Source organism: Clostridium sp., assembly GCF_036646415.1.
Lineage (GTDB): Bacteria > Bacillota > Clostridia > Clostridiales > Clostridiaceae > Clostridium_J.
The window spans coordinates 1-57,671 of record NZ_JAVXMF010000003.1 but is presented as its reverse complement, the minus strand read 5'-3'; the positions used below and the strand labels follow the sequence as shown (position 1 = coordinate 57,671).

The 57,671-nt window shown below is 30.7% G+C and carries 54 protein-coding genes and 4 pseudogenes (1 of these 58 running past the window's edge); 49 read left to right on the top strand and 9 right to left on the bottom strand.

Annotated elements, in window-relative coordinates; all coding sequences use genetic code 11:
- Both RSD37_RS02910 and RSD37_RS02905 read right to left on the bottom strand, forming a co-directional pair.
- Positions 1-272: the 5' end (the start) of a DUF6143 family protein gene (locus RSD37_RS02910; RefSeq protein WP_346945196.1), read on the bottom strand. 277 nt of this gene lie to the left of the window's left edge; only the first 272 of its 549 coding nucleotides appear in the window; it begins with the start codon at positions 270-272; its stop codon lies beyond the left edge, outside the window.
- A 137-nt stretch (positions 273-409) separates the two neighbouring features.
- A complete protein-coding gene (locus RSD37_RS02905; protein ID WP_346945365.1) occupies positions 410-1,426 on the bottom strand; it encodes a hemolysin family protein in 1,017 nt (338 codons plus the stop codon).
- Between the two features lie 253 nt (positions 1,427-1,679).
- Here RSD37_RS02905 and RSD37_RS02900 point away from each other — a divergent pair, with 253 nt between their 5' ends.
- The 7 genes and pseudogenes from RSD37_RS02900 to RSD37_RS02870 all read left to right on the top strand — a co-directional run bounded on the left by RSD37_RS02900 (position 1,680) and on the right by RSD37_RS02870 (position 7,381).
- Positions 1,680-3,482 (top strand): alpha/beta hydrolase-fold protein, encoded by a 1,803-nt coding sequence (locus RSD37_RS02900; protein ID WP_346945195.1) that lies wholly within the window; start codon positions 1,680-1,682, stop codon positions 3,480-3,482.
- 58 nt (positions 3,483-3,540) lie between these two features.
- Positions 3,541-4,245 carry an NAD(P)H-dependent oxidoreductase gene (locus RSD37_RS02895; protein WP_346945194.1) on the top strand — a complete coding sequence of 235 codons (705 nt, stop codon included), beginning with the start codon at positions 3,541-3,543 and terminating at the stop codon, positions 4,243-4,245.
- A 366-nt stretch (positions 4,246-4,611) separates the two neighbouring features.
- Entirely contained in the window at positions 4,612-5,238 is a 627-nt protein-coding gene (locus tag RSD37_RS02890; RefSeq protein WP_346945193.1) for an HD domain-containing protein, read from the top strand.
- Between the two features lie 61 nt (positions 5,239-5,299).
- A complete protein-coding gene (locus RSD37_RS02885) occupies positions 5,300-5,704 on the top strand; it encodes a GNAT family N-acetyltransferase (RefSeq protein ID WP_346945192.1) in 405 nt (134 codons plus the stop codon).
- A 225-nt stretch (positions 5,705-5,929) separates the two neighbouring features.
- Positions 5,930-6,106 (top strand): annotated as a pseudogene (locus tag RSD37_RS02880) (alpha-hydroxy-acid oxidizing protein); the annotation flags it as partial.
- 514 nt (positions 6,107-6,620) lie between these two features.
- Complete coding sequence (locus RSD37_RS02875) at positions 6,621-6,782, top strand: TfoX/Sxy family DNA transformation protein (protein ID WP_346945364.1); 162 nt, start codon at positions 6,621-6,623, stop codon at positions 6,780-6,782.
- 20 nt (positions 6,783-6,802) lie between these two features.
- Positions 6,803-7,381: a class I SAM-dependent methyltransferase gene (locus RSD37_RS02870; protein WP_346945191.1), complete on the top strand. Its 579-nt coding sequence runs from the start codon at positions 6,803-6,805 to the stop codon at positions 7,379-7,381.
- A 102-nt stretch (positions 7,382-7,483) separates the two neighbouring features.
- Here the strand turns inward: RSD37_RS02870 and RSD37_RS02865 are convergent, their stop codons facing one another.
- Positions 7,484-7,744, bottom strand: a complete 261-nt coding sequence (locus RSD37_RS02865) for a hypothetical protein (RefSeq protein ID WP_346945190.1) — start codon at positions 7,742-7,744, stop codon at positions 7,484-7,486.
- A 526-nt stretch (positions 7,745-8,270) separates the two neighbouring features.
- Here RSD37_RS02865 and RSD37_RS02860 point away from each other — a divergent pair.
- The 4 genes from RSD37_RS02860 (at position 8,271) to RSD37_RS02845 (ending at position 12,804) form a co-directional block, all read left to right on the top strand.
- Positions 8,271-9,167, top strand: a complete 897-nt coding sequence (locus RSD37_RS02860) for a phosphate butyryltransferase (RefSeq protein ID WP_346945189.1) — start codon at positions 8,271-8,273, stop codon at positions 9,165-9,167.
- Between the two features lie 73 nt (positions 9,168-9,240).
- Positions 9,241-11,007, top strand: coding sequence for an indolepyruvate ferredoxin oxidoreductase subunit alpha (gene iorA / locus RSD37_RS02855; RefSeq protein ID WP_346945188.1), 1,767 nt, complete (start codon positions 9,241-9,243; stop codon positions 11,005-11,007).
- 1 nt (position 11,008) lies between these two features.
- Positions 11,009-11,584, top strand: a complete 576-nt coding sequence (locus tag RSD37_RS02850; RefSeq protein WP_346945187.1) for an indolepyruvate oxidoreductase subunit beta — start codon at positions 11,009-11,011, stop codon at positions 11,582-11,584.
- Between the two features lie 365 nt (positions 11,585-11,949).
- On the top strand, positions 11,950-12,804 hold the full coding sequence (locus RSD37_RS02845) for a hypothetical protein (protein ID WP_346945186.1): 855 nt from the start codon (positions 11,950-11,952) through the stop codon (positions 12,802-12,804).
- Positions 12,805-12,900: 96 nt separating this feature from the next.
- On the opposite strand, the gene RSD37_RS02840 is transcribed toward RSD37_RS02845, so the two are convergent.
- A complete protein-coding gene (locus RSD37_RS02840) occupies positions 12,901-14,391 on the bottom strand; it encodes an aminotransferase class I/II-fold pyridoxal phosphate-dependent enzyme (RefSeq protein WP_346945185.1) in 1,491 nt (496 codons plus the stop codon).
- Between the two features lie 409 nt (positions 14,392-14,800).
- Here RSD37_RS02840 and RSD37_RS02835 point away from each other — a divergent pair, with 409 nt between their 5' ends.
- From RSD37_RS02835 to spoVAE, 17 genes are all read left to right on the top strand, one after another.
- Complete coding sequence (locus RSD37_RS02835; RefSeq protein ID WP_346945184.1) at positions 14,801-15,862, top strand: tetratricopeptide repeat protein; 1,062 nt, start codon at positions 14,801-14,803, stop codon at positions 15,860-15,862.
- 207 nt (positions 15,863-16,069) lie between these two features.
- Positions 16,070-17,908, top strand: coding sequence for a nucleoside-diphosphate sugar epimerase/dehydratase (locus RSD37_RS02830; RefSeq protein ID WP_346945183.1), 1,839 nt, complete (start codon positions 16,070-16,072; stop codon positions 17,906-17,908).
- A gap of 68 nt (positions 17,909-17,976) precedes the next feature.
- Entirely contained in the window at positions 17,977-19,293 is a 1,317-nt protein-coding gene (locus RSD37_RS02825) for a nucleotide sugar dehydrogenase (RefSeq protein ID WP_346945182.1), read from the top strand.
- 225 nt (positions 19,294-19,518) lie between these two features.
- On the top strand, positions 19,519-20,619 hold the full coding sequence (locus RSD37_RS02820; RefSeq protein WP_346945363.1) for a Gfo/Idh/MocA family oxidoreductase: 1,101 nt from the start codon (positions 19,519-19,521) through the stop codon (positions 20,617-20,619).
- Positions 20,620-20,634: 15 nt separating this feature from the next.
- Positions 20,635-21,804 (top strand): DegT/DnrJ/EryC1/StrS family aminotransferase, encoded by a 1,170-nt coding sequence (locus tag RSD37_RS02815; RefSeq protein WP_346945181.1) that lies wholly within the window; start codon positions 20,635-20,637, stop codon positions 21,802-21,804.
- Between the two features lie 346 nt (positions 21,805-22,150).
- On the top strand, positions 22,151-22,801 hold the full coding sequence (locus RSD37_RS02810) for an exopolysaccharide biosynthesis polyprenyl glycosylphosphotransferase (protein ID WP_346945180.1): 651 nt from the start codon (positions 22,151-22,153) through the stop codon (positions 22,799-22,801).
- Between the two features lie 32 nt (positions 22,802-22,833).
- Positions 22,834-23,718: a DMT family transporter gene (locus RSD37_RS02805; protein ID WP_346945179.1), complete on the top strand. Its 885-nt coding sequence runs from the start codon at positions 22,834-22,836 to the stop codon at positions 23,716-23,718.
- Positions 23,719-23,941: 223 nt separating this feature from the next.
- Complete coding sequence (gene hutH, locus RSD37_RS02800) at positions 23,942-25,465, top strand: histidine ammonia-lyase (RefSeq protein ID WP_346945178.1); 1,524 nt, start codon at positions 23,942-23,944, stop codon at positions 25,463-25,465.
- 100 nt (positions 25,466-25,565) lie between these two features.
- Complete coding sequence (ftcD, locus tag RSD37_RS02795) at positions 25,566-26,462, top strand: glutamate formimidoyltransferase (RefSeq protein WP_346945177.1); 897 nt, start codon at positions 25,566-25,568, stop codon at positions 26,460-26,462.
- A 172-nt stretch (positions 26,463-26,634) separates the two neighbouring features.
- Positions 26,635-27,891 (top strand): imidazolonepropionase, encoded by a 1,257-nt coding sequence (hutI, locus tag RSD37_RS02790; protein ID WP_346945176.1) that lies wholly within the window; start codon positions 26,635-26,637, stop codon positions 27,889-27,891.
- Between the two features lie 17 nt (positions 27,892-27,908).
- Positions 27,909-28,544 carry a cyclodeaminase/cyclohydrolase family protein gene (locus RSD37_RS02785; RefSeq protein WP_346945175.1) on the top strand — a complete coding sequence of 212 codons (636 nt, stop codon included), beginning with the start codon at positions 27,909-27,911 and terminating at the stop codon, positions 28,542-28,544.
- A 288-nt stretch (positions 28,545-28,832) separates the two neighbouring features.
- On the top strand, positions 28,833-29,168 hold the full coding sequence (gene spoIIAA / locus RSD37_RS02780; RefSeq protein ID WP_346945174.1) for an anti-sigma F factor antagonist: 336 nt from the start codon (positions 28,833-28,835) through the stop codon (positions 29,166-29,168).
- Positions 29,169-29,179: 11 nt separating this feature from the next.
- A complete protein-coding gene (gene spoIIAB, locus RSD37_RS02775) occupies positions 29,180-29,614 on the top strand; it encodes an anti-sigma F factor (RefSeq protein WP_346945362.1) in 435 nt (144 codons plus the stop codon).
- Between the two features lie 8 nt (positions 29,615-29,622).
- Entirely contained in the window at positions 29,623-30,378 is a 756-nt protein-coding gene (gene sigF / locus RSD37_RS02770; protein WP_346945173.1) for an RNA polymerase sporulation sigma factor SigF, read from the top strand.
- A gap of 220 nt (positions 30,379-30,598) precedes the next feature.
- Complete coding sequence (spoVAC, locus tag RSD37_RS02765; RefSeq protein ID WP_346945172.1) at positions 30,599-31,051, top strand: stage V sporulation protein AC; 453 nt, start codon at positions 30,599-30,601, stop codon at positions 31,049-31,051.
- A gap of 4 nt (positions 31,052-31,055) precedes the next feature.
- A complete protein-coding gene (gene spoVAD / locus RSD37_RS02760) occupies positions 31,056-32,072 on the top strand; it encodes a stage V sporulation protein AD (RefSeq protein ID WP_346945171.1) in 1,017 nt (338 codons plus the stop codon).
- Between the two features lie 7 nt (positions 32,073-32,079).
- A complete protein-coding gene (spoVAE, locus tag RSD37_RS02755) occupies positions 32,080-32,433 on the top strand; it encodes a stage V sporulation protein AE (RefSeq protein WP_346945361.1) in 354 nt (117 codons plus the stop codon).
- Positions 32,434-32,552: 119 nt separating this feature from the next.
- On the opposite strand, the gene RSD37_RS02750 is transcribed toward spoVAE, so the two are convergent.
- Positions 32,553-35,120 carry a transglycosylase domain-containing protein gene (locus RSD37_RS02750; protein ID WP_346945170.1) on the bottom strand — a complete coding sequence of 856 codons (2,568 nt, stop codon included), beginning with the start codon at positions 35,118-35,120 and terminating at the stop codon, positions 32,553-32,555.
- 212 nt (positions 35,121-35,332) lie between these two features.
- On the opposite strand from RSD37_RS02750, the gene yunB reads away from it, so the two are divergent.
- Positions 35,333-35,965 carry a sporulation protein YunB gene (gene yunB / locus RSD37_RS02745; RefSeq protein ID WP_346945169.1) on the top strand — a complete coding sequence of 211 codons (633 nt, stop codon included), beginning with the start codon at positions 35,333-35,335 and terminating at the stop codon, positions 35,963-35,965.
- Positions 35,966-36,081: 116 nt separating this feature from the next.
- Here the strand turns inward: yunB and hpt are convergent, their stop codons facing one another.
- The gene (gene hpt, locus RSD37_RS02740; RefSeq protein WP_346945168.1) at positions 36,082-36,609 is read right to left on the bottom strand and encodes a hypoxanthine phosphoribosyltransferase; all 528 of its coding nucleotides are present in this window, start codon (positions 36,607-36,609) and stop codon (positions 36,082-36,084) included.
- A 112-nt stretch (positions 36,610-36,721) separates the two neighbouring features.
- Between hpt and hflX the strand changes: the two genes are divergently transcribed.
- The 7 genes from hflX to RSD37_RS02705 all read left to right on the top strand — a co-directional run bounded on the left by hflX (position 36,722) and on the right by RSD37_RS02705 (position 45,042).
- Positions 36,722-38,512 carry a GTPase HflX gene (hflX, locus tag RSD37_RS02735; protein ID WP_346945167.1) on the top strand — a complete coding sequence of 597 codons (1,791 nt, stop codon included), beginning with the start codon at positions 36,722-36,724 and terminating at the stop codon, positions 38,510-38,512.
- Between the two features lie 287 nt (positions 38,513-38,799).
- Positions 38,800-39,474 carry a HEAT repeat domain-containing protein gene (locus RSD37_RS02730; RefSeq protein ID WP_346945166.1) on the top strand — a complete coding sequence of 225 codons (675 nt, stop codon included), beginning with the start codon at positions 38,800-38,802 and terminating at the stop codon, positions 39,472-39,474.
- Positions 39,475-39,498: 24 nt separating this feature from the next.
- Positions 39,499-40,146, top strand: coding sequence for a YigZ family protein (locus RSD37_RS02725; RefSeq protein ID WP_346945165.1), 648 nt, complete (start codon positions 39,499-39,501; stop codon positions 40,144-40,146).
- A 113-nt stretch (positions 40,147-40,259) separates the two neighbouring features.
- Positions 40,260-41,000 (top strand): YebC/PmpR family DNA-binding transcriptional regulator, encoded by a 741-nt coding sequence (locus tag RSD37_RS02720; RefSeq protein ID WP_346945164.1) that lies wholly within the window; start codon positions 40,260-40,262, stop codon positions 40,998-41,000.
- A gap of 374 nt (positions 41,001-41,374) precedes the next feature.
- The gene (locus RSD37_RS02715) at positions 41,375-42,460 is read left to right on the top strand and encodes an AI-2E family transporter (RefSeq protein WP_346945163.1); all 1,086 of its coding nucleotides are present in this window, start codon (positions 41,375-41,377) and stop codon (positions 42,458-42,460) included.
- Between the two features lie 333 nt (positions 42,461-42,793).
- Positions 42,794-43,561 (top strand): arginine deiminase family protein, encoded by a 768-nt coding sequence (locus RSD37_RS02710; protein WP_346945162.1) that lies wholly within the window; start codon positions 42,794-42,796, stop codon positions 43,559-43,561.
- Positions 43,562-43,584: 23 nt separating this feature from the next.
- Positions 43,585-45,042 (top strand): basic amino acid/polyamine antiporter, encoded by a 1,458-nt coding sequence (locus tag RSD37_RS02705; RefSeq protein ID WP_346945161.1) that lies wholly within the window; start codon positions 43,585-43,587, stop codon positions 45,040-45,042.
- An 81-nt stretch (positions 45,043-45,123) separates the two neighbouring features.
- Here the strand turns inward: RSD37_RS02705 and RSD37_RS02700 are convergent, their stop codons facing one another.
- The 3 genes from RSD37_RS02700 to RSD37_RS02690 all read right to left on the bottom strand — a co-directional run bounded on the left by RSD37_RS02700 (position 45,124) and on the right by RSD37_RS02690 (position 48,613).
- Positions 45,124-45,291 carry a hypothetical protein gene (locus tag RSD37_RS02700; RefSeq protein ID WP_346945160.1) on the bottom strand — a complete coding sequence of 56 codons (168 nt, stop codon included), beginning with the start codon at positions 45,289-45,291 and terminating at the stop codon, positions 45,124-45,126.
- A gap of 302 nt (positions 45,292-45,593) precedes the next feature.
- Positions 45,594-48,080 (bottom strand): CoA-disulfide reductase, encoded by a 2,487-nt coding sequence (locus tag RSD37_RS02695; protein ID WP_346945159.1) that lies wholly within the window; start codon positions 48,078-48,080, stop codon positions 45,594-45,596.
- Between the two features lie 230 nt (positions 48,081-48,310).
- Positions 48,311-48,613, bottom strand: a complete 303-nt coding sequence (locus RSD37_RS02690; RefSeq protein ID WP_346945158.1) for a metalloregulator ArsR/SmtB family transcription factor — start codon at positions 48,611-48,613, stop codon at positions 48,311-48,313.
- A gap of 200 nt (positions 48,614-48,813) precedes the next feature.
- Between RSD37_RS02690 and RSD37_RS02685 the strand changes: the two genes are divergently transcribed.
- The 13 genes and pseudogenes from RSD37_RS02685 to RSD37_RS02625 all read left to right on the top strand — a co-directional run.
- Positions 48,814-49,227 (top strand): DUF3785 family protein, encoded by a 414-nt coding sequence (locus tag RSD37_RS02685; protein ID WP_346945157.1) that lies wholly within the window; start codon positions 48,814-48,816, stop codon positions 49,225-49,227.
- Positions 49,228-49,314: 87 nt separating this feature from the next.
- Positions 49,315-49,971, top strand: coding sequence for a hypothetical protein (locus RSD37_RS02680; RefSeq protein WP_346945156.1), 657 nt, complete (start codon positions 49,315-49,317; stop codon positions 49,969-49,971).
- Positions 49,972-50,014: 43 nt separating this feature from the next.
- Complete coding sequence (locus tag RSD37_RS02675; RefSeq protein WP_346945155.1) at positions 50,015-51,631, top strand: LamG-like jellyroll fold domain-containing protein; 1,617 nt, start codon at positions 50,015-50,017, stop codon at positions 51,629-51,631.
- Positions 51,632-52,437: 806 nt separating this feature from the next.
- Positions 52,438-52,608: pseudogene (locus RSD37_RS02670) on the top strand (RHS repeat-associated core domain-containing protein); the annotation flags it as partial.
- A gap of 42 nt (positions 52,609-52,650) precedes the next feature.
- Complete coding sequence (locus RSD37_RS02665; RefSeq protein WP_346945154.1) at positions 52,651-53,151, top strand: hypothetical protein; 501 nt, start codon at positions 52,651-52,653, stop codon at positions 53,149-53,151.
- A 26-nt stretch (positions 53,152-53,177) separates the two neighbouring features.
- Entirely contained in the window at positions 53,178-53,609 is a 432-nt protein-coding gene (locus tag RSD37_RS02660) for a hypothetical protein (protein ID WP_346945153.1), read from the top strand.
- A 518-nt stretch (positions 53,610-54,127) separates the two neighbouring features.
- Complete coding sequence (locus RSD37_RS02655) at positions 54,128-54,763, top strand: hypothetical protein (RefSeq protein ID WP_346945360.1); 636 nt, start codon at positions 54,128-54,130, stop codon at positions 54,761-54,763.
- 322 nt (positions 54,764-55,085) lie between these two features.
- A complete protein-coding gene (locus tag RSD37_RS02650; RefSeq protein ID WP_346945152.1) occupies positions 55,086-55,343 on the top strand; it encodes a hypothetical protein in 258 nt (85 codons plus the stop codon).
- A gap of 43 nt (positions 55,344-55,386) precedes the next feature.
- Positions 55,387-55,557: pseudogene (locus RSD37_RS02645) on the top strand (RHS repeat-associated core domain-containing protein); the annotation flags it as partial.
- 99 nt (positions 55,558-55,656) lie between these two features.
- A complete protein-coding gene (locus tag RSD37_RS02640; protein ID WP_346945151.1) occupies positions 55,657-56,163 on the top strand; it encodes a hypothetical protein in 507 nt (168 codons plus the stop codon).
- A gap of 46 nt (positions 56,164-56,209) precedes the next feature.
- Positions 56,210-56,413 carry a hypothetical protein gene (locus tag RSD37_RS02635; protein ID WP_346945150.1) on the top strand — a complete coding sequence of 68 codons (204 nt, stop codon included), beginning with the start codon at positions 56,210-56,212 and terminating at the stop codon, positions 56,411-56,413.
- A gap of 21 nt (positions 56,414-56,434) precedes the next feature.
- The gene (locus RSD37_RS02630; RefSeq protein ID WP_346945149.1) at positions 56,435-56,677 is read left to right on the top strand and encodes a hypothetical protein; all 243 of its coding nucleotides are present in this window, start codon (positions 56,435-56,437) and stop codon (positions 56,675-56,677) included.
- Positions 56,678-57,048: 371 nt separating this feature from the next.
- Positions 57,049-57,671: pseudogene (locus tag RSD37_RS02625) on the top strand (wall-associated protein); the annotation flags it as partial.

The following is a 57,671-nucleotide window of genomic DNA, read 5'->3' as shown; positions in this document are numbered from 1 at the left end:
CAGCTAACTAAATCGCTCCTAATTCCATTATTAAAGCTAGCTTTTAGATAAAACTCAGCTGATAAATTAAGATCTGAAATATTTGTGATTGTCATAGCATTTATATATATATTTCTATTTGAATTAATTGGGTTTAGTAATGCAGCTAGAGCATGTTCATTTTCAATAGTTAAAATAGGTGTTTGACCGATAAAATACTTACCCTTTTCTGCTTGATATAATGGATAGTCAATAGATACTTCAATTGGATTTTTCTTATCAGAACATGACATTATAATCACCTACATATAAAAATTATAAGGAAATACTATTCCTTATAATTTATAATAATCATAATATATAAACATGTTACAAGTGTAATAATACAGCAACAATGAACAAATGGTTAAATATATTAGTGACTCCTATTTTAAAGATTTAATGTTAATTGGAGTTTTTCAATTCTTCTATCATCTAAAGCTAAAACCTTTAGTGTGATAGTTCCTAAATCTACTTCATTATGTTCATCTTTTTTAGGAACAGTAACTAAGCACTCAATAAAGAACCCTGCTATGGTATCTGCTGAATCAGAAGTAATATTAAGATCAAATTCATCATTGATATCATCTATTGTAAGAAGACCACTTATAATAAAGTTATTATTATCTATTTTTTGAATTTTAGCTTCTTCTTGATTATACTCATCGGTAATACTACCCATTACTTCTTCAATTAAATCCTCTATGGTTACAATACCAGAGAAACCACCGTATTCGTCAACTAGTATAGTTATATAATTTCGAGATCCTTGAATGTCTCTAAATAATTTGTCAATATTCTTAGTTTCAGGAACAAAATAAGGCTCTCGCATAATTTCATTAATTTTTATATTTTCTATTCCATTTAATATTATTTTACTAAAAAGGTCTTTAATATGAAGTATACCTACAATATTATCAACAACATCATCATATATTGGTATTCTAGAAAATCCTTCTTGTAAAATAGTATTTATATTATCTTTAATGCTCTCAGTTACTTCAAGAACGAAGGTTTCAGTTCTTGGAGTCATGATTTCTTTTGCAATCTTATCGTCAAATTCAATTATTCCATCAATCATATCTCTTTCACTTTCATTGATTGCACCATGTTCTTCGCCAATGGCAATAATACTTCTAATTTCTTCTCTTGAAACTTTTTCTTCAATTCCTACAGTTTTCATTCCTATTAGCTTCAATATAGAATTGGTAGAAATTGACAAAAGCCATACAAAGGGCTTAGTAAATTTCGAAATTATTATTACAGGTTTTACTGAAAACATTGCGACTTTCTCAGCATATTGAAGTGCTATTCGCTTAGGAAGTAGTTCTCCAAGTACAAGTGTGAGATAAGCTATAAATAATGTTACAAGAATAAGTGCTACATTTTCACTATATGGAATATTAATAGCCTCTAATTTTTGTGCTAAACCTGATGAAAGTTTTTCTATTTTGCTAGTGAAAAAATATGTTAATTTTGTGGTATTATGTAAATATAGTGAAAAGAATTATTTGAAGAATAAAAGCAAATTAGAGGGTTTAAACTAATTAAGTAGTAGTGGGTTTTACAAATGACTTTGTATATGACGTTTGTGTTAACTTGGTAGGACAGAGCTTCATATTTGAAAATATTATATTATGAATTAAGGGGTGAAGTTTAGCATGAAAAAATCACTGTTGAAAAGTATGATTATCCTTCAACTAGAAGAGCAAATTAAGAAGTATGGGGATAAAGCCATAGAAGAATTTTTATGTGATTTAAAAGATAAGGGTGCTCCAATAATAGAAGAGTTAGAAAATGATGATAAAAACAATTTAGTTACGTTTATACATGAAGGGGATAAAGCGTGTAAAAATGTTTTGTTTGTACCTGATATAGGATTAGATAGATTTAAAGATAATTATAAAGATTTTCAAATGCAAAGAATAATGGAAACAGACCTATGGTATATTACTTACGAAGTGAGAAATGATTTAAGATTTATATATTATTTTTCACCAAATGATCCATTGGATGATAATTGGAATGATAGATTTTGCAATAGGGTTATATATGATAGATTTAGTAGTAAAGTATTGACGTTTAAAGGTGAAAATGGAGAAGAGGATAGTAAAAGTTCTTATGTAATAATGCCAAAGTCATCAGAGGATACTTGGGCTAAAAAAATAGATGGTGTAGAAGAAGGGAATGTAGAAGAATATAAATTTGAAAGTAAGAATTTAGAGGACAAGCGTAGAGTTAGAGTTTACACACCTTATAGATATAATAAGGAAGAAAAACCATATAGATTTATAATTTTTACTGATGGTAATGATTATATCGATGTTCTTTCGTCCGTAGAAACTTTAAATAATCTTATAGCTTTTAAAAAAATACCGCCTATAGTTGCAATATTTATTGATTCAACAGAAAATAGGGGAAAAGAATTAAAGTGTAGTGATTCTTTCTGTGAGATTATTATAAAAGAATTAATTCCATGGGTTAGAGAAAATTATAATATTACTAAGAGTCCAGAAGAGGCCATAATTTGTGGGCTTAGTTTAGGTGCTTTAACAGCATCTTATTTAGGCTTGAACTATTCAGATATTTTTGGCAATGTTCTTTCTCAGTCAGGATATTATTGGTATAATTCAGAAGACTTTGCACCGAATGAGGATTGTTGGATTACTACTAAATTTAAGGAAGTAGATAGGTTACCTCTTAAATTTTATTTTGATATGGGAGTTTTAGAAACTAAGTATAAAATTATTGATACCAATATAAATTTAAGGGATGCATTGATATCGAAGGGGTATAATGTTGACTTTAAATGGTTTAATGGCGGTCATGATTATTTATCATGGGGAGAAAGTTTAGCACATGGATTGATTTCGCTTGTTGGAATAAAGCAGTATGAGCTGAATGACATGTTTAATTGTTTAAGCCATATAGGATCAAAATTGAATGAGGCAAACGTATTATGGTCAGTTGGAGGATCAATATTACTAAATCATTTTGGGTTATTAGATAAGCCAAATGACATAGATATTTTGGTTGGTATAGATGATATTAAAAAGGTTGAAGAAATTCTTGATAATATGGGACAAAAGAAGATATGGGAGAAAACAGATATATACTCAACACAATATTTTTATGAGTATATCATAAATGGAGTTGAGGTTGATGTAATGTCAGAGCTTAGTATTAATCATAGTAATGGAGTATTTGAGTATGATTTTGATTATAAATCAATTTCAGATATGAAAGATGTTAGTGGAGTAAGCATTCCGTTAACATCTTTAGAAGATTGGTATGTTTTATATCAGCTAATTCCTAATAGAGAATCAAAAGTAGTGTTGATAGAAAATTATTTATTATCAAATGGGGTTAAAAATCAATTTTTATTAGAAAGAGCCTTACGTGGAAATTTACCAATAGAAATAAAAAATAGAGCAAAAACATATTTTTTATATTGTCAGCGGTGATATTATTTAAATTCTTTATTATAGAGATTCCACGTATAACTTAGTAGGGGGAAATATCATGGAGATTACAATTATACATGGTCAAGGCCATAGGGGGAGCACCTATCATATAAGTGAAGAAGTTATAAATCAAATTAAATCAGTAGATACTGTGATAAATGAATTTTTTATGCCTAGGGATACACCAGAATATTGCGTAGGATGTTATAATTGCATTAAAAAGGGTGAAGGTTATTGTCCGCATGAAGACAAGGTGCAGCCAATCATTAAGGCAATGGAAAGGTCACAGATTGTTATAATTGATTCACCTACCTATTGTTTTGAGATGACAGGACAGTTAAAAACATTTTTGGATCATTTAGCATATATGTGGATGTCACATCGACCCAATAAAGATATGTTTTCTAAGGTTGGAATTGTAGTTTCTACAGCGGCAGGTGCAGGGTCAAAGAAGGTGACGAAATCTTTGGCACAGCAGTTGTTTTGGCTAGGATTTTCAAAGGTTTATTCTATAAATCAAAATGTTAATGCTGCATCTTGGAGTGAAGTATCAGATAAAATTAAGGAGAAAATTAGGTTAAAGGTTAATAAAACTGCTTTAAAAGTAAAAAAGAATCTTACTACTTCAAAGCCTAATATAAAGACTAAATTTATGTTTTTGGCAATGGTTGGTTCACAAAAGATGAACAATTGGAATATGATAGATAAAAAATATTGGGAGGAAAACGGTTGGCTTAAGAAAAGTCGTCCATGGAGGAAATGAAATTGAAAGATACAAGAGAAACTATTATTTAAGAAGCATTAACACTGTTTTCAAGACGTGGTTATGATGGAGCAATATAAAAATACTATGCAGGCAACACATTTCAAAATTATTTTATTGATGGAGCATTAAAAATTTCAAAGTTATCTTTTCACAGAGATGATTCATTTGAGAAGGAATATAATCATTGTGGACATTGTCCCAATTTACCATGTGAAAAATTGCAGGATGCATATAACAATGAAAAGCATGGAGATAAGGGTGAAAGACTAATTAATTTAAAGTTAAGAACCATAAAGTCAGATGAGGAGCAGTAGTAAGTAAGATGGATTTCTACGTGAATATTTTATAGAGTGGGGTATACCAATGAATTTAAATAACTATAAATATGTTAATTTTACAGAAATAACTGATGATATAGTACTAGATGTAAATAACTTTCTTTTAGAAAACAATAAGAAAGAAACTTTGAAACATGTTACGAATGTTGCTAATAGAAATAGTGAAATAGCAGAAAGATATGGATTGGATAAAGATATATGTATTATATGTGGCTATTTACATGATATAAGTACAGTAATTAAACCTAATGACATGCTAACTTATATAGTAGAAAATAAGTTGTTCATCGATGAATCAGAAAGGAAATATCCTTTTATTTTACATCAAAGAATTTCAAGATTACTAGCAAAGGAAGTTTTCAATATAGATAACGAAACTATATTATCTGCTATAGAGTGTCATACAACTCTAAAATCAAATCCTTCGAAGTATGATATGGCTCTTTTCATTGCTGATAAACTTTCATGGGATCAAGATGGGACACCACCATTTTATGATGTAGTAATTAAAGATTTATCGATTTCATTAGAAAAAGCATGTCTATCCTACATAAATTATATTATAGATAATGATATGATTTTATATCCTCATTCATGGCTGATGGAAAGTAAAAAATATTTGGAGAGATTATTAAGTATAATGAAAAGCTAACTAAGAAACGTGGTAGCTAACTATTGCCACTGCTTGAAGATTAGGAGAGGGGATTAGGGTAATGATTAACTATAAGGAAATTAATTCATTAATGATTGAATCAATAAAAGAAATATATATAAAAGAATCTTGGAATGCCTATTTGAAAGATGATGAAAAGCTTATACGAGCGTTTGATAATTCACTGTATATTATGGGTGCATTTGATGATTATAAACTAATTGGTATGATTAGATGTGTTGGAGATGGAGAGCATATTTTGATAGTACAGGATTTAATTATTGACCCAGAATATCAGCAACGTGGAATTGGAACCTATCTTTTTAAGACAATTATGCAAAAATACTCTCAAGTAAGAATGTTTATGGTTGTAACTGATATAGAAGACATAGTAGATAATAAATTTTATCAATCATTCAATTTTAAGAAAATAGAGGATAGGAATATGGTGGGATACATTAGATAAATTCTAAATAAGTATTAGATATTTAAGCTATAAGGGGTATACACACTTTTATCATAATATGGACCCAAAATTATATAGGAGAATTAGGATGGAAAGATCTATAGTAATTGCTGTTGCGGCTGTATAAGGTGGTGGAAAACAACTGTTATAAATGAATTAAAGAGAAAATTACCTTTATCAAAGGCAATTTATTTTGATGATTATGATTTTGAGGAATGTCCTAATGATTTTTTCAAGTGGGTAGAAGGTGGATCTCTAGATGGTGGAATATATCCTATGGTAGGAGATACTGCTGTAGATTCATTTCTAACTACAAACTTAAAGGTACTAAAAGAATTTAAGGGCGAAGGTATTGTATTTATAAAACCTTGGGAAAATAAAAACATAGTAGAGAAGATCAAATAATCAAATCGAAAAATTTTTAATGGAAGTAAATAAAGAGTATAAAGTAAAATTCGCATATTTATTTGGATCTCAAGCTAGAGGAGAAGCAAATGAAAATAGATAGGGGTATTGTATATACTATTATCAAGAATAATTTAAATGACATAGAAAGATTTATTAAAGTTATTGCAGAATATATTTAAATCTTATGTTATGAATATATTTATAAAGCAATACCGTATTATCATGGATATACGGTATTTTGTTTTGTAAATAATTGGTATAATTTAATTTGTATACATTAATAAATAAGTAGTAAACATTATTCTTGGATAACTGAATAGTACAGTATTTGAAAATATGTTACAATATGTATAAAAGAATAGCTTTAAAGTTTAATGAGAATATGACAATGTATTATTGCAATAGTGTAAATTAAATATGTTTTGGTGAAGGTAAAGGAGATAAGGTGATGATTGAGATAAAAAAAATAGTGTCAACAGAAGTGAAAAGTAAATTACAAAATGACTAAATTGGAAGTAGACAGGCTTGGCTAAATATTAAAGCAATAGATCGTTCTGCTTGTTTTAATCGGTTATGTGCTTTGGAAGGCACGATTCAAGGCGTTAGGTGGCATTACCTTTCAGATGAAGTGAAAAATGAGTTAAAAGAATTATATAATGCAGTGAAGTAATTAAATAGCGAGGTTGTAAAATGGAATATATGGGTAATAAAGAATATTGGGATGAAAAATTTATTAATAGAAGTAATAATCCATTAAGTGCTGAAAAATCATTAGTTGAAAACATAAGTTATTTTAAAAAAGGGACTGTTCTTGATATTGCATGTGGAGATGGTAGAAATGCTCTATTTCTAATTGAAAATGGTTTTAAAGTAACAGGAATAGATTTCAGTAGCGAAGCACTTGGTCGTTTGAATATGTTTGCTAAAAGAAATAATTATTCTGTGAGTACACAAGAAGTTGATTTAAGTAAAACTGATTCATTAAAGGATATAGGAACATTCGATAATGTCTTAATTAATCATTATAGGCTAAACAAGGAGCAACTTGCTGATATAAAAAATCACATAACTGATGATGGTATTTTATTCATCTGTGGTTTTGGGGATAAACATAAGTTTGACTCGAAAATTAGAAAAGAGGATTTGATTAAACCAACTGATTTTGAAGAAATAAATAAATCATTTAATTTAGTTAAGTATATTGAGACTAAAGATGATATAGGCTTTTTTGTTACTTATATTTTCTGTAAGAGAAATTTGAATAGATGAAAATCAATTATAAATGCCGTAAAAGAAACTGCACTTCGGATGGTTTCTTTTACGGCATTAAATAATTAAGGCAAAATTAGTTTGGAACACTTATAGTGAGATTTACTTATTTTTCTTTTCACCCATACCAAACATGCTATACATTTCTTGGTAGGTTGGATCTGTAGCTCTAGATATGGCATTTTGTCTTCGTACTTCTTGTAGATAACTCTCATCACTTGAATTACTAAAGTTAGTTGAATCTGATACACAATTTATATTAGATTGTGAGGTTGCATCATTTGTAAAAGAAGTATTCATTTTGCTGTTTGTTCTTGATTGTGCATTTTGTTTTTTTACTTGGTTTAAGTTGTTATTATCCATTTCAATGCTCCTTTCAAATATGGCGAGTAGCTGTCCACCATCTGCTTCTTTAAGTAGGGGATAACAGCTGTCACGATCATAGATAAGTTCTTCTAACATTCAGGTGGAGTGAGGGATTCCTCTTAAGCAAACTCTATCTGAATGTTAGAAGAACTTGATATAAAACTAAATTATAGATTTAACTTGATATGTGAAGATAAATAATAAGTTAAATATATAATTATTCTGCCCTTAAATCTTTATTATATTTCAAAATTTCATATGGAAATAAACTAACATATATTAACTATTAGAAGCAAAAACTGTAAATTGGTGTTTGCTAAATATAGTAAAAATCTTCTCAGATAAAGAATTTCTATAAAAAATATGGGTCAATTATAAATAAGTAACCACTAACACACTTTAGCAGTTAAAATTGACTAAGGTTTGTATAACCATTATACTAAAAGTAAGAAAATATAAAATATTATAAAAATAACAGAATTATAATTTAGATATTAAAGAAGTATGCATAAGGAGTGATATCGTGGTTAAAAATTTAGAAGAACTACTAGAACTTGCAAAGAAAAAAGATAAGAAGACTATGTCAGTGGCAGTAGCACAGGATAGTGTTGTTTTAGAGGCTGTGGTAAAGGCTGTAGAAATGAATATTATAAATGCTATACTAGTTGGAAATGAAGAAGAAATAAATAACATAGCTAGTAAAAATAATATAGATTTATCTAAAGTTAGAATCATAAATCAATGCAATACAACCATGGCTGCAGCTAAAGCTGTAGAACTTGTTACAAAGGGTGAAGCTAATTATGTAATGAAGGGATTACTTGGAACTTCAGATTTATTGAAAGCGGTACTTAATAAAGAAGCAAATTTAAGGACAAGTAATTTACTATCTCATGTTATGGTTTATGATGTAAAAAGTTATGAAAAGCTAATTCTTCTTACTGATGGAGGTATGGTACCCTATCCAGAACTTAAAGATAAAATTGGAATAATTAATAATGCAGTAATGGTAGCTAAGGCTTTAGAGATAGAGACTCCTAAGGTTGCGCCAATCTGTGCTGTGGAGGTTGTAAATCCATCAATGCAGGCAACACTAGATGCAGCGGCATTATCATCTATGAATAAAAGAGGGCAAATTAAAGGTTGTATAATAGATGGACCATTAGGATTAGATAATGCAATATCAAAGGAAGCTGCTCATCATAAAGGAATTGTTAGTGATGTGGCTGGAGAAGCAGATATACTTCTTGTGCCTAATATTGAGTCAGGGAATTTCCTAGGAAAATCTTTAACTTATTTTGCTGGAGCTGAAAGTGCAGGAGTAATTGTGGGCGCAAAATGTCCAGTTGTATTAGTGTCAAGAGCAGATAGTGCTAAATCTAAGCTTTATTCAATAGCTTTAGGAAGCATTTTAGGATAAGACTATAGGTCAATAAAGTAATAAGAGAATAATCAAATTAATACAAGATAAATAATTTATGGGGGTATATACTATGAAAAAGGTTATAATGAGTGGTAATGAAGCCATGGCTAGAGGTGCCTATGAAGCAGGATGTCACGTTGCATCAGCATATCCAGGAACACCGAGTACAGAAATATTAGAGAACTTTGCATTATATGAAGAGGTATATGCAGAGTGGGCTACAAATGAAAAGGTTGGATTTGAAGTAGCATCAGGAGCTTCAATTGGGGGAGCAAGAGCTTTAACGACTATGAAGCATGTAGGACTTAATGTAGCTGCAGACCCACTATTTACTATGGCATATGAAGGGGTAAATGGAGGATTTGTAGTTGTAACAGCAGATGATCCAGGAATGCATTCTTCTCAAAATGAGCAAGACAATAGATTTTATGCACCACATGCAAAGGTTGCAATGATTGAACCATCTGATTCACAGGAATGTATTGACTATATGAAGGAAGCTTATGAAATAAGTGAAAAGTTTGACACTGTGGTACTTTTCAGAGTTACAACTAGAATATCTCACTCTAAAACAGTAGTAGAATTAGGGGAGAGAGTAGCTGTAGATGTTAGACCTTATGAAAAGGATATTAAGAAGTATATTATGACACCAAACCACGCAAAGGCAAAACATTATGAAGTTGAGGAAAGATTAGAAAAACTTAGGCAGTATTCTAACAATACAAAGTTAAACAGAATTGAAATGGGAGATACTAAGATTGGTATAATAACTAGTGGAATTTCTTATGAATATTGTAAAGAGGTTTTTGCAGATAATGCATCTTATCTTAAGATAGGATTTTCATATCCATTACCAGATGAAATGATAAAAGAGTTTGCTAGTAAAGTAGACAAGGTATATATTGTGGAAGAAAATGATCCATATTTAGAGAATGCAGTGAAAGCTTTAGGTATTAACTGTATAGGTAAAGAAATAATTCCTATATGTGAAGAGTTAAGCCCAGATATAATTAGAAAAGGAATACTTGGAGAAGTAAATAAAATACCATATACTGTAGATACAAATCCACCTTCTAGACCGCCAGTACTATGTCCAGGATGCCCACATAGAGGAATTTTCTATGCAGTGTCTAAACATAAGGATGTAATAGCTTCAGGAGATATTGGATGTTATACCCTTGGTATGAATGCTCCACTTAATGTTACGGATACAGTAATATGTATGGGTGCGTCAATATCAGCAGGAGTAGGGATTGAAAGAGCTAATATCGTTGGAAATAGACAAGATAGAAAAGTATTTTCATTTATAGGAGATTCAACATTCTTCCACTCTGGAATTACAGGCTTGATTGAAAGCGTATATAATCATACTCCAATTGTAACAGTAATACTTGATAATAGAATTACTGGAATGACAGGACATCAAGAAAACCCAGGTACAGGTAAGACTCTTCAAAATAGAGAAGCACCTATGGTTGATATAGAATCACTTGTACTTTCTTGTGGTATCAAGAAAGAAAATATAAGAGTAGTAGATCCATATAAACTAGAGGAAACAGTTAAGGGCGTAAAAGATGCCCATGATAGCACTGAGCCTTTTGTAATAATTACAAAACAACCTTGTGCATTAATTAAAGAAGTATTAAAGAAAAGAGTTAATCTAAAATGTAAAGTGGATGAAGAGAAGTGTAAGAAGTGTAAGATGTGCTTAAAGACTGGTTGCCCAGCTTTAAAATTCCAAAATGGTATAGTAGAAATTGATGAAAGCATGTGTAATGGTTGTGAACTTTGTAAACAAGTTTGCCCATTTGATGCTATAGAAAAGGTTGGTGAATAATATGAAGGAAGTAAAAAGTATATTATTTATAGGTGTAGGTGGTCAAGGAACTATCCTTGCATCAAAGATATTAACTGAAGGGTTACTAAGAAATGGATACGATGTTAAAATGTCAGAGGTTCATGGAATGGCACAAAGAGGCGGAAGTGTTACTACTCAAGTTAGATTTGGGGAGAAGGTATATTCACCGTTAATTGAAAAAGGTAAAGCTGATGCTATAGTTGCTTTTGAGAAAAGTGAAGCTTTAAGAGCGGTATCATATTTAAAAGATGGGGGTCATTTAATCGTAAATGATTATGAAATACATCCAGTGCCAGTACTTATTGGACAAGAAAAATATCCAGAAGGAATAAATGACGCATTAAAGAATTCAGTAGAAAATACTGTAATAGTTGATGCGGCTAAAATCGCAAAGGATCTTGGAAATATTAAGGCTCAAAATGTAGTATTGCTTGGAGCTTTACTTAAGGCATTAGATATAAAAGAAGTAAATTGGGAAGATGTTGTGTCATCATTAGTACCAGCTAAAGCTATAGAACTAAATAAAAAAGCATTAGTAGCAGGTATGGAAATATAAGTGATACTCCAAATCTATGATTTGGTTAGTAGAACTTACTCATTTGAACGAAGTGAAAAGGAGTTTCTAATAACAAAATATTCACTTAAAGCTAAGAGGATTAGCATTAATAATTTGTAATTATAATAAATATTAGTTCCACAGAATTATTTTATCATAGTGGAGCTAATATTTTTTTAAATAAAAATAATAAATTCATAGGATTTTAATTATTTTTTGGTATAATGTATAATAAAAGAATATTATATCTATTTAATTAGATATATGTAATAGAACTTAAATGATAATAATAGGATATGAAAATGGATTAAGATTATATTAACTAATATACACATATGAAAAGTAATTATGTAGGAGGAGAATTAATGGGAATATACAAGTTGCCTAGTTCAGAAGAGCTGAAGGTTATAAAAAAATATGGTAAGTTATTTGAAAATATTAAAATATCTGAACCAGCACTATTAGGGGGAAGTACATATAGAGAAGTAACATTTAAAAAGAAGATGTTTGCTAAATTTATGGGCAAGGGGACAGGCTATTTATATCTTGATTCAAGTAATAATATAGTTACTAACGATAATACTATAATGAGATTGGGGAGAATCTTCTTTTTCATGGATGCATTTTTAAATGATGAAAGTGATAGTATAATAAAGGCTCTTCAAAATGATGATGATGTAGATAGAAATAATGATGATTTAGTTCTAATGATGACTGGTTTTAACCTTATAGATAAAAAAAATAGAAAGTTTGATATAAAGCCACAAGAGGTAGAACAAGTAAAAGAAATATTATCAAAACTACTGGAGCTTAGAGGGAATACAAATAAAAAACTAGAAATTTTTCTTAAAGTAGTAGCTGATGAAATGAGTAAAAAGAAATATTTTGATGAGGATGTTATAGAAGCATGTATGCCTGCATATAAGGATGTAATGACTTGCAATTATGAGAAGGTACAGCTTATAGATAAGGGAGCTTCAAGTTATAACTATATTAAAAAGGCAGCGGAGAAAACAAGAAGGAATTATAGCATAAGATTTGTTACTTCTCATACTGAAGCCCTAATGAGGGTTCATTATATGATGGGGTATTTCGAGAATTTAGTTAAATCTTACGAAAGTATTATTAAGATGTCATACAATCAGTATATTAAGAATATAGCTAATGCTGGAAAAGTAAATGCTGAATATAAATTATTAATGCTTAGAAACAATAAATAGCATGAAATAATGTAAGAATAAAAATATACCAATTAAAAGATTTCTCTTTTAATTGGTATATTTTTATAGATGATTTATAAAAATTAAATTTTGAATTTATTCTACGCTAATAAATACAGCATCCTCATTCTTAACAACCTTAATATATTCAACTTCAGGGTCTTCTGTACCTTGTACATATAATCCTGTATCCTTAAGTTTTTGAACATAATCTACAATTTCTTGAGTTATCTTCTCACCAGGACATAGTATTGGAATACCTGGTGGATAAGCCATTAAGAATTCTCCACTAATCATGCCAACACTGCTTTTGATTCTTACATCTGTTTTAACACTGTTAAATGCTTCATTAGGAATTTGAATCTGTTCTGGAATAGATGGTATATCTATAAAGTCTGCCTTAGCAGCACCTTTTCCATAGTAGTCGTTGCTTATTTCTCTTAATGCTTTAAGCAGTCTTTCCATACCTTCTTTAGTATCTCCGAAAGAACCTACAATAAGCACATTATATAAATCAGAAAGTTCCATTTGTATATGGTACTTATTACATAAAATCATATCTAAGTCATAACCTGTTATACCGAGATCACGACAAGTTATAGTTATCTTAGTTGGATCAAAGGCATATGAACCAGGAACTCCTAAGATTTCTTCACCAAAGCAATAGAATCCAGGTATCTTATTTACTTCATCCCTAACATAATTAGAAAGTTCTATGGTCTTATCTAAAAGTTCTTCTCCATGTAGGGCTATTTGGCGTCTAGATGTATCTAGGGAAGCCATTAATATATATGAAGGAGAAGTAGTATGCATTAAATTTAAAACCTGCTTTACTCTAGGAATACTAACTCTCTTAGATTGAACCTGAAGAAGTGATCCTTGAGTCAATGCGCCAATGATTTTGTGAGTACTTTGAGCGCATATATCTGCACCAGCTTCCATAGCAGACATTGGTAGTTTCTTATTAAAGTTTAAGTGCGGTCCATGAGCTTCATCAACTATTAGAGGTATATCATATTCATGAACAATATCAGCGATTTGCTTAATATCTGTAGACACACCATAATAGGTTGGATTAATTATAAGCACAGCTTTAGCATCTGGATTAGCTTCAAGAGTTTGTCTTACAGTTTCAGGTGTAACACCATTTGCTATTCCTATCTTTTTATCAAGCTCTGGTTGCATATATACTGGAATAGCACCAGCCAAGATAATTCCACCAGTGATAGATTTATGTACATTTCTAGGAGTGATTATTTTATCACCTGCTCCAACTACAGAAAGAATCATTGCTTGTATAGCTCCAGAGGTTCCATGAACAGAGAAGAAGCATGCATCTGATCCATAGGCATCAGCAGCTAATTCTTGAGCTTTTTTTATAGGACCAGTTGGATGATGATAGCTATCTACTAGTTTGAAAACTGTCACATCAATCTTAAATGGATTTTCACCTATAAAGTTTTTAAAATCTATATCTGCTCCTACACCTTTTTTATGGCCAGGAACATGGAATGGAAGGGTGTCCCTATTTACATATTCCATTAAGGCATCAAACAGTGGGGTTTCATTTTGATTTAATTTATACAATTCCATACCCTCTTTCTAATTTATTAAATATAAGCACATTAGTGCTATAACTATAGTTTATGTATGTTTTTAACTTTTATAATTAAATTTTTATTTATAAACACATAAAACAAATCTATTATAAATTAATATGTGTATCAATGCAATAAAAACTTTATTTTACAAACCATATATTGTGTGTTTTGTTTATAATTTAACACAAATTATTTAGGAGTAACTGTAAATGAAATTTTTATTTATAAAAGGATTGAAATAGTAATAGGATAGACAGTTATAATTTCATAAAAATGTAATGAAATCATTGCGTATGCAAAAAAAAGGTGATTAATAAGTGATTAGGTGGTAATATATTTAGGTATGGAGTAAAATCATAGGTGTTATAAAATAAAAAAATGTGAGAAGGTGTACTATGAGTAATGAAAATTATTTTTTAGAAAAATTAGAAAAAATGTTATTTCTTGAAATAAAAAAAGGTAGCAAAATAAATGAATATACATTTAAAGAAAATATATACTTACCAGTTAGTTCAGATAAAATAGTTTCCAAAGCTAAAGCAGGAGATGATTTAGCTGATATACCAGTGAATATTTTTGTGGAAGGAATGTTCTATGCATTAGGAGCAGATAAAAATTTTAAATTTAATGATACCTATGTAGAGGTTATAAAATCTATTCCTAACAGTACAAACTATATAAAAGGAAAAATATTTGAGAATATTAAAAATGAAAAGTATGAAGATGGATATATAATGATAAAAGGGTTACTTCAAATTGAAACTACAAAAGATATATTAGAAAAGGCTTTAATATTAGTAGATGGAATAAGGAAGACTAATAAAGTATTTAAAGAAGAAGCATTAATATTAATTGAAGATGCTAAGAGAATACAGGATTATGCAGAGCCATATTATTATGAAGCTATAATAAATTATGAAGATAAGAACTTTGAAAGAGCATATTTTAATATTAATCAATATATTTCATTAGGTGGAAATATAACCGAAGAGATTGAAGAAATTAAGGCGAACTTAAATATAATTAATAATTTTGACAAAGGAAAAGAGTTAGTATACGAGGATTCTAAGAAAGCACTAGAAATATTATTACCTTTAATAGATGTCCTTGGAGATAATGCAGAATTATTCTATTATATAGCTGTTGCTTATAGAATTTTACAAAATTATGAAAAAGCTATATACTATTTAAATGAAGCATTATCAATAGATAGCGACTATGTTCAAGTATTTAATGAATTAGGAATAAATTATGCTTGTTTAAATGAATTTGAGACAGCTATAAAATATTTCAGAAAAGTTTTTGAGGTTACAAGTTCAATTGAAGTATGTACAAATCTTATAATGTGCTATGTGAATAATAAGGATTTAAATCAAGCAAGGATTCATTTAGATATTGCTAAAAAATTAGATCCAAATGATGAAATTGTTAAGGAACTAGATAATATGTTGAAGTAATCAAATAGTATAACCTGTTTAAAAAATTGTAATAATAACAACATATTAAATAACAAATAAATAATATTTTATTAATAAATTTAAATGCAATTGAGTTTATATATTAAAAACAGTATAATAACTTGTGATAAACTGTTATTTTTATAAAAAAATCGGAAGTGAATTTGAATTATTTTATTACCATGATTGATTTTAGGAAGTGAAATTATGAAAAAAGAGAAAAAAATTATAGTTGTGGACGCAATCCTTATAATAATGAGTCTATATTTAGCACTATTACTGAAGTTTGATTTTAAGATTCAACCAGAATATGTAGAGTTTTTTAAACTATCTATAATACCAGTTGTAATTTTTACAGTCATATTTAATGTGATATTTAAACTTTATAGCAATATTTGGAAATATGCTTCTATTGAAGAGTTACTGTCAATAGTTTACTCTATGACAGCATCAAATGTTGTATTTATTATTTATGGATATTTTATAACACATACATTATTAAAAAGTAAATTTTTTAGATTTCCAATTACAGTACACATAATATTTTGGTTATTAAGTGTAGTAAGTCTTGGAGGTGTGCGTTTTTTATATCGTCTGTTAGAGAATAATGGTTCAGGAAAATCGGAAATGAAAAAGAAAAAGAATTTATTAATTATTGGTGCTGGAGATGCTGGTGCTATATTGATCAAAGAGATTAAAAATAATACTAGTTTAAATTATAGAATTGTTGGGTTAATAGATGACAACACAAATAAGTTTGGCAAGAGAATTCATGGAGTAAAGGTGTTAGGCGATAGAAATAAAATTAAATCTATCTGTAAATTAAATAAGGTTGATGAAATTATGTTAGCTATGCCATCAGTGGATAAACGTACAAAAAAAGATGTTTTAAATATATGTAAGCAGGTCACTAAGAATATTAAGACTATGCCAGGTATATATAAAATTATAGATGATAATGTGAATGTAAATCACATGAGAGATGTAAACATAGATGATTTACTAGGGCGAGATTCTATAAAATTGAAATCAGAACACATAGATAGGTATATAAAAGGTAAAACAATTTTAGTTACTGGCGGTGGAGGAAGTATTGGATCTGAAATCATTAGACAGATAGCAAAATTCGAGCCTAAGAAGATTTTAATTTTAGATATATATGAGAATAATGCTTATGATTTGGAAATGGAGTTTAACAGAAATTGTCCTGATGTAAATAAGCAGGTAATAATTGCATCAGTGAGAGATTTAGTGAGAATAGAGCAAGTGTTTAATGAACATAAGCCAGATGTTGTATTCCATGCCGCAGCTCATAAACATGTACCTTTAATGGAAGGTAATGTGGGTGATGCTGTTAAAAATAATATATTAGGAACTTACAATGTAGCTAAGTGTTGTGACAAGTATAGTGTTGATAAATTTGTACTTATTAGTACAGATAAAGCTGTAAACCCTACTAATGTAATGGGTGCAACAAAAAGATTTTGTGAGCTTATAATTCAGGCTTTTAATGAAAATAGTAAAACTGACTATGTAGCAGTAAGGTTCGGTAATGTATTAGGGAGTAATGGTTCAGTAATACCGCTGTTTAAAAAACAGATAGAAAAGGGTGGACCTGTAACCATAACACATCCTGAAATAACTAGATTCTTTATGACTATACCTGAGGCAGCCCAACTTGTTATACAAGCGGGAGGACTTGCAGAAGGTGGAGAAATATTTGTTTTAGATATGGGAAAACCAGTAAAAATGGTTGATTTAGCAAGAGATTTAATAACTCTTTCAGGATATAAACCAGATGTAGATATAAAAATAGAGTATGTAGGGTTAAGGCCTGGAGAAAAACTTTATGAAGAGTTGCTAATGGATGAAGTTGCACTAACTTCAACTGAACATAATAAAATATTTGTTGAAAAACCAAAGGATGCTACTATGGAATTTATTCAAGAAGCAATAGAAAAGTTTAGAAATGTTGATAATATGAGTAAAGAAGAAATTATAAAATTAATTCAGGAAAAGGTACCGACTTATATAAGAAAAAATTAACATGTGATAAATTTTAAAGTATAATTTGCTAAAAAAAAGTAAAACAACAAATTTTAGGAGGAACAGTTATGAGCCAGTTAAAAGAAGAATTATTATTGAAATTGAAAAATAAAACAGCTAAATTAGGTGTAGTTGGTCTTGGATATGTAGGGCTTCCCCTTGCAGTAGAAAAAGCTAAAGCTGGATATGAAGTAATTGGATTTGATGTTCAAGATAAAAAAGTTGACATGGTTAATAATGGAGAAAACTATATTGGAGATATCGTTGATAATGACTTAGCTGAACTTGTAAAAAGTGGTAAACTGAAAGCAACTACGGATTTTAGCTTTGTAGGAGACGTAGATACTATTTGTATAGCGGTACCTACACCACTTGATTTATACAAACAACCTGATCTTTCATATGTAGTTAGTTCAACTAAAGATGTAGCAAAATATTTAAAAAGAGGAATGCTTATAGTTCTTGAGAGTACTACTTATCCAGGGACAACTGATGAAGTAATAAAACCAATACTCGAAGAAAGTGGATTAAAATGCGGAGAGGACTTCTTCTTAGCATTTTCACCTGAGAGAGTAGATCCAGGTAATAAAGAATTTAACACAAAAAATACTCCTAAAGTTGTAGGTGGATGTACGAAGGATTGTACAGAAGTTGCTGGAATGCTTTATAGAAGTGTTCTTGAAGGAGATATAATGGAAGTGTCATCTCCAGCAGTAGCAGAGATGGAAAAAATACTTGAAAATACATTTAGAAACATAAACATAGCTCTTGCAAATGAAATGGCAATACTATGTAAAAGAATGGGGATAGACATATGGGAGGTAATAGATGCGGCTAAAACTAAGCCTTATGGGTTTATGCCATTCTATCCAGGTCCAGGACTTGGAGGTCACTGTATCCCACTTGATCCTTTCTACTTAGAATGGAAGGCTAAAGAATATGATTATCACACGAAATTAATAGAGACTTCTGGAATTATCAATGATTCTATGCCAGAGTTTGTTATTGAAAATGTTATGAAGCTCCTTAATGGACATAAAAAAGCTTTAAATGGATCAAAAGTGCTTGTTATGGGTGCTGCTTATAAAAAAGACATTGATGATATGAGAGAATCACCAACCCTTAAAGTATTAGAATTATTGGAGAAGAATGGTGCTGACATAATGGTTAATGATCCGCATATTCCATCATTTAAACATAAAGGAGTAGAATATGTATCTGTTAATTGGGAAGAAGAAATAGAAGATGCAGATATAGTTCTTATAACCACAGATCATAGTTGCTATGATTATGAATTAATGGTAGAGAAGGCAAAGCTTCTTTATGATACAAGAAATGCAACTAAGAATGTTAGGAATAACAGAGATAAGATAAACAAATTATAATAAAATTACTTTGTTTAGATACAGTGCAGATAATAGTATATGTGCTGTATCTAAATGTTGTGAGTAAAGATTTGATTTTAATATTTAAGGTGTTAATATTAATAATTAATAAGAAAATATTCACAGAAGTTTTTTCAAATAAATAAAGTAATAAAGTAAGTAAACTTTAGATATAGACATAATTACTATGCATATATCTAAGAAGATTTTTAGGAGGAATTAATGATGAAAATATTTAATGTTGCAGTTATAGGGTGCGGAAGAATATCTTATAAGGGTATTGAAGCGGTAGTAAATAATAGGGAAACTTTAAGATTAGTGGCAACATGTGACCCAGTAGAAGAAAAGGCAATGGCTAAAAAGAATGAGTATATAGAAAAAATGGGTGAAAAGGCTACAGTTACTACATACAAAGATTATAAAGATATGTTAGAAAAAGAGAACATAGATATAGTATATATTGCTACAGAGAGTGGATATCATCCAGAAATAGCTATGTATTGTATGAATAAAGGAACTCATGTTATAGTTGAAAAGCCTATGGCATTATCTACTAAAGATGCAGATGACATGATAGCATGTGCTAAGAAAAATAATGTTAAACTTTGTGTATCACACCAAAATAGATTTAATGATGCTATTCAAAAATTAAGAAAAGAAGTAGAGGCAGATAAATTTGGGAAGATGGTAAATGGTACTGCTAGAATACTTTGGAATAGAAATATGGGATATTATGAGCAAGCACCATGGAGAGGAACTTACGAGCTTGATGGTGGAACGTTAATGAACCAATGTATTCACAATATAGATTTATTACAATGGATGATGAACTCTGAGGTTGATAGTGTATATGGTCAATGTGACACTTTCTTAAGAGACATTGATGCAGAAGATTTTGGAGCTATAATAATAAAGTTTAAGAGCGGTGCTATAGGAATAATAGAGGGTAGTGCTTGTGTATATCCTAATAACTTAGAAGAAACTCTAAGTATATTTGGAGAAAAAGCTACAGTTTGTATTGGCGGACTTGCAGTTAATAAGATTGAAACATGGAGAATTGAGGGTTCAGAGGAGTCAGAAGAAGAAGTTCTTGCAGCTCAAGAATCAGATCCAGATAGTGTATATGGATTTGGTCACACATTATTATTTAAAGATGTAGTTGATGCTATAGTAAATCATAGAGAACCACTTATAAACGGTGAAGAAGGTAAAAAACCATTAGAGATAATTCTTGCTGCTTATAAATCGTCAGTAACAGGAATTCCAGTTAAATTCCCACTTGGGGACTTCTCTACAATGGATACTAAGAAGCTTTTAACGGAATAGTAAGGAGTGAGTTAGATGTATAAAAAAAGAGAGAAATTTTTACCTTATGCTATTCCTTTAATTGATGATAATGATATAAATGAAGTTGTAGAAACTTTAAAATCGGGATGGGTAGCTAAAGGACCAAGAACTATTGAGTTTGAAAAGAGATTTGCAGAGTATACAGGAGCTAAGTATGCAATTGCTATGAATTCAGCAACAGCTGCGCTTCATATTGCACTTATTGCAGGTGGAGTAAAGCCAGGAGATGAAGTTTTAACTACACCAATGACTTTTGCAGCAACTGCTAATACAATAATTCATACAGGTGCAATTCCGGTATTTGTAGATATAGATCCAGTGACTTTCTGTATAGATCCAGATAAAATAGAAGAGAAAATAACAGAGAAGACTAAGGCTATAGTACCAGTTCATTACACTGGTCATGCTTGTGATATGGATAAAATTAGAGAAATAGCTAAGAAACATAATCTTTTTGTATCTGAGGATGCTGCACATGCTATTGAAACTTTCTATAAAGGTGATTTAATAGGTAAAAAAGGTGATTGTGCTTCCTTCAGCTTCTATGCAACTAAGAATATTTGTACAGGTGAAGGTGGAATGTTAACTACTAACCGTGAAGATATAGCCGAAAAGGCAAGAGTTTTGTCTACACATGGTATGAGTAAAGCTGCATGGAATAGATATGGTAAAGGTGGAGCTTGGAGATATGACATAGAGTACCCAGGTCATAAATATAACATGTTTGATATTCAAGCAGCACTTGCAAAAACTCAAATGGATAAATTAGATTATATGCAAGATGTAAGAAAAGATATTGTTAGTGAATACACAGAGGCATTTAGTAATCTAGATGGGGTTAAGATTCCAGAAGTTGCAGATTACACAACACATTCTTGGCACTTATATGTTTTAAGATTAGATTTTGAAAAGCTTACAATTGATAGAGATAAATTTATAGAACTTATGGGAGAAGCAAATATTGGTACTAGTGTTCATTTTATACCAGTACACCTTATGAGTTACTATAAAGAAACTTATGGATATAAAGAGGGAGATTTCCCAGTAGCTGAAAGTTATTTTGACACAATAGTATCATTACCACTGTATCCCAAAATGACAAAACAAGATACTCAAGATGTAATTAATGCAGTTACAGAAATAATAAATACACACCACAAATAACATATATTATAAAATAAAGAGTTTAATTAAAGCACTATGTAAAGGCTTAATTTTCACAAGGATTTATTGTGGGAAATTAAGCCTTTTATTGTTCAGTGCCAATTAGTACATGTTATAACCTAGGTTAGTTAAGACTTGAATTACTAATATGTACTATAATAAATTTTAATATAGTATTTGAATTTTGTGTGAATTTGATTATAACTTATATATTAATAATAAATAAATATTTTATTTATCCACATAATATTAATATATAATGTAATAAATTCGTAATAATAAAAAAATATTTTTTTTATTCAATAAATGGTATAATAGGTTTGAGTGCATACAAGGAGGAGTTATTATGGAGAATAATATAATAATAGACACAAAAGATAAAATTGATGATAAAAAGTTTCAATTTTTTATAAAAAGGATTTTAGATATATTTTTATCACTTATAGGAATAATATTACTAATTCCAGTATATTTGATTATTTCAATAGCTATAAAGCTTGATAGCAAAGGACCAATATTATTTAAGCAAATGAGAGTTGGTAAAGATAGAAAGAATTTTACAATATACAAATTCAGAACAATGGTAGTATCAGCTGAAAGTAAAAGAGAGTTGCAAATAAATCCTGGTGATATGGACAATTTTGTATTTCAAAGCAAAAGTGATAACAGAATAACTAAGGTAGGGACTTTTTTGAGAAATAGTAGTCTTGATGAAATACCACAGTTATTTAACGTTTTATTTGGGAGTATGAGCCTTGTTGGACCAAGACCAGAAATACCTGAGGTGGTAAAGTATTACCCGGAAAATTATTATCAAAGATTATTGGTACTGCCAGGTATTACAGGTCTTGCACAGATTAGTGGACGAGGCGAGATTGAACTAGGGAAAACTATTTATTATGACTTAACATATATAAGTAAATTTTCTGTTTGGTATGATATAAAAATATTGTTTACTACGGCATTTAAAGTGTTTAAAAAAGAAGGTGCATTTTAGCAGAGTAAATAAGTTAGGGGAAAGTAAATGGTATGGACAAGAATAGTGATAAAATAAGAGGGATTTTTTATATTGTAATAGCATCTGTAGCATTTGGAATAATGCCTATACTTGCAAAGCTTGCATATGAAGGAGGAGCAAATGCTATAAGTACCCTTGCATTGAGGTTTACTTTTGCATCTGTATTACTTTTCTATTATATTAAAAGTAAAAATATCTCACTTAAGATAACAAAAGAACAATCCAAGATTATAATATTTTTAGGTGTAGTAGGATACTCTATGACATCAATATTATTATTTATTGCTTATAACTATATTGATGTAGGTGTAGCAGGAATGATATTACATACATATCCTTTGATGGTTATGATTTTATCAATTATTATATATAAAGAAAAGTTTAGGTTTAAAAAACTTATATATTTAATAATAACAACTTTTGGTGTATTTATAATGTTAGACATAAAAGGGGGTAATTTTAGTACCCGTGGAGTGACTTTAGTGTTACTATCTGCTTTATGTTATTCCATATACGTTTTAGGTGCATCAAACAAAAAGCTTAAAGATCTAAATAGTTATGTTATAACTTTTTATATTTCTGTAATCTCTGCTATTGTGGGTGGAGGAATAGGAATAGTAACTAACAGTTTTACGGAAAGAATAAATTTTTATGGGATAATTTCTATACTACTAATTGCATTTATATCAACTGTGATTGCACTTATGACTTTCTTAAAAGGAGTCAAGCTTATAGGACCAACAAATGCAGCAATATTTAGTGCACTTGAGCCTATAGTATCTTTAGTATTAGGAATAATAATTTTAGGCGAACCTATAACCTTTAAAATAATTATAGGAAGTATTTTGATAATTGCAGTTATGATTGCACTAGCAAAGGATACTGTTAAAAGTTAAGTTATAAAAAACTTGTGATAAACAAAAGTTTAAAATGTTTATTGCAGGTTTTATTCATTATATTGCAAATACATAAATTATGATATAATCCTTTAGCATATTAAACTGATAATATGTTAAAAATATTCGCAATTTTCTGACGAGGTAATTAAAAGGTTATTTTGACTTTATAAAGAATAGTAGATATATAGGAATAATGTTAATTATTAAGGGGGAATTAGTAATGAATAAAGTAATTATAAATGGAAATGACTTAACATTAGAAGATTTAATAAATGTTGCTAGAAATAATTATGAAGTTGAAATCAGCAAGGAAGCCATAGAGAGAGTTAAAAAATCTAGAAGTATAGTAGATAAGATAGTTGAAGAGGATAAAGTTGTTTATGGAATAACTACTGGTTTTGGGAAGTTTTCTGATGTGTCTATATCAGGTGAAGATTGTAAAACACTTCAAAGAAATCTTATCATATCACATGCTTGCGGGTTTGGAGATAGATTAGATACCGACATAGTTAGAGCGATAATACTTCTTAGAGCTAATGCGTTATCAAAGGGATATTCAGGAATAAGATTATCTACATTACATACTTTAATAGAGATGTTAAATAAAGGAGTTCATCCCGTAATTCCTGAAAAAGGATCATTGGGAGCATCAGGAGATTTAGCGCCACTATCACACATGGTATTACCAATGCTAGGAGAAGGAGAAGCAGAATATCAAGGTGAGATTATTAGTGGAAGAGAAGCTATGAATAGAGCAGGCATTGAAATAGTACAATTAATAGCAAAAGAAGGATTAGCATTAATTAATGGTACTCAAGTTATGACAGCCGTTGGAGCTCTTGCATTGTGGGATGGAATAAATGTAGTTAAAAATGGTGATATAGCAGCTGCACTAACACTAGAAGGATTAAGAGGAATAAAAGATGCTTTTGATCTAAGAACTCACAATATACGTCCACATGAAGGACAAATTGAAACAGCTAAAAATATCTTAGCTTTAGTAGATGGAAGTTCACTTATAACACGACAAGGCGAAATAAGAGTACAAGATGCATATACATTAAGATGCTTACCACAAATTCATGGCGCATCCAAGGATGCTTTAAATTATGTAAAGCATAAAGTGGAAATAGAAATTAACTCTGTAACAGATAATCCAATTGTAACTGAAGAGGGCGATGTTATTTCAGGTGGGAACTTCCACGGGCAGCCTATGGCATTAAGTTTTGATTTCTTGGGAATAGCTATGAGTGAGCTTGCAAATGTATCTGAGAGAAGATTAGAGAGATTAATTAATTATCAATTAAATGATTTACCAGCATTTTTAGTTAAACATGGTGGTTTAAATTCTGGATTTATGATAACTCAATATGCTGCAGCAGCTTTAGTTTCTGAAAATAAAATTTTAGCTCATCCTGCAAGTGTAGATTCAATACCTTCTTCAGCTAACCAAGAGGATCATGTTAGTATGGGTACAATTGCTGCAAGAAAAGCAAGAGATATTATAAGGAATGTTGAAAGAGTTATAGCTACAGAAATTTTAGCAGCATGTCAAGCTATTGACTTTAGAGGAGAATGTACTTTAGGTAAGGGAACTAAGGTTGCTTATGATATAGTTAGAAGTAAAGTTGACTTTATAGAAAATGATTTAGTTATGTATAAAGAGATTGATAAGGTTACTGAGCTTTTATGCAGTGGTGAGATTGCTAAAAACGTAGAGAAGGTTGTTAAAGTTAATTATTAATATAAATTTAGTATAGGTGTAGAAAATATTATTATAGTTTAATTTAATATCAAAGTAGAATAAATTTAGTATAAATTATTAATAAATAGGAGGAGTTAATATGGGAAGAATAGTTGAATGTATACCTAATTTTAGTGAAGGTAGAGACAAGGATAAGATAGAAGCTATAGTTAATGTATTTAGAGGCGTTTCAGGTGTGAAACTTCTAGATTATTCTAGTGATGAAGATCATAATAGAACAGTTGTAACTGTTGTTGGCGAACCAGAAGCATTAGAAAATGCTATTATAAATATGGCAGAAAAGGTTTATGAAACTATAGATATGAGTGTGCATACAGGTGGTCATCCAAGAATGGGAGCTTTAGATGTAGTTCCGTTTGTGCCTATTGACGGAGTTTCAATGGATGAGTGCGTTGAGATAGCTAGTAGAGTAGGTAAGGTAATAGGAGAGAGATTTAATATACCAGTATACTTATATGAGAAAGCAGCATCAGCACCACATAGAGAAAACTTAGCTACAGTTAGAAAAGGACAATATGAAGGTTTCTTTGAAAAAATAAAAGAGGATAAATGGTCTCCTGATTTTGGGCCAAGTGAAGTTAATGTAAAAGGTGGATGCGTTGCAATTAGTGCAAGACAACCATTAGTAGCATTTAATGTGAACTTAGGCACTGATGATGTTAAAATTGCTGATACCATTGCAAAAACTGTAAGACACTTAGGTGGCGGGTTAAGATTTGTAAAAGCTATGGGTGTGAAGCTTGAAGATAGAAATATAGCTCAAGTATCCATGAATCTAGTAAACTATGAAAAGACAGCAGTTTATAGAGCTTTCGAAATGATTAAAATGGAAGCAAAACGTTATGGCGTTCCTGTTATAGGAAGCGAAGTTATTGGTCTTGTACCAATGGCAGCATTAATTAATAGTGCAGAATACTATCTTCAAATAGAAAACTTCTCAATGGATCAAATACTTGAGAGAAGAGTAAGTGAGTAATTATTAGAATTTAAATTAAAAAAATTCTAAGCTTCAGAGAAAGTAAAAACTTCTTCTGGAGCTTAGAAGTTTATCAGATGTCTACCAGTTTTAATACTCACTTTGAGGCTAAGTAAATAAAATAGTAGAATAAATGATTGTATAAAATAATTTAATATTAGGAGTTGAGGCTGTGACTATTTTAATTAAGGATATTGATTGTCTAGTAACCTGTGAAGGCAGTCATAGAAAAAAAGGCAAAGAGATGAATGATGCCAAAATCATTGAAAATGGTTTTATTGTTATAACTGATGATATTATAACTGCAGTTGGAAAGGATGAGGATTATAAGTCTTATATTAATGAAAATACTGTAGTTATTAGTGGGAAAGGGAAAACTGTTACTCCAGGTCTTGTAGATCCTCATACTCACTTGGTATATAGAGGAAGTCGTGAGAATGAGCTACCACTTAAGTTAAATAAAGTTGGATATATAGAAATTTTAAAGATGGGTGGAGGAATACTGAGCTCCGTAGAAAATACTAGAAATGCATCTGTAGATGAATTAGTTATGGAAGCTAAAGGTAGACTTGATATAATGCTAAATCATGGTACCACTACAGTTGAAAGTAAATCAGGCTACGGATTAGACTTAGCTAATGAGAAAAAGATATTGAAGGTTAATAAGATTCTAAATGAAACCCATCCTATAGACGTAGTATCAACTTTTATGGGTGCCCATGCAGTGCCTAAGGAGTATAAGGAAGATAGGGAAGGCTTTATAAAGCTAATTATAGATGAAATGATTCCTAATATTGCAGAAGAAGAACTTGCTGAGTTTATAGATTGCTTCTGTGAAGAAGGAGTATTTACTACAGAAGAATGTAGAGCAATACTCGAAAAAGGTAGAAAATATGGGTTAAAACTTAAGATACATGGGGATGAAGTTGAGTCAGTAAAAGGTGCTGAGCTAGCGGGAGAGTTAAAATGCATTTCTGCAGAGCACCTAATAGCCGCTTCAGATGAAGGAATAAAGTCTCTTAGTGAAAATGATGTAGTAGCGGTACTTTTACCATCTACAGCATTTTATTTAATGCTTGGCAAATTTGCAAGAGCAAGAGATATGATTGATAATAACGTGGCAGTAGCACTTGCTACTGATTGTAATCCGGGAACATCGCCTACTGAATCTATGCAAAATGTTATGACTTTTGCTTGCTTTGGTATGAGAATGCTTCCAAGTGAAATTATCAATGCAATGACAATAAACGCAGCCTGTGCTATAAATAGGGAGCACTCTATTGGATCTATTGAGATAGGTAAAAAAGCAGACATTACCATATTTAATGGTAAAAATTTAAATTATCTTATATATCATTTTGGAATTAATTCTGTAGACAAGGTTATAAAAAATGGTAAGATAGTTGTGGATAGAGAAATAAATAAGTAGTTATAGGAGGAATAATTATGTTAGATACAAAAACAGTAAGAGCGTTTGTAGATGAACTTGCATCAAATTCACCAGCACCAGGTGGTGGAAGTGTAGCTGCACTTTGTGCATCTTTAGGAAGTGCACTATCTTCTATGGTGTTTAACCTAACCGTAGGTAAAAAGGCATATGAGGTATTATCTAATGAGGAAAAGGAATTAGTAGATAAATACTTAATAATATCAGGAAATCAAAAGGATGAATTCTTAAATCTTATGAACGAAGATACAGAAGCATTTAATGGTGTAATGGCAGCATTTAAAATGCCTAAGGAAACTGATGATGAAAAGGCTGCTAGAAGTGCTAAAATTCAAGAGGGATACAAAGCGGCTACACAAGTGCCATTAAAGGTGGCTAGAAAGGCATATGAAGTCTATGAAGGTATTTTAGTATGCGTTAAATATGGTAATAAGAATGCTATATCAGATGGTGGAGTTGCTGCATTACTTATACAAAGTGCCATAGAAGGTGCAATCATGAATGTGAAAATAAATCTATCATCTATAAAGGATCAGTCTTATAATGAAGAAATAAGAAAACAACTTAAACAGTTAAGTGAAGATGGTATGAACAAACAAAAAGAAATATTAGATATTGTAAATCAGCATATGTAATATTGAAGAGGTATATAAAGGGCTCAGTTTCTAAGGAAACTGAGCCCTTTTAAGTTTTATAATACACAAAAATATTTTTAATTTATATAAGTAATTTTATAATACTCACAATATAGAGTCTATTAAAAGTAGAAGCTGTAGAATATTGAGGTAAAATGATAAAATTTATATTATTTTTCTTTGAGAAACTTTGGAAAATACTGTAATAACATATAAAATTAGTGTATAATGATTATAGTGTTCTAAATGGAATATTTATGAATATAATAATAGGTTGGAGGGAATTATATGTTACTTAGGTTTGAGCCTTTACATGATAAAGTTGTGGTTACGCTTCAAGGAGAGCTTGACCATCATAGTGCAGAAGAAGTTAGAACCAGAGTGGATGACATTTTGGATAAAGACGGATATAAAGTCTTGATCTTCAACTTTTCTGGAGTAAACTTTATGGATAGTTCAGGAATTGGAGCAGTAATTGGAAGGTATAAAAAGATGTCACTTAGAGGTGGTAAGGTGTGTTTAACAAATGTAACACCTACTGTTAAGCGAATATTTGAGCTTTCAGGCATGTTTAAAATAATTTCAATGTATGACGATGTTGAAGAAGCACTAAGGAACATTTAGTGGGAGGAATTATTATGGAGAATAAAATTAAAGTTGAATTTACTAGTTTATCTAAAAATGAAAGTTTTGCAAGGGTCGTTATTTCAGCATTTGCAGCACAATTAGATCCTACAATAGACGAAATTAGTGATATAAAAACAGCGGTATCAGAAGCTGTTACAAATGCAATTATTCACGGATATAGAAATGAAAGTGAGGATAATTACGTAAAGCTAGAGGGAGTAATAAACGAAAATGTACTTACGGTTAAAGTAAGTGATACTGGTGCAGGAATAGATAATGTGGATATGGCAATGCAACCATTGTATACTTCTAGACCAGATTTAGAAAGGTCTGGTATGGGTTTTACGGTTATGGAGACATTTATGGATAGTTTAACAGTAGAATCTATAAAGGGTGAGGGAACAACTATAACAATGAAAAAAGTTTTTAACTCTGTAAGATAGGTGAAAATATGAGTGAAAAAATTCATAGAAACAACAAATATAATTATGATGATAATAGACAACTTATAAAATTGGCAAAGGCAGGGGATAGCTCTGCATTAGATTATTTAACAGAAATGAATTTACCACTAGTATCTTCTATAAGTAAGAAGTTTCTAAATAGAGGATATGAATATGATGATATTTTTCAAATTGGGTGTATAGGTCTTGTGAAAGCTATAAATAATTTCGATGATAGTTTTAATGTAAAATTTTCTACATATGCTGTACCGATGATTATTGGAGAAATTAAAAGATTTCTAAGAGATGATGGAATGATAAAAGTTAGTAGAAGTATTAAAAATACGGCTAGAAGGCTTCACTATGACAAGGATGCATTAACTAAATCACTAGGACGAGAGCCTACAATTGAAGAACTATCTGAATTTTCTAAGATTGACAAGGAAGATATACTTATAGCATTAGAATCTTCTAGTAGTATGCAATATCTCTATGACACTATTCATCAAGATGATGGTGCTCCAGTGTTACTTATAGATAAGCTTAGTGAGGATTACGAGGAAGATAATGAAGTAATAGATAAACTTGCTTTAAAGGAAGCATTGAGTAAGTTAGATGTAAAGTCTAGGCAAATTATAATGCTGAGGTATTTTAAGGATAAAACTCAAATTCAAGTGGCAAAACTCATGGGAATAAGTCAAGTTCAAGTATCTAGAATAGAAAAGAAAGTTTTGAAAATAATGAAGGATAGACTTACAGGATAAATATGTATAAATAAAGGATTTACAAGTATATCTTTCATTTATAAGATTTTAAAAGATAATAAGAAATCTTTAGAATCTATATGGTTTTATAAGATGTTAATGCAGCTTTAGAATTTATAAAATTTTAAAATATGCAGTAACATCTTTTTTTTGTTTAAATTTTTGTAAAATGCAAATACTAGCTTTAATGCTTTTATGATTTGACGTTAGGAGGAGAATAATGAAGGTAAAAGAGAGTAAGATAAAAAACAAGTTTCAAAATGTATATGAAAGTTCTAAACCAAAGCCAAATATACTAAAAAATTCTTTTAGAGCATTTTGGACTGGTGGATTAATATGTGTAGTTGGCGAAATTATATTTAAAGCTTTAGTCTATTTGGGTCAAGATAAAATGCAAGCTATGACATGGGAAACAATAATTATGGTTTTTCTAGGAGCATTATTAACTGGAATAGGTATATATGACAAAATTGGAGACTATGCAGGAGCAGGGTCCGTAGTACCAATTACAGGATTTGCAAACTCAATTGTGTCACCAGCCATAGAGTTTAAAAAAGAAGGATATGTGTTTGGTGTTGCATCAAAAATGTTTACTATAGCTGGTCCAGTACTAGTTTATAGTATTAGTGCCTCAGTAATACTTGGAATATTATATTATTTTTTTAGGTGGTAATGTTATGGCAAGAAAAGTAGGAATACAAACAGCAGAATTATTAAGTAAACCAAGGATAATAGCAACCTATACAATTGTAGGACCTAAGGAAGGTGAAGGCCCTTTAAACATTCATTTTGATGAAATTCTAGCAGATGATATGTGTGGGTGTAAAAGCTTTGAATTTGCAGAGAGTAAAATTCAATTAAGTGCAGTTCAAAAAGTTATAGAAAGAGCAAAACTTAAAGAAAAAGACATTTCTTATATGTTTGCAGGAGATTTATTAAATCAAATAATGTCCTCTTGCTTTATGGCAAGAGAAGTAGATATACCATTTGTAGGTATGTATGGAGCGTGCTCCACTTTTGTAGAGTCTTTATGTATGGCTTCAATGGCACTAGAGGGAGATTTTGGTGAACATGTTTTGGTGGCCACATCGTCTCATTTCTCATCAGCAGAACGTCAATTTAGATTGCCATTGGAGATGGGAAGTCAGAGGTCACCAGCGTCACAATGGACTGTAACCGGAGCAGCAGCTGTAATATTGGCTAAGAAAGGGAAGTCTCCTTATGTAACACACATAACTATTGGGAAGGTTAAAGACTATGGAATAACAGATCCAAATGAAATGGGAGCAGCAATGTCTCCAGCAGCAGTTGATACTATTAAGCAGCACTTCGAGGATACTGGAAGAAAACCTAGCGACTATGATCTAATAGTAACAGGAGACCTAGGGTCAGTAGGTAAGCAAATAACTACTGAACTATTAAAAGAATATGGGTATAACGTTGAGCCTAACTATATAGATTGTGGTGATGAAATCTTTGATTGTCAGTGTCAAGGAACTAATTGTGGTGGTAGTGGTGCTGGCTGTTCTGCAACAGTTATGAGTAGTATGATTTATAAAGGATTATTACAACATAAATATAAAAGAGTTCTACTAATTGCTACAGGAGCGTTACTTAGTACCACATCAAACCTTCAAGGAGAAACTATCCCAGGGATTGCTCATGCAATTGCCCTAGAGTTTGGAGGTGAGTAAAATGTGGATGGACTTTTTAAAGACTTTTGTAGTAGGCGGAATTATTTGTGTTATAGGACAAATTTTAATGGATACAACGAAGCTTACGCCCGCTAGAATCTTAGTAGTATTTGTTGTATCGGGTGTTGTTCTTCAAGGTTTCGGTATATATGAAAAGATAGCTGCTTTTGGATTATCAGGAGCAAGAGTTCCTTTACCTGGATTTGGCTACTCCCTTGCAAAAGGGGTTATGAAAGAGGTTGATACAGTTGGACTTTTAGGGGTTGCAACTGGAGGAGTAAGTGCAACAGCAGCAGGTATAACGGCAGCTATAGTATTTGGATATATGATGTCAGTTATATTTAATTCAAAAACTAAGTAGCTTACTAGAAAATAGGAATATCATTAAGATTATTAGAAATAAATAAGATGCAAAGGATATAAAAAAGCTTCTCACTAATTTGAGAAGCTTTTTTATATATTTTTAAGTTAAAGAAAGAGTTATCCAAAGATATTAATTGTAAAGGCTCTTGAAATCATCCCATATAATGATGATTTAGAATTTAAATTATTAAAAGCTCCTGGACTAGGCTGTGGTGGTTTATTTGTATCATCACCAGTAGGCGGCGTAGTTGTATCACCACCAGTAGCAGGAGGATTAGTTGTATTATCGCCAGGCTTATCTTTATCTTTATCCTTATCCTTCTCTTTTTCCTTTTCTTCTGCGTCTTTTTTTGCTTTCTCCTCTGCATCTTTTTTTGATTTCTCTTCTGCCTTATAGTCAGTCGGATCTTTATCTTTAGGTGCTAGCCATTTATTATCAGCCATTGCACCAGTATATCTAGGATCACGAGTAATAAATATTACCTTTTGTAGTTTATCTTTAGGTGTTTCATCAGAAGGCAAATAGTATTTTCCATCAGCAGCTTTAACTACTTCAAGTTCAACGTGAACATTGTCCAATGTAGTTGGTTGAGTTCCACTGATAAATAACTCAGAGTAGATTCTGTTTCCTCTAGGATCTTTCTTTGTAAGATCAGTTGGAAGAGTTCCAGAATCCTTAGAGATATATGCACTGGTTAATCCATCAGGTGGTTGTAGTGATTTATATTCTAAACCTTCATGAGCAACCTTCATGATTTGCCCCCAGAGGCCAGCAGACATGTTACTACTAGTGAAAGGCAATAGGTCGTTGTTATCACAGCCTAGCCATACAGCACCAGAATAATAAGGAGTTAGTCCTGCAAAATAAAGGTCTCTATAGTCAGTAGTGGTACCAGTCTTACCTCTAACCTCCATATTACCAAAGGCTGCATTTGAACCAGTACTTGCAACTGAGCCAGCAAGCATATCGTAAATAATATATGCTGTTTGAGGTGAGATAACTTGAGTAGATTCCAATTTAGGCTCTAATAAAACCTTACCATCCTTATCTGTTACCTTATTATATATTCTAGAATTTGTCATAGCACCTTGATTTCCAAAAGCACCAAAGGCTTGAGCCATTTCATAAGGTGTAGTTCCATCTGTTTGGCCAAGAGATAGGGCGGAAATACTAGTTTTATCTACATCAGTTATACTTAGGCCAAATTTTTCTCCATAGGCTGCTGACGTATCTAAACCTATTTTATCTACTATAGATACAGCTATGGTATTTTTAGAGTATCTAACAGCATCACGTACAGTTGTATATCCATCATATGCATTATTCCAGTTCATTGGATTATACCCTTGATATTTAGATGAAACCTCAGGAAGTAGTGGTCCATCTACAAGGACTGATCCAGCAGTGAGAGTTTTAGTTTCAATAGCTGGAGCGTATACTGTTAATGGTTTTATACTAGAACCAGGTGGACGTCGGAAACTTTGACCATCTTGACCTATAGAGATAGCTCTATTATAGGACATTGATGGTTGATCACCCACACCACCGATAATAGCTTTAACTTCACCATTAAGATAATCTGTTATTACACCAGAGGCTTGAACCCCAGAATAACCAGAAACATAATCATTCATTACTTGTTGTACAGAATCTTGAAGGTTTTTATCCATGGTAGTATATATTCTTAAACCACCATAATTAATTTTGTCGTAGGCCTCAGTCTCGGTATAACCATAGGTTTTAATTAGGTCCGTAGCAACCTGTTTTATTACTGGTCTTGAGAACCATTCATAGGTCATTTTATCAGATTCTTGAGTTGAGAAGTTTAGAGTAAGAGGCTCTGCTATAGCTACATCGTACTCTTCTTGAGTTATTTTACCTAGTTCTAACATTTTTCCAAGTACAAGTTTAGTTCTTGCAGAGTCAAATGGCTCACCCTTTTCAAAAGACTCATAAGCATTGTTATAAGATATAGTTGGATTTTGAGCTGCACTAGCTAAAAAGGCACATTGTTTAAGTGTTAGGCCATCACCTATAGATTTATTAAAGTATATATTTGTGGCAGCTTCGATTCCATGGGCATTACCACCCAAAAATATAGTATTCATATAAGCTTGTAAAATTTGATCCTTGGACAAAAGCTTTTCTACTTGTAGGGCTAAATATATTTCTTGAACTTTTCTTTCAATATTTACCCTATCATTGATCGATTCTTCAAGGAAAAATTTATATTTAATTAGCTGTTGGGTAATAGTTGAAGCACCTTGGATAGCATCATCAGATAAACCTAGAATGATCTTAGCATCCTGAATAACTGCACCACCAAGTCTTCGAATATCTATACCCTTATGTTTATTAAATCTTTCATCTTCAATGCTTGTAAAGGCATCTTTAAGATCTTCAGGTACAGTATTAATATTTACTGAAGTTCTCTTTTCAATAGTTTTATACTCATCCATTTCTTCGCCGGCATTGTTGTATAAAAATGTAGTTTCGCCATTAGATAAGAATGTATCTAAATCGAGTTTAGGTGCAGTTTTAATCATACCAGACATTATTCCAAAACCTGCAGCTAAACAAGTGATGATTAGTAACAATAAAATTATATATATTGCTTTAAATATTTTACGCTTCTTCTTTTTGGGTTTAATATTCTTTGGTTCATTTTTTTTATTATCTCCCATATTATCCTCCTTAAGGTGAAATAAAATTTTAGATACTATATTATAACGTATATACGGATATAAATACAACATAGTATTCTTCAATGAAGATTTTTAACATATATATAGAACAATAGTAGGTCTATTATATAAAATATTAAGTAGGTCTATACAGATAAGTGAAATTAAATACATTTATTAACATTATACCATAATTATAAAGGAGTAATACTATGAAATTATCAATTAAAATAAAATTCGCAACAATAATATTTTTGCTCATGGGTAGTACTATAACATTTATATATACATTAGATAGAATTCTACTTCCTACTATTAAGGTAACCTGTGATGCACATATGAGAGCTGAAGTAACTAATATAATAAACAAGACAATTTTTGAAGAATATTCTAAGAATTTTAATTATGATTCTATAATAAAAGTTGAAAAGGATAATGAAGGCAATATTACAATGATTGCAGCGGATACATTGAAACTTAGTGAGATTGCAGCTAAAACTGCATTAAAGGCTCAAGAGGAGTTGAAGACCATAGATGAAGTTGCATTAAAAATTCCAATAGGATATATAACTAAAAACAATATATTATCTAACATAGGACCTAAGATTAAAATAAAGATGCAACCTATAGGGCATATTACTACTAGATATATATCAGATTTTGAATCTGCAGGTATTAATCAGACAAGGCATAAGATTTATATAGAAACAACCACTAATATGAGGATAATTATACCAACATATAGCAGTGACTTAGAGATTGTAAATCAAATACCTATAGTAGAAACTATAATAGTTGGTAAAGTTCCAAATACAGCAGTACAAATGGACTTAAATGGTAATTAAAGAATGTGAACTATTAAAGCTGATAGATAGGGGATAAAACAACACCGCCAAGAAAACCAGCATTAAACTGTTTTATTTGACGGTGTTATATTAATTTTGTATTAACTATAAAGTTATTACTTACTTTCCCAATTGAATATGTAAGGGATGTTTCTGTATAAATCACCATAGTTTAACCCATACCCTACTACAAATAAATCAGGAATTTCAAAACAGCAGTAATCAGGTTTAATATCCACAGCTCTTCTCTCAGGCTTATCTAAAAGAGTACAACATTTTACACTTTTAGCTCCGAGTTTTTTTACGTGCTCTATTACGAATTTCATAGTAATACCACTATCAACAATATCATCTACTATTAATACGTCCATACCTTCAATGTTATCAGGTACATCTTGAACTACTTTACAAACTCCAGTAGTTTCTTCTCCATGACCATAGCTTGATGTAGTCATAAAGCCTATAGTAGTTGGAAGGTTAAGTTCTCTAACTAGGTCAGCAGCAAAAATGAAGCTTCCTCTTAGTAAAGATAAGACATAAACAGGTCTTCCATCATAGTCTTTAGTAATTTTAGCACCAATTTTTTTTACAGCTTCACTAAGCTCTTCTCTAGAAAACAGAATATTTCTTTGTTTATTTTCCATGTAATCACACCTCAATTTATATTTACATTAATGTTTTCATAGTATAAAATTAAGTTAAAATTGTCAATAGTATAAAAAGGTAGAAATAGAAATCGATTTGGAGATGAAATATATGATAAATGGAAATGTTGATGGAGTAAAAAACTTTGTTTTGAAAAGATTAGAAACAATATATGATATGAAATTTCAAAAGTCAGATATATTAACAGAAGAACTGGCAGAACTATTAAAAGAAATTACCCTTGAGTTGGAAAGGGAAATTAGTGTAGCAATAGATAGAAAGGGAAATGTAGTCAGTGTGGCAGTGGGAGATAGTTCTACTGTAGAGGTTCCAATGATTGATACAAGAGAAGGAAGACTATCTCAGATTAGAGTTATACACACTCATCCTAATGGAAACCCAAGACTATCAGCTCTTGATCTATCAGCTCTATTAAAATTAAAACTAGATTGTATTGTAGCCATAGGAGTAGCTAAGGATAAACCTCTATGCTACGATATAGGATTTTGTGATGTAATAGATAATATCTTAGTAGAAGATGAAATCCATAACGTAAGCACAGAAATGCTTTTAAGCTATAAATTTCTAGATAAGGTTAAATACATTGAAGACATTTTAAAAGGTGATAATGTCCACGAGGATAATACTGAAAGAGCAATTTTAGTATCCATAGAGGATGCAGAGAGTCTTGAAGAGCTTAAAGAACTTACAAAAGCCTGTGATGTAGTACCTGTCTATGAAATTCTTCAAAAAAGAAACAAAATTGACTCAGCTTTCTTTATAGGTAGCGGTAAGGTTGAAGAAATTGCATATCTAAGACAATCATTAAGAGCAAATGTGGTAATTTTTGATGAAGAGTTATCAGGCTCGCAGGTAAGAAATTTAGAGCAAGCTATAGGTACAAAGGTAATTGATAGAACTACTCTAATTCTTGAGATTTTCGCAAGAAGAGCAAGAAGTAAGGAATCAAAGATTCAAGTAGAACTATCTCAATTAAAGTATAGACTTAGTAGACTTGGTGGACTTGGAACTATGCTATCTAGAACAGGTGGAGGAATAGGAACTAAAGGACCAGGAGAGAAAAAACTAGAGACAGATAAAAGAAAAATTAGAGATACTATATATGACTTAAATAAAGAATTAGAGAAAATCAAAGGTATAAGAGCAACTCAAAGAGAGCGAAGAAGTAAGGAAAGCATTTCAAAAATATCTTTAGTTGGATACACAAATGCTGGGAAATCAACATTAAGAAATGCCCTTTGTGATTATTCACCAATGAAGTCAGCAACAGTAAAGGAAAAGGTATTTGAAGCAGATATGCTTTTTGCAACTCTTGATATTACTACAAGAGCTATGGCACTTCCAGATAACAGAGTAGCGACAGTGACTGATACTGTAGGATTCATAAGGAAATTGCCTCATGATTTAGTAGAAGCTTTTAAATCAACCCTTGAAGAAGTAATATATTCAGATCTTTTACTTCATGTTGTAGACGCTTCTAATGAGTCAGCAGAGAAACAAATAACTGTAGTTGAAGAAGTTCTAAGTGAGCTTGGAGCTGGAGATAAACCTACAGTATTATTACTTAATAAAATAGATAATTCTAATGAGGAACTTTTAAATTCTCTAAAAGAAAGATTTAGTAATTACAATATATTAGAAGTATCTGCCAAATATAAAACTAATTTTGAGGAACTTTTAAATACATGTACAGAAATATTGCCATACAAGTTAAAATCCTTTAAGGTTTTAGTTCCATACAATGATTCTTCAGCGGTAGCATATCTTCATAGAAATGCCATGGTAGAGAGTGAAGAGTATGTAGAGGAAGGAACAGTACTTATGGTTCAAGGTGATGATGAGGTTTATAATAAGTCTTCAAAATATATAGTAGAAGAATAATATTACACAATGAAATGGGCTGTCTCAAAATTGAGTATGTTTTAAACTCGTGTTGAAAGTGGACTATAATATTAAGTCCACTTTCAATATTAAGATAAAACATAATTCAACTGTTTTGAGACAGTCTATTTACTTTTATGCTCTATTTCAAAACATATTCTAAGTTTATTTTGTTCAAAACAAATTAGGCAAGGTATTAAATAGTTGAAAAACATTGAAAAAAGGGAAACCTAAGTATACAATTGAAACATAAATAATGACAAAATATATCAATAGGAGATAATAATTTGAGTACAGGATTAGTTAAATTTGATTGGAATTTTATTGAGAACTATAGTGATGAAGAAATAAGTTATTTTCTAAGTTTAGAGGGGAAATCCTTAGATGCTATAGGAAAGATAAGGAACTTAGATAGAGCTACAGTACAAAAACATATTATAAGTTGTAAAATTAAATATAGGTTTTTGGTGAAAAGTGAATCTCCTTCAGAGTTATTTAAATCTTTAATGGTGGCAGTAAAGTCAGAGAGAACTATGGTTTTAAATGGAATTGATAGAGTAAATAAGGAAAAGTTAATATATTTTCTATGCAATACTTATATGGATATGGGACTTAAGGATAAGGAAGCTGCCATATGGATAATGGGAGAGTTGCGTAGTAAATCCTGCGTGGATATCTTAATTAAGGCCACGGTGAATAATCATGTTAATATTAGAAGAATGGCTATTTCAGCCCTTGGCAAGATAGGAGATGCTAAAGCATCTAGAGCTCTTATTAGAGCCTTAGAAGATAAGAATCCTCAGGTTATAAGCTATGCAGTTAAATCTCTCCAAAAGCTTAATATGAGAGAGGCTGATGAGAAGATTCAACTACTCTTTAAGAATACAGATAAAGAGTATATTAAAAAGGCATGTGAGGATTATATGAGACAATCAAATTGCGAGGACTTAAGCAATGATTAATATGTTATAGTAGGGGGTTGGAGAATGAGCTATTTTACAGTTAAGGGAAGTGCTACTTCTGAGTTTCAAGAGAAAAAATCTGTGTTTATAGGATATATAAAAAGAGTAGATACAGAGGAAGAAGCTAAGGCATTTGTAAGTGAAATAAAAAGTAAACATAAGGAAGCAACCCACAATGTCTATGCCTATGTAGTGGGAGAAAATAAAGGAATACAAAGATACAGTGATGATGGAGAGCCTCAAGGAACTGCTGGAATACCAGTCCTAGAAGTCATAAAGAAAAATGATTTAACAGATGTGGCAGTGGTGGTTACTAGATACTTTGGAGGAATTCTACTAGGTGGAGGAGGCCTTATAAGAGCATATTCTAAAGGTGCATCTACAGCAATTGAAGAAGCAGGAGTAGTTGAAAAGATAAGGGGACTTAACTTGAAGTTTACATTAGATTATGATTTAATAGGGAAAATTCAATATCTATGTGGTACAAATAATTGGCATATAGAGGACACTGTATATACTGACAAGGTAGAGTTAGCACTATTCGCAGAGGTAAATACTAAGGAAGAAATAATAGCTGCCTTTGTGGAAGCTACAAATGGAAAGGTTACTGTATGCGAAGAGGATGATGAGTATTTATTTAAAGAAGGTCACAGATATTTTAGAGCTTACTAGCGGGTAAGATTTAGTACATGAGCTTTGAATTTGAAGTTTTTATACATATTATGTTATAATATGTATAATGATTTTAAAGTTAACAATTATATATAATATGGGAGGGAATGTATATGTCAGGACATTCAAAGTGGAGTAATATCCAAGGTAAAAAGGGTAAAATAGATGCCAAGAGAGGTAAAGTTTTTACTAAAATTGGTAAGGAAATAGTTGTTGCAGCTAAAAATGGTGGAGCAAATCCGGAAACAAATGCTAAGCTTAGAGATGTTATAGCAAAAGCAAAGGCTGCAAATATGGCTAATGATACAATAAATAGAGCAATTAAAAAAGCTTCAGGAGAGCTAAGCAATGTAGATTATGAAACTATAATGTATGAAGGATACGGTCCAGAAGGTATAGCAGTTATAGTTGAATGTCTTACTGAAAATAAGAACAGAACAGCAGGAAACGTAAGATATGCCTTCTCTAAACAAGGTGGAAATATGGGGACTGTTGGATGTGTAGGATTTATGTTCCAAAGTAAGGGAGAAATCATCATAGAAAGAACTGACGAATTAGATGAAGATGAATTAATGATGATGGCTTTAGATGCTGGTGCAGAAGACTTTGCAGCAGAGAATGAAGTATTTGTAGTAACTACAACTCCAGAAGATTTTGGTGCTGTAAGAGAAGCTCTAGAATCTAATGGAATAGAGTTCCTAGAAGCGGAAGTTAAAATGATTCCAGATTTATATACTGAAGTAAGTGAAGAAGTTGCAACTAAAATTCAAAAAATGTTAGACGTTCTTGATGATGATGATGACGTTCAAAACGTCTATCATAATGCTGAATTCCCAGAAGGATGGGAAGGTTAATACTGATAATTATAGAAACACTCATGGCTTAAGCTATGGGTGTTTTTTAGTTAAAATATACAACAAATAGTAAATAAAAACATTGAAAATAAGGAGAATAAAACTAATTTAAATTACTAAAATAACACTATAAATTATTTTCTTTTTACTCATATTTCACCATAAACCTTTATTTGTGTAGTAATTTGTTGTTTGAAATTATATTATTAGTTGATTTATATTTATTCATTTTTAATATTTATATTATTATTACCATAAAGCGCATATTCCTTACAATGATTTTTAAAATATACAGTTATAGTATCTTGTAAAGAGGACATATTTTTGATATCATATGTCATAATTGACAAATTAACTATTAAGGTTGTGATTTATTGAAGAATATAAAATTTTATTTCGGATTAATTATTACACTCCTAGTATCGTATATTTTGATACAATTTGTGGATAATTATAGTTATTTTTGGGGAATTCTTACTAAAGCTTTATCTCTGTTGACCCCATTTTTTATAGGTATGATATTAGCTTATATTTTATCTCCTCTAGTAGATTGGATGGAAAAGAAGTTAAAGATTAAAAGATGGTTAACTATTCTTATAATATATGGAGTAACTTTGACTATGACTGTAGCATTTCTAATTATGGTAGTACCAGCAATTACTAGTAGCATAATAGAAATAGTAAATCAAATTCCTCAGTATTCAAGTGAAGTTGAAGCATGGATTTTAAGGATGGTTGGAAATATAGAAGGAAATTCAATGGCTAAAATTGAAGAGAGTTTGCTATCAATTATTCCTCAGCTTGGTGAACTTATAAATGTAATATTGACCTATTTATTAAATACAACGGTGTCTATAACTACATTAGTTGTAAATATAGTTTTGGGATTAATTATCTCTGTGTATATAATTATTGATAAAGAAAATATAATACATTATATTAAAAAGGTTACTTATATAGTGCTAAAAAAGGAAAAGGCAAATTTAGCTGTAGATATAATTAAAACATTTAACTCTAATATTGGAACTTATATTGTTGCTAAATCTATAGATTCCTTCTTTGTAGGGTTAGTAAGCTTTATTGGATTATCATTAATTGGGGCAAAGTATGCATTACTTTTTGGAATACTTTGCGGAATTACAAATATGATTCCTTATTTTGGACCTATAATAGGTATGATTCCAACAGTAATTATAAATATGTTCTATAGTCCATCAGTAGCTGTTGGATCCTTAGTGTTTTTGGTAATTCTTCAACAAATTGAAGGAAACATAATAGAGCCAAAGTTTGTAGGTGGAAAATTAGGACTAAGTCCAATATTAACACTTTTAGCAGTAACAATTGGGGGAGGATTCTTTGGAATCATAGGAATGGTTTTATCAGTACCAGTTATGGGAGTAATTAAGATATATTTAGATAAGATAATTGAAAAATATCAGTATAGAGAGAAACAAGAGTAATAAAATTAATAATAGAAAGAGCTGCATAGCTTTAGAAGATAATTCTAGAGTTATGCAGCTTTTTTAATCTACAAATAAAGTAGATATTTATAAAAGATAAATAAAATTTAAGAATGTATAATATACAAAAAAATAAGTGCCTTATTCATAGCTTTAATAATACTAAATTATTTTTTTTAGTAATAGTAGATAAAAAATAAGGGTACAGAAGGAAAATATGAGAAAAATATGAGAAAAAATATATTTGTGGAAGAAGATGAAAATATGAATACTTAGATTAGGTGTTTCATATTTGTATAGAGAATAAGAAAAAGTATTTGAGGGGGAGTTAAAATGTTTAAGAATGTAATTGTAAGAAGACCATGTAAAGCTTTAGTAGAAGGGATAAGTACAGCTAATCTTGGAAAACCGAATTATGAATTAGCATTAAAACAACATGATAAATACATCGACACATTAAAGAAATGTGGAGTAGAGGTAACCGTATTAGAAGCAAATGATGAATTTCCAGATTCTTGTTTTGTAGAAGACGTGGCACTTTGTACAAGTAAATGTGCAATAGTTACTCGCCCAGGAGCACTTAGTAGAAGAAATGAAATTTTACAACCTGATATGCAAAACAGCCTTAAAAAATTCTATGAAAATATTGAGTATATAAAAGAGCCAGGTACTGTTGAGGCGGGAGATATAATGATGGTAGGGGATCATTTTTATATTGGTCTTTCTGCAAGAACAAATGAAGAGGGTGGAAGACAAATGATTGAAATCCTTGAGAAGTATGGATTAAGTGGTTCTATTGTTCCACTAAAAGAAGTATTACACCTTAAGACTGGACTTTCTTATATAGAGAATAATAACTTACTTGTGGCTGGGGAATTTGTAACAAGTTCTGAGTTTAAAGAGTTTAATAAAATTATAATTGATAATAATGAAAGCTATTCTGCTAACTGTATATGGGTTAATGATGTGGTTATAGTTCCTGAAGGATACAAAGGAACTAAACAAGCTATAGAGGAAGCAGGTTATAAAGTTATGGAAGTGGATACTTCAGAATATAGAAAGATTGATGGTGGATTAAGTTGCTTGTCACTTAGGTTTTAAATAATTATATAGGAGGACTTTATATGGTGAATAACACCAAATTAGAAAGTAAATCAGGGGGACTAGGATATGCCAGGCTTACGGCAGTTTCAATAGGAGCAACTATAGGTGGTGGAGTATTTAGTCTTGCAGGAGATATGGCGGCAAATGGAGCAAATACAGGTGCCGTAATTATTGGATGGATAATTTGTGGTATTGGTATGCTTGCCCTAACCATGTGTTTCTTTGGACTTAATAAAACAAAACCACATTTAACTGGAGGAATATATAGTTATGCAAATGAAGGCTGGGGAGATTATGTAGGTTTTAACTCTGCTTGGGGATATTGGATAAGTGCATTACTGGCTAATGTATCCTATGCAACGTTACTATTTGCAGCTATAGCTTATTTTATACCAATTTTTGGTACAGGAAATAACATATGGTCTATAGTGTGTGCATCCCTAGTTATTTGGTTTATGAACTATTTGGTACTAAGGGGAGTAAAAGAAGCAGCAGGTATAAACCTTGTAGTTACTATTAGTAAGGTTGTTCCGATTCTTGTGTTTATAGTGGCATTAATCTTTATAAAATCCTTTAATCCAGAGATATTTATGGCAAACTTTTGGGGAGAGCCAGGAGGACTATCTTTAATTGAACAAATAAAGGCTACATCAGGAACCACAGTTTGGGCATTCATAGGAATTGAAGGAGCTGTAGTTATTTCAGGTAGAGCAAAACGTTCTAAGGATGTTGGTAAAGCTACAATAACAGCATTTATATGTGTAATTGCTTTATATATAATGGTATCTTTGCTTAGTATGGGAGTTATGTCAAGGGCGGAACTTGCAGAACTTGGCAATCCACCAATGGCAGCAATTTTGAAAAGTGTCGTAGGACCATGGGGAGCAGCTCTTGTAAATATAGGTGTAATTATATCTCTTGCTGGAGCAACTTTAGGATATACTATAATAGCAGCAGAATGTCCATACCTTGCAGCAAAAAATGGCGTATTTTCAAAGGTATTTGCTAAGGAAAATAAAAATGGAGCTCCTGTGAACTCATTATTTTTAACAAATGGAGTAATTCAAATATTTCTTATAATAACTTATTTGAATGAATCTACTTATCAAATATTTTATACTATATCAGCTAGTATGATTATGATTCCATATCTCTTAAGTGCACTTTACTATTTAGTTATTTCATTTAAAAAGGATGGATTTGAAGGTGAAAAAAGTAAATCAGTAAATTTGGCAAGATTTATAGGGGTACTTGGAACTATATATGGCTGCTGGCTTATTTATGCTAGTGGACTTACAGGGTTATTAATTACAGCAATTTTATACGCACCAGGAACTTTAGTATATATGAAGGCTAAAAAAGAAAAGGGTGAGAAATGCTTTGAAAGTACTAGGGATAAGGTAATTTTAGGAGTATTAGTTGCTATGGCAATATTGTCATTAGTATTAATTTTTAATGGTACAATAAGTCCTTTCTAGATAAATTTAAATTAAGAAGGTATGAAATTAAAGGTGTAAACCTAGAATTTCATACCTTTTAATTATGAAAAAGGAAATATTTTAATAGGTTACTTCATCCTTTTCAGAATGATCTTTACTATTTGCATAGGAGCCTATTTTAACTCCATCTATTATACCAACGTCAGCCCCATCCTTTGGATACATCTTTCTAAGTTCTGCTTGACTTGTTTTATGATCCTTTAAACGACTTTTATTATTATTTGTCATAAAAATCCCTCCTATAATATAATAGTTTCAAAATTATTGATAACTATAAAAGTAGTTTGTACTAAAGTAATAAAAATATGTTGGAAATTAAATCAAAGGGTGGGAGTAAATCTTCTAATAAAAATAAATTTAATGTAAATTCCTTATTAATTAAAAAAAAAGACTGTCTCAAAATTGAATATGTTATAAACTAGTGTTGAAATTGGACTTAAATATTTAAGTCCAATTTCAACATTCATATAAAACATAAGTCAATGATTTTGAGACAGTCCATTTAATTTTATTTGTAAAGACTCTAAGTACTATATAAACAGATTAAGTCCTGCATCTTCAGTAGAAGCTAAATAAGTTGCAACTCCACCAACTTCAACTTGTGGAAGTAGTTCTTCACGTTTTATACCCATTAAGTCCATAGACATAGAACAAGCTATGATTTTAACACCCATGTTAAGGGCATTAGCGATAAGAGTATCAAGGCTATCTACGTTATTTTTGTCCATAATGTTTTTAATCATTTTAGGGCCCATGCCAGCCATGTTCATCTTAGATAGAGGAAGCTTACCGGTATTACTAGGAAGCATAATATCAAACATTTTTTCCATGGTATCTTTTTTAACAGAAGGTTTATCCTTTGTTTTTAGGATATTAAGTCCCCAGAATGTAAAGAACATTGTTACTGGTTTTCCCATGGAAGCGGCTCCAGTAGCTATTATAAATGAGGCTATTGCCTTATCTAAATCTCCACTGAAAACTACAAGAGTTGCACCGTCTTTAGTTGTAGATTCACATATCTCAGGAGCAGCACTTCTAGTTAAAGAGGCAGTCGATCCCTTTTGTATTGTAGCAACAACGGCCTTTGATTCTTTACTAAATTTACTTTCTAGAAGTGTATTTCCAGTCTTATCACACCAAGATTCAATATCCTTTTTGAAACCAGAATCAGATGCATGAATTTCTAGCACATCACCTTGATTTAGCTTTGTCATCTCTTCAAAGACTCTTCTTATTGGGCCAGGACATTGAAGACCACAGGCATTTATAGTTACAGTAGCTTTTGGAGTTTCTTCAGTATTCAACTCATTCTCAACACTACCAAGGGTATTTTTACTATTACATTTGTTATTAACAGCATTTGAATTAAATGGTAATTTAGTTATACAATAGGTTTTATATCCACCATCTAAATTTTTACACTTAAAGCCGTGCTGAGTAAGTAGTCTACAACCAATATATCCACGAAGGCCTACTTGGCAATATACATAAATAGTTTTATCTTTAGGAAGCTTATCTAAGTTATCTCTAAGAGTATTTAGAGGTATATTAACAGCATTTGCTATATGACTAACTTCTACTTCCATAGGCTCTCTTACATCTAGAATAAACTCACCATTATTTGACAATTCATCAACTTCATGCCATTGGAACGTATCCACCAAATTATCCATAATATTTGTAGCTATATACCCAGCCATATTAACAGGATCTTTAGCAGAAGAATAAGGAGGGGCATAGCATAGTTCTAAATCAGGAAGATCAAATACTGTAAGACTTCCTTTTATTGCTGTAGCTAGCACATCAATACGTTTTTCAACTCCATCTAAGCCAACACCTTGTGCTCCAAGGATTTTACCATCTGTTGGACTAAATAATAATTTTAGAGAAACAGGGAATGCTCCAGGATAGTATCCAGCATGAGAACCTGGGTGTAAATGTACAACTTTATAATCTATATTAAGTCTTTTTAAAGTTTTTTCGTTATTACCTGTGGCAGCTACAGTTAAATCAAATATCTTTGCTACAGAAGAACCTAATGTTCCGTTGTATTTTGCTGGTTTCCCACAAATATTATCAGCTACAATATGACCTTGTCTGTTAGCTGGCCATGCAAGAGGTATAATTGTAGGAGTTCCATTTATATAATCCATAACTTCTACAGCATCACCTAGGGCATAAATGCTTTCATCTGAAGTTTTCATGTATTTATCTACAACTATAGCTTTTCTATTATTAACTGTTAACTCTGCATCCGCTGCAATTTTACTTTCAGGCTGTACACCAATTGATAAAATAATCAGATCAGTAGAGATTTCCTTACCACTACTTAAAATTACTTTCTTACCATTATTTTCAAAAGACTTAACTCCATCTTCAAGAATTAAATTAACACCATTTTCGATTAAGTGTTCATGTACTATAGTAGCCATCTCATAGTCGATAGGTGCCATGACTTGATTAGCCATCTCAACAAGGGTTACTTTAACACCTCTGTCATTAAGATTTTCAGCCATTTCTAAGCCTATAAAGCCTCCACCAACAATTACAGCTTCCTTTGGTTTGTTGTTATCTACAAAAGATTTGATTTTATCAGTATCAGGAATATTTCTAAGGGTAAACATATTAGTAACTTCCTTTATTCCTGGAATAGGAGGCACTATTGGATTAGCACCAGGTGATAAAACTAGTATATCGTAGCTCTCTTCGTATACCTCTGATGATAAAACATTTTTAACTTTAACAATTTTATTAAGTTTATCTATTTCTATAACTTCACTAAGGTTTCTTATGTCAATATTAAATCTAGAGCTCATACCTTCCACAGTTTGAACTAGAAGGTTACTTCTTTCAGTAATTGTTTCCCCAATATAGTAGGGTAGTCCGCAGTTTGCAAAAGAAATATATTCTCCTTTTTCAAACATTATAATTTCTAAGGTTTCATCTAATCGTCTAAGACGAGCAGCTGTTGAAGCACCACCTGCAACCCCACCAACAATAATAACTTTTTTACTCATAATTTAAGACCCCTTTCATAATAAAAACTTTATATCCATAATGTTAATTATGGGGAAATATATAATTTAAAATACAAGATTAAATTATATATGTATTAATATATTTATACGTTTATACATTTATATATTGCAATAATGCGATATACCTTTTGAAAAAAAGAAGTCCAAATATATAGACTTCTATATAGGTTGATTATTGAGTTTAATATGGTTTGTTAATAATAAATAGGTTATATATCTTCAAATAAAACTTGAATTAATTCTTTTATTTTAGTATCACTAACACTATATATAATTTCCAAACCGTTTCTCTCCCAATCAATAATTCCACAGGATTTTAACTTTGCTATATGCTGAGATATAGTAGATTGAGGCACATTTAAACAATGTTGCATGTTTGTAACATTGCTTCCACCACTTTCAATGAGACCTTTAACAATGCAAAGCCTTACTGGATGAGCTAGCGCCTTTAAAATATTTGCCTTTGCTTCGAAGGCTTTTGGATTAGTTGAAAAAGTATCATTGCTTGTCATATATCATATTCCTCCATATCACTATATTCATATAATACGATATAGTTCGGGGAATTGTCAATAATTTAACGAAAAATATTAATTTACAAAAGCTTATTTTGATATGGATATAAAAATAAAACTGTTTAAATTAGTAATAAATAATATATAATAAAGAAAGTATGATAGATTTATAAAAATAGAAGTTTAAGGAGATAATCATGAAAGAATTTAAATTTGTTTATGGCGAAGAGGAATTTATATTATCAGAAGAAAATTTTACCTATATAGAAAATGAAGAGGTTGAGGATTTCACTATAGAAAATGTATTAGATATATTAAATGAAGGAAAAGAAGTAGTAGACTTTGATTATGAATACTATAGTGATAAGTGTGAAGAATGCGATGGAGGAAAAACTCTAGATAAAAAGCACTATGGATTTTTAGAATATCATTTCTATATATTCACTAAAAACGCAAAATATATTACAAGCAACATAAGTGAAGAATTTGAGAATACATCTTATTCAAAATTAAGACGAGAAAATAAAATAGATGATAGCTATATAGTTTCAGTTATAGTTTGCGGTGAGTGTAAAACTTTCAATGTAGAAGTTGAGCAGTGTGACATGTAATAAATTATTGAAATATATATAGTTTTGTTGTGAAAGAAGTGTATAAATCAAGATAATGTGGATACAATCCCTAATAGGAGGGATTGTATGTTTGGAAGATTTAAAGATAATAAAAAGATGTATATAACTGTAGTTTCAGTAGGTATAATAGTTTTTCTACTTAGTTATACTGTAAGTATAAGTTTTTTAAAAAATTCTGAAAACAAAGGATTAGGCTTATTTGGAGAAGCAAGGCAGACTAGTTCTTTAAATGGCGGCGATGTAGTTATTTCAGAAGATAGTAAAATTAAGTTTGTATTAAATTATAAAAATTGTCTTGATACTGTATATATAAATGAAAAATTAGACCAACCCATAAAAGTGGAGCAGGATAAGCTGATAGGGATTAATGAAATAGAGGCTGAAAAGATATTCTCTAACTTTGGATATAAGCTAGATAGATTTACTAAAGAAGAGGTAATCTTCGTAAAAGATATAGATGGTTATAACTATAAGGAAGATTCATACTTTATTGGGGTTAAGGATAATTATATTGCAATTTATAAAAAAGAAGCAGATGGAAGCTTAAAGGTAATAGAAGCTAAGATTTCAAACCCTAAAGATGAAAGCGGATCTTATTTACAGGTAAAAGACATAGAGAACAGAGGTAATCTTTTAAAAACATTCTATGAAGGTCACGAAGATTATCAGTTTTCAAATATACAAGAAGCTATAGAATATGCTCAAGCTCTTTGTAGCACATAGGGATAAAAAAACTTAAGAACGGTGAGTTCTTAAGTTTTTTTATTTGGCTATAGTTAACTGGAAAACAGATAAGTTAATAAACACAACTGGATATAAGCCGTATGGAGCTCCAAAGACTGGAGAAACATTCCTTATAAATGGTAACAGTACTGGAGATTTAGGAAGTAGACCTATTGGATTAGGAGCTACTCCAGTAAAAGATAGTAAGGGTTACTATACTTTTAAAGTTCAAGATGGTGGAGGAATACCTTATAATTTAGGACTAAGTAAAAATAAGGGTACTATGGCAATGAAATTTAAAACCTATAGTAGTGGTAGTCCTAGGTATTTACTTTGTAGTTTATCTCCTAATAGTGGATCATTGGCAGTATATATAACGACAGGTAATAAGTTATGCTTAGCATTTAAAGATAGTAATAAAAACTGGTTAGATGTTTTAGAATATGATACTCCTATAGCAACAGGTCAATGGAATATGTTAACTATATCTTGGGCTAAAAATTCACCATCAACTACATTTAATATGTATGTTAACGGAAATAAAAAAAGTAAAAGCTTAGGTATAAGTAATTACACAGATTTTTCAGGACCTAATATAATGATAGGAGAATATTCATCTGGACATTCATTAGAAGGTAATCTAGATGAGCTAATACTTTCAAGTAAATGTTACGATGACAACACTGTAAAATCAATGTACACTAAGGGTAGAGGAAAAGCAGTTGATAAGGTTGGACAAAACAATTATGCTTATAATAATGATAGATTATTAAAGGTTTCTAGTAATAGTGCAAGCTATAACTTTGCTTATGATGGAAATGGAAATCAAAAATCTGTAGCAGTGGGAAATGCTACACTTATAACTAATGACTACGACAATGTATCTGGATTATTAAAAAATGCTACCTATGGTAATGGAAATACAGTAGCATATTCTTATGATGATTTAAATCGGGTAACTAGCAAAACCTTAGATGGTAAGATATCTTCAAAATACACCTATGACAATTTAGGTAATTTAGCTATATCACAGGATTTAAAGAGTGGAATTACTAATAAATACACCTATGATTTAGCAGACAGATTAGTAAAAACAGAAGATTCTAATGGAAACTGGTTTAAATATGATTATGATAAGACTAATAAAACTAGTAAGAAAGAAAATTATATAGCAGGCAAATCATATTCCACAAGCTTTGAGTTTGATAAAGATGGAAAGACTGAAAATGTATCATTGCCTTCAGGAAAAACCTTCTTTTATATTTATGACTCAATAGGAAGAACTAAATCTAGAACACTGAACTTAAATTCTGCTTATACTTATGACACAGAATATAAATATAAAGATGGTTATGCAGGTTCAACAACCACAATGGTATCATCTATAAAAAATGGTAACAGTGAAATAAAATATACCTATGATGACTTAGGAAGAATTGAAACTATAGATAATGGTAAGGTAATAAAATACTATTATGATAGTTTAGGACAAGTTGTAAGAGAAGATAATGGAGAGCTTAATCAAACTATAGTTTATACCTATGATCAAAGTGGAAACATTCTAAAGGTTACAGAATATCCATTAGCAATCACTCCACAGTTAGGAGCAGCAACAAAAACTGTAGATTATAGCTATGGTGATAGTAATTGGAAGGATTAATAGAATTCTTAGCTTCTATGAGAATGTTTTTCTCTCATAGAGGCTTAGAAGTCATTATCCAGGGACATACAAGCTCTTAGCTCCAATTTATTGGAGGTCTAGAGATAGTAAGTCATCGGATAAGCTAACTTCTTACAATGGAAAAGCCATAACCTATGATGCAATAGGAAATCCACTAACTTATGATGGATATACCTTTAAATGGGAAGGTGGAAGAGCACTAACCTCTATAACAGGAAATAGTAAAAACATTAGCTATAAGTATAATAGTGATGGAATAAGAACAGAAAAAACAGTTAATATGCTATATATGGAAACTCCTTTTCATATACATTCAAATGAGTAAGTTCCACTAGCTAAATTAAAGATTTAGAGTGTCACTTATAATTACACATTAGAAGGAAATACAGTAGTTCATGAAGAAATAACTAATGGAAGTACAGGAGATTAACAGAATTCTTAGCTTGTGTGAGAGTGTTTTTTTCTCACAGAAGGTTAGAAATCGTTATCTAGGGGCGTAGTAACCCTTAGTGAAGCTTAGGGATACTAGCCATCAGATAAAATTTTATATAACTATGGAGATAGTGGTCTTGTAGGATTTAGACTAAATGACACTGAAGAATATTTCTACATTAGAAATGCTCAAAGTGACATTATAGGAATATTAGATTCCGATTGTAATCAAGTTGTTACTCCTTTTCACTCAGTTCAAATAGGAAACTCCGCCTCATATTCATTTGGTGGAGTAAGTTCCACTGACTAAATCAGAGATTTAGAGTGTCACTTATGACACTTGGGGTAAGTTAATAGATATAACAGGAGATAAAGTATTAGGAGAAAAGAATCCTTATAGATATAGAGGATATAGGTATGATAATGAGACGGGATATTACTATTTACAATCAAGATATTATAATCCTGAGTGGGGTAGGTTTGTTAATGCTGATATATTTTTAGGACAACCAGGTGAATTACTATCTCATGATATGTTTATATATTCAATGAATGACCCTATAAATATGAAAGACCCAAGTGGATTTAGACCTATATATACTACAGGTGTAGAAACAGATGCAATGAGAAAAGCATCTCTACAAGTTATGAATGCTGTATCTAAAAAAGAACCACCGCCAAGTGAAGTTGGATATAAAACACCTAAAGGGAAGGGGAAAACGGGAACAGTAAAGTTGCCAAATGGGCAAAGAGGATGGGGAGATGCCGATGGCAACGTATGGGTACCGATACCAGAAGGTCATCCCTTAGCTCACGGAGGAGAGCATTGGGATGTAAACTATCCAAATGGAGGGTATGATAATGTATATCCACCTGATGGACATGTTAGAAAAGGAAGTGGTCCAAGAGGTAATTTTTCACCAGAAGGTAAAAGAATAGTTATGGAATCAACTGGGACAGGTGGTACGGCATTATTACTATATGGAGCTTATAGAGTAGCACGAATGGCACCTTCATTAGCACCACCTTTGTGGTGGACAATTCCAGCAAATGCTGCTTGTCCATAGAAAAGATATGTTTGGGAGGTTTTAAAATGAACAGCGATGAATTATTAAAAAAAATTCAGGATATAATTTTTTCAGTTCCAGGAGAAATATACAAATACAATCAGCCGAGTGATTGTTTCGATGATGAGTGGCGAGAAGCTTCAGCTCAAGAAAGGGCTTTTTTGTTAGTTGAAAGTTTACTTATAAACCTAAACAAAGGCAAAGCAGAAGAAAATACAAAACAAAAAGAAAATCTTGTTGAAGTTAAGATTGCTAAACTACCAAGATTTTATAGCATAGCAGATGAAAATATGTTTTTCAATGCTATTTATACCGTGCCATCTATAAAAGAAGTGATTGGAAATGGAAGGGAGTTATTTCTATACTATGATAAGGATATAACAAATGAAGAAAGAAATTTCATAGTTGGATTATTTAAAAGATATCAAATTCCTATCCCATCTGAAATTAATAGTTAGTATTAAATAAAATAAGTATAAACTAACTTAGTTGTTACTTAAAATTACATATAACTATTCTGTAGAGAATCGTTATATATTAATCTGAAAAACATAAGTAGGAATTTGATTTATACCAATTATTATGAGAGAGACAGGAGTGATTCCTGTCTCTATTTTCGTATTAAATAAAATTGTAATTATACATTATATCTATGATAACTATGCTAGATAGATAGCCTTAAAAAGCCTATTGAACATATAAAATATAATACGGAAGGGGTTCATAGAATAGAAAGTTATATCTTTGATACTATTACAGTTCATTTGGAATGGAGGCTTTTAAGTAAGTTACAAAAGAATTTTATAATTTTTTCATCCATAGAAAAATATACAATAGGTAGGTTTATTCTATAATTATTGTAATATACCCTTTATGTAGGCGAAGATAATTTCTAAATTAGATATGATTCTTCCACATGCTACTATTAAGAATTTCTACATGAAGATATGTATATGACAATGCGGGTAATTTAGCTATACTACAGGATTCAAGAAGTGGAATTACTAATAAATATACCTATGATTTAGCAGATAGATTAGTAAAAACAGAGGATTCTAATGGAAACTGGTTTAAAAATGATTATGATAAGACTTATAAAACCAGTAAGAAAGAAAACTACATAGGAGGAAAATTATATTCCACCAGCTTTGAATTTGATAAAGATGGAAAAACTACTAAAGTAACATTACCATCAAGAAAAAGTTTAGGCTATAGCTATGACACTATAGGAAGAACTAAATCTAAAACCTTGAACTTAGGTAATAGGAAAACCTTTAATACCCAATATGGATATAAAGAGGGTTATGCAGGTTCAGCAACTTCAATGGTATCATCTATAAAAAATGGTAACAGTGAAATAAAATATACCTATGATGACTTAGGAAGAATTCAAACTATAGATAATGGTAAGGTAACAAAATACTATTATGATAGTTTAGGACAAGTTGTAAGAGAAGATAATGGAGAGCTTAATCAAACTATAGTTTATACCTATGATCAAAGTGGAAACATTCTAAAGGTTACAGAATATCCATTAGCAATCACTCCACAGTTAGGAGCAGCAACAAAAACTGTAGATTATAGCTATGGTGATAGTAATTGGAAGGATTAATAGAATTCTTAGCTTCTATGAGAATGTTTTTCTCTCATAGAGGCTTAGAAGTCATTATCCAGGGACATACAAGCTCTTAGCTCCAATTTATTGGAGGTCTAGAGATAGTAAGTCATCGGATAAGCTAACTTCTTACAATGGAAAAGCCATAACCTATGATGCAATAGGAAATCCACTAACTTATGATGGATATACCTTTAAATGGGAAGGTGGAAGAGCACTAACCTCTATAACAGGAAATAGTAAAAACATTAGCTATAAGTATAATAGTGATGGAATAAGAACAGAGAAGACAGCAAATGGCGTAAATTATAAATACACATTGGAAGGAAATACAGTATCTTATGAAGAAATAACTAATGGAAGTACCGTAGATAAAATTTTATATAACTATGGAGATAGTGGTCTTGTAGGATTTAGACTAAATGACACTGAAGAATATTTCTATATTAGAAATGCTCAAAGTGACATTATAGGAATATTAGATTCGGATTGTAATCAAGTTGAAACTCAGTTTCACTCCATTCAAATAGAAAACTCCGCCTCATATTCATTCGATGGAGTAAGTTCCACTGACTAAATCAAAGATTTAGAGTGTCACTTATGATACTTGGGGTAAGTTAATAGATATAACAGGAGATAAATTATTAGGAGAAAAGAATCCGTATAGATATAGCGGATATAGGTGTGATAATGAGACTGGGTATTACTATTTACAATCAAGATATTATAATCCTGAGATTGGAAGGTTTATAAATGCAGATTCTCTAGGTGGACAAGTAGGCGAATTATTATCGCATAATACTTTTACTTACTGCTTAAATAATGCAATTGCAGGAAAAGATCCATCTGGATTTAGACCTATATATACTCAAGGTGAAGAAACAGCAGCAATGAGAGCGGCTTCTTATAAGGCTATGGCAAAAGCTGCAGTGATTACTAAATCTAAATCAAGTTCTATTGGTATTTATGATATATACAAAACTTATGGGATTGATGCTGATATAGCAAATTCAGGCATAGGATACGGACTGACAGGTATTATAGCAAAGGCAGGAGTAAATACAAAATATATTCCTTTGGACAATTGGGATATACAGCATATTCAATTTTATATGGGAGGTTCAACAGATGCAGGATTAATGATATACAAAGATAACAGTAATTGGAATTGGATGAATTTAGGAGCGTCCTATGAACCACTAAAAGTTGGATTAAATTATAAAGTGGAAATATTTAATTTTAATGCAGAATTTCAAATTGGAGTAGGAGCTGGTATAGGCGGTAGTGGGCAATTAGGATTAATGTCAGAAAATAATATGACAGGAATAGGACTTGGAGGAGCGTTCTTTGACATTGTCGGTTTAGAAACAGAATTGAAGATTTGGATCAAACATTAATTAAACCATATTAGTATGGGAAGATATTTAAGGAGGTATGTTAATCATGAATATAAAAGTTGGGTTAATAATTATATTTATTACAATTCCATGTATAAGTTTAACATTAAAAGCTGTGTATCATATTATAAGGGGACTGCCAAGTGGAGAGAAAGTTAAAAAGGAAGAATTAAAAAGAGGGTTAATATATGTTATTATTGTAATCATATATGCTGTTATATCTAATTTAATTTTAATGAAATTCCATTAATAACTAGAGGGAGATTTTATTATGAATATTGCAGGAGAGCTTTTATTAAAAATTGCTTATACTATATTAATGATAATAGTTTTTTTGCTTTCTTATGTTGGATTTAAAGAAAGCTCTAGTTCTATTAAGTTAAAAAAACATGTTGGTAAAGATAAACTCATGCTAAGGTGGATTAGACTAATATGTGGGTTTTCTATATATTGTTCGGGAATGATAATAATTAAATTTATTATAGAAACAATATTATATTTAATCAAAATATAGTACAGTAAAATTGAATTTTAAAATTATAATTTAATATATGAGCTGCTGATAGTTTGTCGCCATAAAATTCATGTGGCGGCAAATTTTTTCATGTGATTATATTTTTAATATCATAAAATTAAAATAAGAAATGAAATAGTCTTAAGTTTTATAAAAATATGGTTTTACTCTAGGATGTTCGTGGAATTACTCATAAATATACCTATGATTTAGCAGACAGATTAGTAAAAACAGAGGATTCTAATGGAAACTGGTTTAAATATGATTATGATAAGACTGATAAAACTAGTAAAAAAGAAAACTATATAGCAGGCAAATCATATTCCACAAGCTTTGAGTTTGATAAAGATGGAAAAACTGAAAATGTATCATTGCCTTCAGGAAAAACCTTCTTTTATATTTATGACTCTATAGGAAGAACTAAATTTAGAACACTGAACTTAAATTCTGCTTATACTTATGACACAGAATATAAATATAAAGATGGTTATGCAGGTTCAACAACCACAATGGTATCATCTATAAAAAATGGTAACAGTGAAATAAAATATACCTATGATGACTTAGGAAGAATTGAAACTATAGATAATGGTAAGGTAATAAAATACTATTATGATAGTTTAGGACAAGTTGTAAGAGAAGATAATGGAGAAATTAATAGAACTATAGCTTATACCTATGATCAAAGTGGAAACATTCTAAAGGTTACAGAATATGCACTAACAAGCAATGCAACGCTAGGAACAGCAACAAAAACTGTAAACTATGGGTATGGAGATAGTAACTGGAAGGATAAATTAACATCTTACAATGGAAAAGCTATAACCTATGATGCAATAGGAAACCCACTAACCTACGATGGCTATACCTTTAGATGGGAAACAGGAAGAAGTTTGAAATACATCAATGGAAAAGGGAAAAATATAGAATATAAATACAACATTGATGGAATAAGAACAGAAAAAACAGTTAATAGGATATATATGGAAACTCC

Excerpts from the sequence above, each read along its gene's own strand:
- RSD37_RS02900 (WP_346945195.1), top strand. The coding sequence starts at position 1,680 with ATGAAAAAATCACTGTTGAAAAGTATGATTATCCTTCAACTAGAAGAG.
- RSD37_RS02895 (WP_346945194.1), top strand. The coding sequence starts at position 3,541 with ATGGAGATTACAATTATACATGGTCAAGGCCATAGGGGGAGCACCTAT.
- RSD37_RS02890 (WP_346945193.1), top strand. The coding sequence starts at position 4,612 with ATGAATTTAAATAACTATAAATATGTTAATTTTACAGAAATAACTGAT.
- RSD37_RS02885 (WP_346945192.1), top strand. The coding sequence starts at position 5,300 with ATGATTAACTATAAGGAAATTAATTCATTAATGATTGAATCAATAAAA.
- RSD37_RS02870 (WP_346945191.1), top strand. The coding sequence starts at position 6,803 with ATGGAATATATGGGTAATAAAGAATATTGGGATGAAAAATTTATTAAT.
- RSD37_RS02865 (WP_346945190.1), bottom strand. The coding sequence starts at position 7,744 with ATGGATAATAACAACTTAAACCAAGTAAAAAAACAAAATGCACAATCA.
- iorA (WP_346945188.1), top strand. The coding sequence starts at position 9,241 with ATGAAAAAGGTTATAATGAGTGGTAATGAAGCCATGGCTAGAGGTGCC.
- RSD37_RS02850 (WP_346945187.1), top strand. The coding sequence starts at position 11,009 with ATGAAGGAAGTAAAAAGTATATTATTTATAGGTGTAGGTGGTCAAGGA.
- RSD37_RS02845 (WP_346945186.1), top strand. The coding sequence starts at position 11,950 with ATGGGAATATACAAGTTGCCTAGTTCAGAAGAGCTGAAGGTTATAAAA.
- RSD37_RS02835 (WP_346945184.1), top strand. The coding sequence starts at position 14,801 with ATGAGTAATGAAAATTATTTTTTAGAAAAATTAGAAAAAATGTTATTT.
- RSD37_RS02830 (WP_346945183.1), top strand. The coding sequence starts at position 16,070 with ATGAAAAAAGAGAAAAAAATTATAGTTGTGGACGCAATCCTTATAATA.
- RSD37_RS02825 (WP_346945182.1), top strand. The coding sequence starts at position 17,977 with ATGAGCCAGTTAAAAGAAGAATTATTATTGAAATTGAAAAATAAAACA.
- RSD37_RS02820 (WP_346945363.1), top strand. The coding sequence starts at position 19,519 with ATGAAAATATTTAATGTTGCAGTTATAGGGTGCGGAAGAATATCTTAT.
- RSD37_RS02815 (WP_346945181.1), top strand. The coding sequence starts at position 20,635 with ATGTATAAAAAAAGAGAGAAATTTTTACCTTATGCTATTCCTTTAATT.
- RSD37_RS02810 (WP_346945180.1), top strand. The coding sequence starts at position 22,151 with ATGGAGAATAATATAATAATAGACACAAAAGATAAAATTGATGATAAA.
- RSD37_RS02805 (WP_346945179.1), top strand. The coding sequence starts at position 22,834 with ATGGACAAGAATAGTGATAAAATAAGAGGGATTTTTTATATTGTAATA.
- hutH (WP_346945178.1), top strand. The coding sequence starts at position 23,942 with ATGAATAAAGTAATTATAAATGGAAATGACTTAACATTAGAAGATTTA.
- ftcD (WP_346945177.1), top strand. The coding sequence starts at position 25,566 with ATGGGAAGAATAGTTGAATGTATACCTAATTTTAGTGAAGGTAGAGAC.
- RSD37_RS02785 (WP_346945175.1), top strand. The coding sequence starts at position 27,909 with ATGTTAGATACAAAAACAGTAAGAGCGTTTGTAGATGAACTTGCATCA.
- spoIIAA (WP_346945174.1), top strand. The coding sequence starts at position 28,833 with ATGTTACTTAGGTTTGAGCCTTTACATGATAAAGTTGTGGTTACGCTT.
- sigF (WP_346945173.1), top strand. The coding sequence starts at position 29,623 with ATGAGTGAAAAAATTCATAGAAACAACAAATATAATTATGATGATAAT.
- spoVAC (WP_346945172.1), top strand. The coding sequence starts at position 30,599 with ATGAAGGTAAAAGAGAGTAAGATAAAAAACAAGTTTCAAAATGTATAT.
- spoVAD (WP_346945171.1), top strand. The coding sequence starts at position 31,056 with ATGGCAAGAAAAGTAGGAATACAAACAGCAGAATTATTAAGTAAACCA.
- spoVAE (WP_346945361.1), top strand. The coding sequence starts at position 32,080 with ATGGACTTTTTAAAGACTTTTGTAGTAGGCGGAATTATTTGTGTTATA.
- RSD37_RS02750 (WP_346945170.1), bottom strand. The coding sequence starts at position 35,120 with ATGGGAGATAATAAAAAAAATGAACCAAAGAATATTAAACCCAAAAAG.
- yunB (WP_346945169.1), top strand. The coding sequence starts at position 35,333 with ATGAAATTATCAATTAAAATAAAATTCGCAACAATAATATTTTTGCTC.
- hpt (WP_346945168.1), bottom strand. The coding sequence starts at position 36,609 with ATGGAAAATAAACAAAGAAATATTCTGTTTTCTAGAGAAGAGCTTAGT.
- hflX (WP_346945167.1), top strand. The coding sequence starts at position 36,722 with ATGATAAATGGAAATGTTGATGGAGTAAAAAACTTTGTTTTGAAAAGA.
- RSD37_RS02725 (WP_346945165.1), top strand. The coding sequence starts at position 39,499 with ATGAGCTATTTTACAGTTAAGGGAAGTGCTACTTCTGAGTTTCAAGAG.
- RSD37_RS02720 (WP_346945164.1), top strand. The coding sequence starts at position 40,260 with ATGTCAGGACATTCAAAGTGGAGTAATATCCAAGGTAAAAAGGGTAAA.
- RSD37_RS02710 (WP_346945162.1), top strand. The coding sequence starts at position 42,794 with ATGTTTAAGAATGTAATTGTAAGAAGACCATGTAAAGCTTTAGTAGAA.
- RSD37_RS02705 (WP_346945161.1), top strand. The coding sequence starts at position 43,585 with ATGGTGAATAACACCAAATTAGAAAGTAAATCAGGGGGACTAGGATAT.
- RSD37_RS02700 (WP_346945160.1), bottom strand. The coding sequence starts at position 45,291 with ATGACAAATAATAATAAAAGTCGTTTAAAGGATCATAAAACAAGTCAA.
- RSD37_RS02695 (WP_346945159.1), bottom strand. The coding sequence starts at position 48,080 with ATGAGTAAAAAAGTTATTATTGTTGGTGGGGTTGCAGGTGGTGCTTCA.
- RSD37_RS02690 (WP_346945158.1), bottom strand. The coding sequence starts at position 48,613 with ATGACAAGCAATGATACTTTTTCAACTAATCCAAAAGCCTTCGAAGCA.
- RSD37_RS02685 (WP_346945157.1), top strand. The coding sequence starts at position 48,814 with ATGAAAGAATTTAAATTTGTTTATGGCGAAGAGGAATTTATATTATCA.
- RSD37_RS02680 (WP_346945156.1), top strand. The coding sequence starts at position 49,315 with ATGTTTGGAAGATTTAAAGATAATAAAAAGATGTATATAACTGTAGTT.
- RSD37_RS02665 (WP_346945154.1), top strand. The coding sequence starts at position 52,651 with ATGAAAGACCCAAGTGGATTTAGACCTATATATACTACAGGTGTAGAA.
- RSD37_RS02660 (WP_346945153.1), top strand. The coding sequence starts at position 53,178 with ATGAACAGCGATGAATTATTAAAAAAAATTCAGGATATAATTTTTTCA.
- RSD37_RS02640 (WP_346945151.1), top strand. The coding sequence starts at position 55,657 with ATGAGAGCGGCTTCTTATAAGGCTATGGCAAAAGCTGCAGTGATTACT.
- RSD37_RS02635 (WP_346945150.1), top strand. The coding sequence starts at position 56,210 with ATGAATATAAAAGTTGGGTTAATAATTATATTTATTACAATTCCATGT.
- RSD37_RS02630 (WP_346945149.1), top strand. The coding sequence starts at position 56,435 with ATGAATATTGCAGGAGAGCTTTTATTAAAAATTGCTTATACTATATTA.